The sequence below is a fragment of the Palleniella muris genome (genome assembly GCF_004792655.1).
Taxonomy (GTDB): domain Bacteria; phylum Bacteroidota; class Bacteroidia; order Bacteroidales; family Bacteroidaceae; genus Prevotella; species Prevotella muris_A.
Window position 1 is genome coordinate 57,672 of record NZ_SRZC01000012.1, and the last position, 50,167, is coordinate 107,838.

Here is a 50,167-nt window from a genome sequence, read left to right on the forward strand (position 1 = left end):
CTTTGTCGGACACAGCAAAAAGCCTTATAGCAAAATACAACGGCGTTGACAAGAAAGGACGGCTTTTTCCTTTCATTAGTCCCCAAAAGTACAACGATGCAATAAAGGAGATATTCACACTTGCCGGCATAACAAGAAAAGTTATCGTGCGCAATGCTCTCACAGGTGAGAATGAAAACCGCCCAATAAACGAGGTGGCAAGTTCCCATCTTGCCAGGCGTACATTTGTGGGGAACGCTTATAAACAGGTGGCAGACCCTAATATTATCGGCGAGATGTCGGGACACGTTGAGGGGAGCAGGGCATTTTCTCGATATAGGAACATTGAGACGGAAACACTGAAAGATGTAATTTCTAAGATAGACAAGCCAACGGCAACAAAGGGCGATACTGATAAGCGCGAGAAGTTGCTGGCGGCTGGTTTTACGGAGGAACAGGTAAACATGATAATGGCAATATAATTTGAAATCACAAATTGTGATATTAAGAAGAAACCATAAAAACAAAATAAATGGACGGTTTAACGAAATATATAACTTTGCTTTCTGATATAAGTAATATAGTCGGGGAGCTAAAGCTGCAAATACCTTTTCCGTGTATAGCTTTTTCTATGCTCATAGATAGTTTAGATGAAAAAATAGGAAAAATTCAGTCGGTGGAAACAAGAACGGAACTTGATGAATGTTTGGCACAATTGCCGGTGGCTTCACTGCAAGCAAGGCTTGACGGGTTTTCGTGGCGTGATTTTGTGAGCATTGAGAAACAAAATTTGGATAATTTATACCCGGCGATTGAGGAAAGAATAAAAGAATATATCCATAAAGGGGAAGTTCAGGAGGATGCTACTATTAGAAACACATTATTCAGAATTTTCATTGCTGTCAAAGGTGACATTCCTAAGGCTATTAATTTTTTGGCTATGACAGCACAGAAGTACTGTTATTCTTTCAGCGAGGGGACGGTTTTGTTTTCTTTGCTTTCGGGGTATGGTGCAATGTTTGAGGAACAAGAGGGAACAGCCTTACCAGCTGAAAATGCAGTCGTTGTTCAACAGGGACAAAGACAGCAACGCAAGTCTGATTGTAGTGCGTGGAATATTACAGATGAGCAAATAACGGAAATAAGAAATATTATCGAAAATGGTAACAAAAACAAAATGTCCAGGATTGCTACATTGAGGCTGATTCTCGCTTATTTCAAAAATGGAAATATAAATATTCCTAACTTTAATACATTTTCTAATGTTTTCGAATTCTCAAACAGAAGCGACTACAATAAAGAGGTAAAATCATTAAATGAAGAACCTCTGCAAATAGACAAGACATTTTCACGGTAAATAATTCGCTTAAATAACGGCATTTACGGCGCAACCGTAAATACCGTTTTTATTTTCTTGCATTCCCTTTATTTTCTTTATACTTTTGCACTCAGACGAGTGGAAGCCGCCACCCGTTGAGGTTCTTTCTTTCTCACCGGCGGCAAGGTGGGGAGGAGAGAGCTGAAGACCATAAATTATATTTAAATGTATAATATTCAAAATTTAATTAATTCGGGAATTGATAATTTGCAGGTTGTGGTATCGGTTACAGACCTTAAAGAGTTCGCTTTATCGCTTATAGATGAGGCAAAGAACATTGTACCGGAAAAGGAAGATAAGGAGCTTACAGCCATGGAAACTGCAAAAATACTCGGTGTATCAACTAATACACTATGGAGGTGGGAACGTGACGGCTACCTCATTCCTAAGCGCGTGGGAAAACGCCCCGTGTATTTTCAATCGCAAATAGATTCATTGAAAAAGTAAGGAGGGCGGCAATATGGAAAACAGAAAGAAAAGACACGCGGAAATGATAGGACGCTGCTTTGTCAATCTTTGCCTTATGGTCAAAGATGGCGATTCGTTTGAAAAAATAGGAAATCATGTTAGAGAGCTGGCGGGTATTGTGAAGTCCGCCGATATGCTGGAGGAAGAAGAAAGGAGGGAAAGCAATGGAGAATAGACCGTATTTTTCTTTCTACCGGAGCTTTAAGGACACTTTAAATATGTTGCCGGTATCTGATAGACTGGAGGTTTACGAGGCCATTTGCGACTATGCCCTCGATAGAATAGAACCAACATTCACCACGCCGATGGCAAATATCCTATGGGTGCAGCTAAAAGCGACCATTGATTCGCAATGGACAAAATTCCTTAATGGGACTAAGGGTGGTTGTCCGAAAGGGACAAAGAAGCCTACAATGAACGGCAACCAAAATGCGAGAAAATCAGAAAACAAAACCGAAACGAAACCAAATCAAAACCGAGACAAAACCAATAGTATAGTAATGTATAGTAAAGTAAAGGATAAGGATAATATTATGGCGGCTACCGCCGACAAAGAAAATAATAAATTCTTTGTTGCATTGAGAGAGAAATTCCCAACGCTTGCTAAGTTCCGTTCACCACTAACAGAAGAGGAATATGGTAAGCTGGTCGCGGACTATGGAGAGCAGAAAGTACATGAGAAAATGCTCGCACTTGATAATGTGGTTGGAGCAGAGAAAAAATATAAATCAGTTAATAGAACATTGCGTATATGGTTGAAAAAGTAGAAATTCAAGTTGAAAAATGCGTTATCGGAGCTTTGCTGATAGACAGCAACGCATACAGCGAGATTTCCGATATTTTATCTACCGATGACTTTGAAAGCCCCGTGTGGAGGGAAATTTACACCACTATCGCAACACTCGCCAATGAGGGGAAAACCGCCGATATGCTCACCGTCGCACAGATTCTCACCGGCAAAATTGAATTTATAGAAATTGCATGTATTAGCGAGAGTGTTGCAACATCCGCCATGGTAAGAGAGCACGCTTTGCAACTCCGAGAAATATCGGATAAACGGAAAATATGGCAGCTATGTACAGCACTTGCCGCCGAGGCAAAGAATCCCACTGTTACAGCCGATGAGATACGCGAGAAATTGCAAGGAGCTTTACAGGAGGGTATACCGGCAGGAGTAAGGAGTTTTAGGGACATTCTCAAAGATGTAAATTCTACCGTTGAGAAAAATCTCGCAGGAGGGGAGAAAAGCGGCATATCTACTGGCTGGCCTTATATTGACGAAAAAGGCAGGTTTAGACTTGGAAACCTCGTGATTATTGCCGGTGACACATCTCAGGGCAAAACCGCCTTTGCCCTATCTATCGCGAAATTTGCAGCCTCAACAGGAACACCAACAACCTTTTACTCACTGGAAATGACTTCACAGGAGCTGGGTACGCGCGTAATATCTATGCATTCAGGCATCAGGTCGCTTGATATAGCAACGCGACCGTTGGCTGAACATGACATAAAAAAAATTGATGAGGCTGCCACTCGCTTGTGTGATATACCTTTGTACATTGACGAGCGTAGTACTTCACGTTTAGAAAACATCATGGGAAGCATAAGGCGGTTAGTGAAGCGTTTCGGTGTACGCTTAGTATTCGTTGACTACCTGCAAATACTTGGCATCAGCGACAAGGGAGTTAACCGAGAGCAGCAACTCGCCGATGCGGCACGAAAGTTGAAAAACCTCGCCAAAGACCTGAATATCGTCATTGTGGCACTCTCGCAACTAAACCGCAACATTGAAAACCCAGAACCGAGCAAAGACCGTGTAAGGGACAGCGCGCAGATAGTTGATGCGTGTGATATATTGCTTATGGTTTATAGACCGGAATTTTACGGGCGGAAATACAGCGGAGAATACGCAAACGTGGATACACACAATACGGCGCAGATAAAGCTGGAAAAAGGGCGTAATATGGGTGTAGGCAGCTGGATATGCGGTTTTGTGCCGGAGCTGACAATGTTCTATCCGCTCGACCGTGTTCCATATATCACAGAGGAGAAGAAAAAAACAGGGTATTTCGCGAACATATAGTGCATTATTTGGCGCGCGAAGGCTGTTATACGCACGGCAGGGCTGCAAAAGTAGTGTTTCTTTTGCTTCTAACAGCCTTTTAAGCCAAAAACCTGCAACTTATAAGAAGCGCAGAGAAAAATGTCCTAAAAGGAAAAACAACACAAATTTAAAATTAAAGTTATGACAGAAAAAAAGATTTATACAGACACAAAGAAAGTCGAAAATCAGAGAATTTACAATAAGAAATACGCTGAGGCTGTCAATGATGCGCTGGAGAACCTGAAAGAGCTGGGAGTGACCCTTTCCACGGATGCAGAGATAGTGGAGTTTCTTTCATCCCTTGATACAACCATTGCACGGCAGGAGGAGAAAGCCCGTGCGGATTTTGATGCTTATGTAAGCACCTTGCCCAAGTCTATACAGGGAAGTTTCAAGTTTAATGGTGACGGCACAGCAACGGTTATCAGGAGTGCCCACACACATATAAGGCGTGCTATAAGCCCACAAATGGAGAATTACACACGCGTTGATAACGGTCGGTGTGTGTTTGATGAAGAGTGTGAGGAAAAGCTGGTTAAGGCGTGTTCTATCTATTCAAATAACCCGAAAGCAGAATATCTTTGGCAGCGTGCGCAGGAGATAGCCGACAGCCTCAACACATTCGAACAGGACATAAAGGCCGCAGGATGCACATTTGCCGCCGTGGGGATGTGGCAGCGGTTTATTGGCATGATAGAGTTCAGTGGTGAAGAGTATTTTGCCAACCCCACCGCCATTTATCAAACCAACATCAAGAAAAGAAAATAATCTGTTTTCCATATCTATTGTTTGGGGAGTGACTCACTTTGTTTGGGTTGCTCCCCTTTTTTGAAAAAAGAAAAAAATATTTTTGAAGGTAGCATTTAATATTAGCGCACGAAAACAGGGGGCGGGGTGTCAGCCTCAACACCGGTAAAAAGCAGATAGGGAATTTTAACGGATACTACACACATTTTGCAGATTGCTTGCATTTTGTTTGTTTTGTAGTCTCACAGAAAATTTGTACCTTTGCAATGAATATTTAATGTGGCGGTTGTAAGTCGGGAGATTTGCAGCCGCTTTTTATGTGTCAAAAGCAATTAGACTTTGATTAAGTCACCAAAAAGTCACCAATTTGCTTAAAAGAAAAATCGTAAATATCTATAATTTAGACACTTACGATTTTACACAGTGCGCCTGATAGGACTCGAACCTACACGTCGCAAAACACCAGATCCTAAGTCTGGCGCGTCTACCAATTTCGCCACAGGCGCGAAAGTGGACACAAAGGTACGAAGAAAATGGCAGACTGCAAAACCATATTGGGGTTATAGGAGAATAATTACATTTTCTTAACAACAAAAAGAGGTATTTCCAATAACGTATAGAGGATGTTTTAATAATGAAGAAGGACAAGTCCAACAACGAAGAAAAACAATGTGCAGAACCGAAATGACGACGGTTCTGCACATTTATTCTGTATTATACTTCTGCCTTCAACACCGTTAAGCAAGTAACAGCGTAAGGATTTCAGATATGCTTTACTTGCCTTCCTTGAACAATTCCTTGATTCCACCGATGGAACCGAGGACATTAGTTGCTTCGTAAGGCAGATAAACAGTCTTTGTCTTGTCACCCTGCGCAAGCTCCTCCATCATCTGTATGTACTTCTGAGCAAGGAGATAGTTGGCAGGATTGGTACTCTGCCCCACAGCCTCGGTAATTTTCTGTATGGCGATGGCCTCTGCTTCTGCCTTGCGGATGCGTGCCTGTGCCTCACCCTCGGCACGCAGGATAGCCTGTTGCTTGTCAGCCTCAGCACGATTGATGATAGCCAGTTTGTCACCCTCGGCATGGAGGATAGCCTGCTGCTTGTCAGCCTCGGAATTAAGGATTGTGGCACGCTTGTTACGCTCAGCCTGCATCTGCTTCTCCATAGCCTGAAGCACAGACTCCGGCGGCATGATGTCCTGCAACTCCACGCGATTGACTTTCACGCCCCACTTGTTTGTTGCGTCATCAAGGACGGCGCGGAGCTTAGTGTTGATTGTGTCGCGTGATGTCAGTGTCTGGTCAAGTTCCAGTTCACCGATGATATTTCGCAATGTTGTCTGCGTCAGCTTCTCAATGGCGTTTGGCAGGTTGTCAATCTCGTAGACAGCCTTGAACGGGTCAACAATCTGGAAATACAAAAGTGCATTAATCTGCATCTGTATGTTATCCTTCGTGATTACATTCTGACGGTCAAAGTCATAAACCTGCTCACGGAGGTCGATGGTAGACGAGTAGATATAGCGTCCCCGGCGCAACGCAATGATCGGTTTTGCACGGTCAATGAACGGGATGATGACATTCACACCCGGTGAGAGTGTGGCGAAATACTTGCCGAGACGCTCGATGATGCGGGTTTCTGACTGCGGCACAATGACAAGTGCGTTCTTGGCAAAAAGAGCCACCAGGATTACGATGGCTACGATAACATAGATTCCTACCATATTATTATAATGTTTTTGGTTATGATTCCGCCCAGTATGGTCACGGGCAATAAAAGTTTCTTACAATGGAGCAACAGTTATGATTATGCTGTCACGGGAGACCACCTTCACCCTACTGCCTACAGGAATAGTCATGCCGTCCTGCGACTGCGCTTTCCAGTCATCACCGTCTATCGCCACTCTGCCGTAGCCTGTGCCGGTAATCTGCTCGCTTACGCGCCCTTCCTTGCCCAACAGTGCATCTGCATTGCTCACTTTCTCATTCTCTTTCGGGTGGAGATATTTCTTTATTATAGGGCGGATAAGGAAGATGCTCACTGCCGTGGCAAAGGCAAACGCCGACAACTGCGCAACAAAACTGTCCGTAAAGAATGACACAAGGAAACTCAACAGTGCTCCGCAGGCAAAGCAAAAGACGTACAACGTGCCTGTGAGCAACTCGATAATAAGGAAAGCAACACCCACTACTATCCATAAAGCCCAGTCAAGAGGGACATTTCCGATAACAAGATCAATCATACTTTCTCTTAGGTTTTTTAGTTTGTTATTAGCTTTCTTCTCCGACCTCTACATGCATCAAAGGCATCCAATCATAAAGATTCCAACCATGCTGTCAAGGCAAGAGCATTGGTAAAGTTGTTGCAAAGATAATGCTTTTTTCTGAAAAATGCAAGGATTTTCATGTTTTTACGCATCATATTAATATTATTTCTTTTTCCATCCTTACACCTCTTGCAGGCAGTGAAATGATCAAAAGGCAATCAATCAGGAAGGTTACAACAATCAAAATGGGGCTGCCGGACAACATAAAAAGCCGACAGCCCCATTTTGTATCGTAGAATGAGAATCATTTCTCTTCCGAACCGATGCACCGCCATACCATTGCGGAAACGGCAGCACCGAGGAATGGACCGACGATGAATATCCAGAGGTCTGACAATGCCTGTCCGCCCTCAAACACCGCCGGAGCGATTGAGCGTGCCGGATTTACAGATGTACCTGTATAACGGATGCATACAAGATGAACCAGCACCAGTGAAAGTCCTATTGCCAATCCCGCAAAGTTTCCTGCGCCTTTCTTCTCGTCTGTTGTTCCAAGAACTACAAGCACGAACACCGCCGTGAACACAATTTCCGCAATGAGTGCCGACGTTACAGTGATGCCCTCCTGACACATGTTTGCTCCGGTACCCTCAACAGCCGAATTTGAAGTGAGCACCCAAAGAATCGCAGAGCCGATGAAGGCACCGACAACCTGGAACAGCATGTACATGCCAGCATCTTTCGCACTGATACGTTTGGTGAGCAAACAGCCAAGTGTAATCGCCGGATTGATATGGCACCCGCTTATTCCTCCAATAGCATACGCCATAGCGACAACAGAGAGACCAAAGGCAAACGATGTCGCCATAACTCCGGCAGCATCACCGCAACCAATCAGCACAAGCACCATTGTGCCAACCATTTCTGCTAAATACTTTTTCATCATTCTTAGTTATTAAGCAAAAACTGACAAAAAATACGTTATTTTATCTCTATATTTCTAACAAACAATGAATTTATTTTGGTAATTACAAGAAAATTACATATCTTTGCATAAGACCAACTATATCTCGACAGTTCGGAACAAGCCCAACTGCCATCGGCTTGTATTATGTTAGTCAGAACCTTATAATTTAAGAACAAATGAAAAACTTCATATTAGGTATAGTCAGCAGCTTAATAGCATCTGGCTTGTATTGGGTACTAACATCAAAATTAGTATGGACATACTCCATGCAACTATGGATATGGCTTTTACTTACCCTCATCTTATATTTTGCATATAAATTATGGAAATATTTTATGTTTCAATATAAATTACATTGTGTGCTTTCAGAATATAAAGAAGGTAGTATGGGTGATTCTTATCTCTATACATGGGAATATAAAAAGAGCAAAGGGAATTATAGCGTTTATGGGTATGAACCGTATTGTATTCGTTTAAAATATGATGTTAAAGAAAATCTTTCAAAGTCAAATACATTCATTTGCGGACATGATGTTCCAGAAGATACGCTAAAAAGATTCATACAGCTAAATATTGTATGCATGATGAATAAAAAACTACAGCCTACTATATTCCCAACCTTAGAATATCTAAATTATACACAAGACTCGTCTAAGCATGGTATTATACATTAATTTGTCCCTCATGTTTACACTATAGATTGTTATTATCAAACTCAATATATAATAAAATCACATACTTACAATATAATGAGAAAACATCTTTTATCAATGCTCATTCTTGTTGCATTCGCATTGAATGCCGATGCACAGGTGAAGAAAGTCTATGACGAAACCATTGACCCAATGGTGCAGATTGACAACGCTGTGATGAAAGCCAGGCAGGAGGGGAAATACGTTGTCTGTCAGATTGGCGGCAACTGGTGTCCGTGGTGCCTGCGCTTTGCCGACTTCATAGAGAAGGATGTGGCGGTGGCAAAGGTTGTTGCGGACAACTATGTCTATATACATGTGAACTACCCTCGCAGGAAAGCACCGACAGAACTGCTTAAACGCCTTGGAAATCCAGGACGCTTCGGTTATCCCGTCATGGTTGTACTGAATGAAAAAGGGAATGTAATCCACATTCAGGACAGCTCTTTCTTGGAGGAAGGTCAGGGCTATGACCAAAAGAAAGTCCTGCGCTTCTTCAATGCTTGGACGCCAAAAGCAGTAGAAGGAAAATAAGTTAGCCACTGTTTTTACGTTTTGCAAAAAAGTAAGAAGCAAAGAGGTCACGATTCGCATAATAACGAATCCTGACCTCTTTTTTAGTCAACAAAATTATTTTGCTATCCTACCGCATAGAAAGCGCAATTCTGTTACGTCTCAAATCCACGTCCAACACCCTGACCGTGACATGCTGGCGGAGGTGGACAACCTCGTTAGGGTCTTTTACAAACTTGTCTGCCAACTGCGAGATGTGCACCAATCCGTCCTGATGCACACCAACATCGACAAACACACCAAAGTTTGTGATGTTGGTCACTATGCCCGGCAGCGTCATGCCAACGGTAAGGTCGTCAGGCGTATGCACATTAGGATCAAACCGGAACTCTTCAATCTGCTCACGCGGGTCACGTCCGGGCTTCTCAAGCTCTTTCATAATGTCGGTGAGAGTCGGGAGTCCGACTTCTTCTGTCGTATATTTTTTTATGTCAATGAGTTGTCGCTTCTCCGGCGATTTTATCAGTTCCAAGACTGTGCATTCCCGGTCTTTAGCCATCTGCTCCACTATCTTGTAACGCTCAGGGTGCACCGCACTGTTGTCAAGCGGATTCCTTGCGTCAGGGATGCGCAAGAAGCCGGCACACTGCTCGAAAGCTGCCGGACCGAGGCGTGGCACTTTCTTCAGTTGCGCTCGTGAGCTAAACGCTCCGTTGGCGGTACGGTATTCCACGATGTTTTTCGCCAAAGAGGGACCAAGCCCGCTGACATAAGTTAGGAGATGTACACTGGCAGTATTCAGATTCACGCCTACCGAGTTAACGCAGCTTTCCACAGTTTGGTTGAGACTGTTCTTCAGCTTTGTCTGGTCAACATCATGTTGGTATTGCCCTACACCAATGCTCTTCGGGTCTATCTTTACCAATTCCGCCAACGGATCCATAAGTCTGCGCCCGATAGACACAGCTCCTCTTACTGTGACATCCTCGTCAGGGAACTCATCGCGTGCTGTCTTCGATGCAGAATATACCGAAGCGCCATCCTCGCTGACAACGAATATCTGCGGTTGGCACTCAAACTTTATGTCGCGAATGAACTCTTCTGTCTCACGACCGGCGGTGCCGTTGCCTATCGAGATTGCTTCTATCTTATAGCGTTTCACCATTTGCTGCACATTGCCCATCGCACGCAGACGGTCATTCTTTGGCGGATGAGGGAAGATTGCCTCATGGTGAAGCAGGTTGCCTTGCTCGTCAAGGCAGACCACCTTACAGCCGGTTCTGAATCCGGGGTCAACGCCCATCACCCTCTTCTGTCCTAACGGTGCTGACAGCAACAATTGGCGCAGATTGGCAGTGAACACCTTTATCGCCTCATCGTCAGCCTGCTGCTTGCTAAGTGCGGCAAACTCTGTCTCTATCGAAGGGTTGAGCAGACGCTTGAAAGAATCTTCGCACGCTTCTCTGATGAGTTTATTGCACGCCTCTTCACTGCCACGGTCACCAACAGAGACAGACATGGTCTTTACTGCGCCTCTGCCTGAGGCGTTAAACTTGTTTTTCAAAGCGTCAAGAGCGTTTGCAGAAATCCTGTTCTTGTTAGCAAACAAACGTTGCAGTTTGTCTATGCAACGCTCCTCGTCGGCACTAATCGTCACACGCAGTATACCCTCCGCCTCACCACGTCGCATTGCCAACAGTCGATGAGAAGAGCATTTGCGCAGCGGTTCGGAAAAGTCAAAATAATCAGCATATTTCTGCGCCTCATCGCTGTCTTGCTTTGCCTTCACCACCTTTGAAGCAATAACGGCGTCACGTTGGTAAGACATGCGCACTCCCTGGCGGGCACGCTCATCCTCATTGATGTTTTCCGCGATAATGTCTTGTGCCCCTTGCAGTGCGTCCTTCACCGATGCGACATTCTCGTTAAGGAATTTCTTTGCCTCTCGCTCCGGGTCGCATCCTTGCTGCATGATGAGCGTTGCCAACGGCTCAAGTCCTTTCTCTCGCGCTATCTGCGCACGAGTGCGGCGTTTCGGCTTATATGGCAGATAGATGTCTTCCAACTCATTTGCATCCCAGCATCCATCAATGCGTTCTTGCAGTTCGGGAGTCATCTTCCCTTGCTCCGTGATAGTCTTGACGATAGTCTCTTTGCGCTTCGCCACATCCTTCAGCGTGGCATAAAGGTTGGCAATCTCTCCAATCTTCACTTCATCCAGTCCTCCTGTACGTTCTTTTCTATAACGTGAAATGAATGGGATTGTGCAACCTTCGTCCAATAGTTGCAGTGTATTGCTGACAGCGTTCTCGGAAAGCGTCAGCTTCTCCGCTATTTTTTTGCTAAACATACTTTAGATTTGATATAATCATTTTAGGAATAAACATTCAACCGAGTATTTGAGAAGTAGCGGTAACAATTTGGCAACCGTGTGATTCATTATATAACAAATGCCGCCTCTCTTTAACATGTTCTTTGATTATCGAAACGGTTTTTTCAATGGAACAATCTGTAGTGTTTATGACAATTGACTCATAATCACCGAGATTAACAAACTGTTTCCACATTGTTTCAACTAACTCTATATTGGTGTCTCTATTTAATTTGGTCCGTTCAATGGCACGTTTCATAGTTTCTTCTTTGTCCGCTCTCAATATGATGTAGTGAATTTCATACCCTTCTTGTATAGCTTCTTTCCAAGGAGTTAAGAACCAAGGACCTACAATACCATCAACAATCACATCATATCCACTGCGGGCATAACGTTTGGCAGCTTCCAAGAAAGCTTCGACAACAACAATATTCTGTTCCTGAGATTCGGGCAAATGGGGCGGTATTGCCCCTTTACTCAAGTAGTGGTAAAAATCATCTGTATGCATGTGCACAGACCTTGCAAAATCAGATTCTTTTGCGATAATTGTTGCTATCGTAGTTTTTCCTGTTCCCGGAGAACCGGTAATTATAATAATTCTACCTCGGTACATGTCAATATGTTATTTTTGAAACTGTTTTATACCTTCCGGATTTCCACTGCACAATACATCCATATTGTCAAAAATCTTTTCGGGACTCCAATTCCACCATTTCAGTCGTAATATCGGTTTGGCGGCAAGTCCGGGTACAGCAGTACTTCCGATATGATAAAGTGCTTTACAATTATTGCTCAATATCTTTCGGATTCGTTTTGCTTCTTCTTCGAAAAGGTCAGGCCAAGCAGGATTATAATCTGTTACTGTAATATGTTGTGGCATATTTTACTTGAGTTGTTCAATACAATGACATGCAAAATGACGAAATCGACTGCAAAATTACAAAAAAGCCGTGATATTCCATCCTATTTAGAACGGTTTATTACGGCTTTTTATTGAATTAAAGTAATTATTTCTATTAGACATAGAATAACATTATCCGCAGTGGAAATGTTCTTTCACAAGCTGCAGCATCTTCTCCTTGTCCCCTTCGATGTCACGACGCAATGTGCTGTCCTCGTACGAACGCAGCTTCTTTATTATGCCGTCAATCATGGCAGTGGAGAACACGTTGTGTTTCTCGAACACAGCACGCTGGCTTTCCAGGCAGTCGGCACTGGCAGCGCAGGAGTCAGGCAGCTGCGCCAGTTGCGCTAATTTATCGGCATTCTCAGCGTTGTGTATGTTCACGTTCACATAAGTCTTTTCAGCCACCTCCAATGCGTTGTCCAACTCGAATCCCAACCGGCAAGCCACACACAGACCTGCTATCAGTTGGTAGATGTCTGCCGAACCGTCCGGCGAGCGCATTTCCACAGTCTGTTTCTGTGCAGTGTCGATGTCTGACGGAGTCTCAAGTGGATTGGCTATGGCGCACATGTCTGTCTTAGCAGTCCATCCTAACGGCACACGCACCAACACACTTCGGTTTCTGTCGCCCCAGCAGATGTTGGTCGGTGCTTCCTGATGAGGGACAAGGCGGAAGTATGATGTCGGATTGGTATTGCCGAAGGCAGTGATTGACGGAGCCACCTGCATAATGCCGGCTATTGCCGTGCGTGCGATGTCTGACAACTTTCCGTCGGCAAGCATCATGTTCTTGCCGTCCTTCACTATACGCATGTGGATATGCAGACCAGAGCCCGCCTTGCCTGCCGTAATCTTTGGCGCGAAAGTTATGTCTAGTCCTTCCTGATGGGCAAGATTGCGGATTATCCATTTCGCAAGCATTAATTGGTCGGCAGCCTTCTGTGCAGGGATTGGCAGGAACTCAATCTCGTTTTGTTCAAATATCTTTCCGTCGAGCGTGAAGTTGCCCACTTCCAAATGCCCGTACTTTATCTGACCGCCCGCTTGTGCTATGTATGCCATGCACAAAGTGCGGAAATCGTTGAATTTCGCGTATGGTCCGGACTCGTGGTAACCATGCTGGTCGGTGGCAGGGAACATCTCTTCGTCATCGGCAATGACATAGTATTCCAGTTCACCCATGGCATGGAACTCCATGCCGGTCACGTCGGTGAACGCCTTGCATGCCTTCGCCAATGTGTTCTCAGGCGATGACTCAAGCGGTTCGCCGTCTTTGTTGAAGAACGAGCAGAGCATCGAGAGTGTGGGGATTTCCGCAAATGGGTCGAGGAATGCGGTGCGGAAGCGCGGAATGACATACAAATCCGAGCTGCTTGCCTCTATGAATGGGAAAAGGCTTGAGCCGTCGACACGTTCTCCGCATGTCAGTATCTGCTCCAGATACGCCATGCTGTTGATGACAAAATTCAAGGTTTTCAGCCTGCCATCACCTGCAGGATACATGAAATTCACCATCTTTATGCCATTCTCTTCAATGTACTTGACGATGTCTTTCTTGGTAAACTCCTCTGCGGGCTTGCCTATTGCTGCCACCATGGGGTTAGGGCATAGTTCTAAATTCTTGTTCATAGTGTTTGATAGTTATCGGTTTTTAGATTAATGTATGATAAAGTTCGTCAACATCCATGAGTTGCCTGTCATTATAAACAGCATCCTCATGACATGGCAAAGGTAATGCAAATTGAGAGCAGAAACATCAAGTTTGCTTGAATGTTATGCCGAGATGCAGCTTCCCTTATACAAAGGTAATAATAAATTCTGAGAAACCCACACCTTTTTGTCGTTTTTTTTCAATAATCCTAAATTGGTCATTAGAATTTATGAATGTGTGATAAACCTCCACAAATAGCTACATATACAACGCTAAAGGTGTAGTAGAGAGTAAAGCAACTCTACAGAAGATACACATAAATACGCGAGTTCGGGATAAGAAAGTCCCCGAAAAAGTTGGTAATCCCGCAAATATCTTGTATATTTGTAAGTGAAAATCAATAACATACTAAAAACATAAGCGATGATTACCACTTGCAAAGTTACTGAAATTTTCTGTATTATCGACGAGTTTTCCAAGAAATTGCATGCAGAACTTGAAAAAAACATGTATTTGCGCCTTTCTGACATGGACGGGCGCAAGCGCAGGAAGTGTGAATGCATGATGTCTGAGAGCGAGATAATGACAATCCTTGTATGCTACCATTTCGGAACATTCGCCAATTTCAAGCACTACTACATGCTCTTCATCAAGGGGCATCTTGCCAAGGATTTCCCTTCCGCCGTATCCTACAACCGCTTCGTGGAACTCATGCCGCGCGTCTTCTTCCCTCTTATGCTTTTCATGAGGCTGCAGGCTTTCGGCAAGTGCTCCGGGATAACGTTCGTTGACAGCACGATGATTCCGGTGTGCCATAACGTGAGGCACTGTTTCAACAAGGTGTTCGAAGGTCTTGCCACGGATGGAAAGGGGACCATGGGGTGGTGCCACGGATTCAAGCTGCATCTTATGTGCAACGATAGAGGTGAGGTCATAACGTTCTGTCTTACAGGTGCTAACGTTGATGACAGGGACGACAGGGTATGGAGCGTGTTCACAAAGGAACTTTATGGGAAGGTCTTTGCCGACAGGGGGTATATCAAGAAGGAACTCTTCGAAACTCTCTTCAGCAACGGGATACACCTTGTCCATGGTCTGAAGGCGAACATGAAGAACAAGCTCATGCCAATGTATGACAAGATAATGCTGAGGAAGAGGTATGTCATCGAATGCATCAATGACCTGCTGAAGAACAAGGCGGAGATTGTACATTCAAGGCACAGGTCTGTGCACAACTTCATAATGAACATCTGCTCCGCACTGACTGCATACTGCTTCTTTGACAACAAGCCAGAGGCTATGCCCGTGCATGTGGAGAAATCAAGGCAGATGGAGCTATTTTAAATGATTGCTTATCCCGAACTCGCGTAGGATATGATTCGTGAGGCTCCTTGATATTTTCGGCGGTTATCTGTGGCGGGAACGTGCCGGGACTTGCTATTTCTATGCGGTCATCATAGATGGCAAGACTGATGGTCAGATTATATCTCTCCCAATGACGGTGGCAAAGGGCATTGATAAGAGCCTCCCTTAACGCATGATAAGGCACTTCAAGATGTTCCTCTCGTTCAAGACTATGGTTTGTAATCCTGCCACTGAGAGAAAGATGCTTGAAACAGAATGCAACTCCGGCATCCAGAAGTTTGAAGAAATTTCCTTCGGCTCTTTGGTTGTCACGGAACATGTTTTTATTCGTACCCACAAACCGCGCCATCCTCAAAGTGAACTGTGGATACTCATCAATGTTGTTGGAAAAGAGCAATACTGCTCCATTTGTCGGTACTCCATTCTTAAGCAATTTCCATTTTGAAAGAATATCTCCAGTCGGTTCATACAATGCCGACTCAGGAATACGTCCACCATCAATACCTCGGCGGATACAATTACGAATCAAACTCTCGTCAAGGTCTGCCAACGTCACACCATCAGCCGCCAATCGTTCCCATGCATACATCTGTGGTTGGTGAGCACGGATGCGCTCATCGTACATATCCTGTGGCATAACCTTCGTTGTGCTTTCAACTTTATAATACGGACATCCGTGAAATGTATGCGGACGCTCTCCCCATACCCAACCGTCAAAATGCATAGCAATGATTTGGTAGCCCGGACGCTCCGGCACATCAACATATGCCACTCGCACATCTACCGCAGGTCCAGACCAGCCAACGCCTGAGCAATCTCCTGCTGTGTCTTGTCTGTCACTTCTTGCCCGATTATCTTTAGAGACTTCGGTGCTACGCCAAAAATCAGCCAACCACCTTCGGTGTTCAAGAATGCACATGCCGAGTGCATACCGTCTTTCAGTTCCCCGGTAGTCTTCTTCAGTTCCAGAGTCCGCGACTCATCGGCTGATACAAGGTTCTTTATATCTTCTATTGTCATATTATTGTCATAGCGATCTAAAAAACAAACCTTATAGGCATAAAATTCAGCCAATTTGTTTTCATCTTTTCCATTTGCCTATTTGTATCAAACACGCCTCAATAGAATTCAATTACAAGGTGGGGTGAGCCACGCCTCGATTTAAAACGGAGTATTAACAAAATAGCATTACCGATTATCAATCAGTTACAATTTGGCTATATGGAAATGGAGCCTAATAGGGGGGGGGGCACCGCCTGTCTACAGTTTCTTGCAGAAGAAGCGGCGACGCTTAGGGAATTCCGGATTGAGAATCTCCCATTGGTTGAGGTTCTTCATATTTGTCTCCAACTGTGGAGCAGTCTCTGCGTATTTGAACCCTGCCTTCTGGTAGATAGGGATAAGGTCATAGAAGAAGAGCGCATTAACACCCTTGCCCTGATATTCCGGCTGCACGGCGATGAGAAGCATCTCAACTGTGTCCTCCATCTTGAATTTCAGTGCCTTGAGCAAATGGAACCAGCCGAACGGGAATATCCTGCCTTTCGCCTTCTGCACGGCACGCGACATGGAATTCATCGTTATGGCTACACCGATAAGGTTCTTTTCGCTGTCATGAACCAAGGTCACGAACTTCAGGTCTATAAGCCCGAAATAAGTCTTTATGTAGCTGTCTATCTGCTTCTGTGAGAGATGCGAGAAGCCGAACAGCGGTGCATAGGCAGCATTGAGGAGGTCAAAGATTTTCTGTCCGTAGCCCTGGCGGAACACCATGTCGGCGGTCAGTTTGTCAATACTGAGGTTGTAGCGGCGCATAATCATCTCCCCCCCACGCTTGAACTTCTCCGGCATCTCGTCAGGCACGGCGACGCGCACCTGCACGCTGTCGATTTCCTTGGCATAACCGTGAGTCTCCATGTGGGTGACATAGTACGGATAATTGTAAATCGTGGCGACAGAACCGAGCTTGTCAAAGCCCTCTATGAGCATGCCCTCCTTGTCAAAGTCAGTGAAGAGCATCGGTCCCTGGCAAGAGGTCATGCCGCGCTCCCTGCCCCACTCCTCCACGGTACGGAGAAGTGCTGCTGACACCTCCATGTCGTCTATGAAATCAATGTAGCCGAAACGGACATTCCTTGTGTTCCAAGTCTCGTTGGCACGGTGGTTTATCACCGCCGCGACGCGTCCGACGACCTTTCCGTCCTTTTTTGCGAGGAAGAGGTCCGCCTCACAGAACTCGTATGCGGCATTCTTCTTCGGGTCAAACGTGTCAAGGACGTCAAACTCCAAGTCTGGGACAGCGTACTCGTTGCCCTTGTAAAGCTCGTTTCCGAAATGCGCAAACGCTTTCCGTTCTTTCTTTGTGGTTACTCTTATTATGTCGATATTGCTCATGATCCGATAAACAAAATATGTCACACTGCAACCGCCGCATTCCATTTGTCAATGGAAACACCTGCATGCTGCATGTCATTTATGTATGCAAAATTACAAAAAAAGTCTGTAACCTCAAAAATATGTCAAATAATTTTGCCATTTCCTTAATAATGATTAACTTTGCATAGGAGCATTTTATCGGCTCTTTTTTGCATAAAAACCACAGAAACCTACCATTCTCCATGAGCGACGATATACAAGAATTGGAATCTGCTGAGGAACGTCAGCAGGCAACAGACTACAAACCCACCAACCGTTTTGATGCTTCGATAGTCCACCATCTCTCGGGGATGTACCAGAATTGGTTCATCGACTATGCTTCATACGTTATCCTTGAGCGTGCCGTCCCGCACATCGAGGACGGCTTGAAGCCTGTGCAGCGCCGCATCCTCCATTCCATGAAGCGCATGGATGACGGACGCTACAACAAGGTGGCGAACATCGTGGGACACACCATGCAGTTTCATCCGCATGGCGATGCTTCTATCGGTGACGCCCTTGTGCAGATAGGACAGAAGAACCTGCTTGTCGACTGTCAGGGCAACTGGGGAAACATTCTCACCGGTTCGCGTGCCGCCGCACCGCGATACATTGAGGCGCGATTGTCGAAATTCGCGCTGGAGACGGTGTTCAACCAGAAGACCACGGTATGGCAGATGTCCTACGACGGCAGGAACAAAGAGCCGGTGACACTGCCTGTGAAGTTTCCGCTGCTCCTTGCACAGGGGGCGGAGGGCATTGCCGTTGGCTTGTCGTCAAAGATTCTTCCGCACAACTTCAACGAGTTGTGCGATGCTGCTGTGGCTCATCTGCGCGGTGAGGAGTACCACCTGTACCCGGATTTCCCTACTGGTGGCAGCATCGATGTGTCAAAATACAATGACGGACAGCGCGGAGGAAGGGTGCGCGTACGTGCCAAGATAGAGAAAATCGACAACAAGACGCTTGTCATACGCGACATTCCTTACTCCAAGACTTCCGAGACGCTCATCGCGTCCATCACGTCTGCCATAGAGAAAGGCAAGATCAAGGCACGCAAGGTGGAGGACCTTACGGCGGCTCAGGTGGAGATTCTTGTGCACCTTGCTCCGGGAATATCCTCGGACAAGACAATCGACGCCCTATATGCGTTCAGCGACTGTGAGGTTTCAATCTCGCCAAACTGCTGTGTCATAGATGACAACAAGCCGATTTTCGCCACTGTCTCCGACGTTCTCGGCTACAGTGCCAACCAGACCAAAGACCTCATACGCAAGGAACTTGAAATCAGGCGTGGCGAACTCATGGAGCAGTTGTTCTACGCTTCTTTGGAGAAGATATTCATCGAGGAGCGTATCTACAAGGACCGCAAATACGAGAATGCGGCAAACCTTGACGCGGCATGCGAGCATATCGACGACCGCCTTACTCCGTTCTACTCACAACTTGTGCGCGAGGTTACAAAGGATGACATCATACGCCTCATGGAAATCAAGATGAAGCGCATCCTGAAGTTCAACAAGGACAAGGCGGACGAACTGATGGCGAACATCAAGGCGGAGATTGCGGAGATTGAGCGTGACCTTGCCAACCTCACGGAGGTGACCTGCAACTGGTTCATGTACCTGAAAGGGAAATACGGTGCGGACTATCCGCGCCTTACCGAGATACGAAGCTTCGAAAACATCGACGCAGTGCGTGTGCTGGAAGCCAACGAAAAACTGTACATCAACCGTCAGGAGGGCTTCATCGGCACAGGCATGAAGAAGGACGAGTTTGTCTGCAACTGCTCTAACCTTGACGATGTGATCATCTTCTACAAGGACGGCAAGTACAAGGTTGTCAGGGTTCAGGAGAAGATGTTTATCGGCAAGAATGTCCTTCATGTACAGGTTCAGAAGAAGAACGACACACGCACAATCTATAATGTTGTCTATCGCGACGGCAAACACGGAAGCTACTATGCCAAGAGATTCAATGTTGCCAGCTTCACGCGTGACAGCGAATATGACCTTACAAAGGGCACTGCCGGCTCAAAGGTGGTCTATTTCACCGCAAACCCGAATGGTGAGGCGGAAGTGATAAAGGTAACTCTTGAACCGAGTGCGAAGGTTAAGAAACTGTTCATAGAGTACGATTTCGGCAGTCTTGCCGTAAAAAACCGCAACGCAGGAGGAAACATCCTGTCAAAGACAACCATACACCGCATATCCCTGAAGTCTCGCGGCCATTCCACTCTTGACGGGCGCGACGTTTGGTTTGACCCTGATGTGCTGCGCCTCAACTATGACGAGCACGGAAAGTACCTTGGCAAGTTCAATGATAACGATGCCATTCTCGTGGTGCTTGACAATGGTGAGGTATACATCACGAATTTCGACCTCAACAACCACTATGAGCAGAACATTCTTGTAATAGAAAAACTGGACACTGCCAAGGTTTGGACCTTGCTTTTCCACAATGGGGAGCAGCAGGGACAGGTCTACATGAAGCGTTTCCGCATGGACCTTGCAACGAAAAAGCACCAGAACATTCTCGGTTCGGAGGGGTCATCGCTCCTTCTCCTTACCGACACGCCATATCCGCGTGTCAGAGTGGACTTCAAGAACAACGAGACCATACAGCGTGAACCGTTGGAGGTTGAGTGCGAGCCGTTCATCGATGTCAAGGTTGCAGGCTTCAAGGCAAAAGGAAAGCGCGTAGTGATATGGCCTGTTGCCGGAGTTGAGGAACTTGAACCTACACGCCTGCCTGAGCCTCCTGCAGAACAGACTGCCGAGGATGACAGCAATGACAGTCCTGCAACCGTCAATGAAACGCAGAGAGAGTCACTTGACCCGGACGATGGGAAGACGGAGCAGCAGGTAAGGGATGAGATTACAGGACAGTTGACATTTGACTTCGATGAATAGATTCCTTTACATAATATGCCTTTTCGTCCCCCTGACGCTGTCGGCACAGGAGAAGCATGTCACCTCCACAAAGATGTTTGGCGTGGGATACAACAGTGTGCAGGACACTTACCTCTCGCCTGAGCACTATGGCGGACCGGAGGTGCGCTACCTCTCCCACACCGTGCGTGAGCGCGCAGAAGCCACATGTGACTCAATTTCCATGCAGGAGGGCAAAACAAGGAAAAACCGTTGGACGCGGCTTATCATCAATGAGGGTTATTTTTCCTATGGGAAGTCGCGCTCCAAGAACGGCGCGACGATTTCAGGTGCTTACCATTTCCAGTATGGTGTGCTAAGGAAATGGTCGTTCCTTGCCAACCGTCTGACACTTAGAAGTGGCGCACAGGCGGAATTTCTTGGAGGATTCATCTACAACACACGCAACGGCAACAATCCGGCACAAGCACGTGCACTCATTGACATCGGACCTGTCGCCATGGCGGAATATGCCCTTAAATGCGGAAATGCTGACGGCAAAGGGCGCATAACCGTGGCTTACGAAGCGTCATGCCCTCTTCTTGGTCTGACATTTTCCCCTAATTATGGGCAGTCGTACTATGAGATTTTCAACGAAGGGAACTATGACCGCAACATAGTTCCCACAACAATAGTTTCCATGCCGTCACTGCGCCAGCAACTGACGTTCACCTTTTGCCTCTCGCGGATAAACCTCTCCGTGGGTTATCTTGGCGACTACCGGCAGTTGCAGGTGAACAATCTGAAACAACACATATACAGTTCCATGCTTATGATTGGCATGACACATAGCTTTTATGCAGGAAGGAGGCGTCTATGAACCCATTAAAAGAATGGAAAACCTTCTTTCCGAAACTCTCTTCCGACATTTTCCGCATATCATTACGGCAGACAATCCTGTTTGCTGCAATCTCCCTCATACCGGCACTCATGACAAGCTGCGTCAATGAAGAGGAGTTCGAAAACAATCCGAACGGGAACTTTGAGGCTCTATGGAAAATCATGGACGAGCATTACTGCTTCTTTCCTCTTAAAGAAAAAGAGCTTGGCGTAAACTGGAACGAAGTTCACGAAAGGTACAAACGACAGGTTTCTGCCCCTCTTAACAGCGACCAGCTGTTCGAAGTTCTCGGAAATATGCTTGGTGAACTACGGGACGGACATGTGAACATGTCGTCATCCTTTGACCTTGCACGCAACTGGTCGTGGCGGGAGGATTATCCGGCAAATGTCTCCGACACACTGCTAAGGGCATATCTCGATACGGATTACCGCCAAACCTGCGGCATGCAGTACCGCTTCCTTGATGACAACATCGGCTACATACGCTGCTCCTCATTCGGACAGGCTATAGGAGACGGAAACATTGACGAGATTCTTTTCTACCTTGCACCTGCCAACGGACTCATCATCGATGTCCGCTCCAACGGCGGAGGCATGCTGACCTCTGCGGAAGCACTCGCAAGACGCTTCACCAACCGTGACATCATCGTGGGATACATGCAGCACAAGACAGGCAAAGGGCATGAGGATTTCTCTGCCATGGCAGAGCAGCATCTGTCCGCAAGCAACCGTCTGCGGTGGCAGAAAAAGGTTGTGGTACTCACAAATCGTGGCGTTTACAGTGCTGCCAATGAGTTTGTTAAATACATGAAAGTATGCGGAGCAACAATCGTCGGCGACCGTACAGGCGGTGGAGCAGGGATGCCGTTCTCCTCGGAACTGCCCAACGGCTGGTCGATAAGGTTCTCCGCCTGCCCGATGTATGACATCAACGGCAACTCAACAGAACAGGGCATAAACCCGGACATCAATGTCGCACTGAGCGATGAGGACTTCCGACGCGGAAAGGACTCCATTATCGAATATGCAAGAAAACTATTTTAGATTATGCTGAAAGTAGAACATATAGTAAAAAGGTATGCTGAGCATACCGCCCTTGACGATGTAAGCATCCATGTCAAGAAGGGAAAAGTGTTCGGACTGCTTGGTCCGAACGGTGCCGGCAAGACGACACTAATCCGTATAATCAACCGCATCACCGCCCCGGACAGTGGCAAGGTTATCTTTGACGGGCATGATTTCTGTGCCGACGATGTGCGCAAGATTGGCTATCTGCCGGAAGAGCGCGGCTTGTACAAGAAAATGAAAGTCGGCGAACAGGCTCTTTACCTCGCCCGACTGAAAGGTATGTCGTCACAGGACGCCAAGGCTGAACTGACGAAATGGTTTGAAAAGTTTGAGATAATGCCTTGGTGGCACAAGAAACTGGAGGAACTTTCCAAAGGGATGCAGCAGAAGGTGCAGTTCATAACAACCGTTGTCCACCGCCCTCCCCTGCTCATCTTCGACGAACCATTCTCTGGTTTCGACCCAGTAAACGCCGAGCTTCTTAAGCGTGAGATACTGCAACTGAGGGACGAGGGGCACACCATAATCTACAGCACCCACAACATGGCGTCCGTGGAAGATGTCTGCGACGACATCGCATTGATAAACAAAAGCCGGGTAGTGCTCTCGGGAAGCGTCATTGACGTGAAAAGACAATTCTCTGACGGCACATTCGAGATTAAGGCACAGGGGACACGCGAGCAGGTGGAAAGCCTCGCCCGGCAGCTGAAGAACGTTGAAGTCCATGAGGTTCTTCCGTCAATGAACGATGTGTTCCTGCAAACAATAACATCCGGTACAAACAATTAAAACATCCACACAATGAATAATTTAGGAATAGTTATAGGCAGGGAATACATGACGCGTGTGAAGAAGAAATCATTCCTCATACTGACCATTCTCATGCCTTTCCTAATTGCCGCACTGTGCGCATTCCCCGTGATTCTTGGTTCCATAAAGGATGACGAGCAGAAGCAGGTAGTCATCATGGACAAGACAGAGAAATATCTGCCGCTCTTCACCAACACCGGCACTGCCGGCAATGGCGCTTCGGACGATGAAATGAAGGGCTATAAATTCGTACCGGGAGCAGGTGACGTACAGCTATATAACAATGAAGAACTGGACATTGAGGCTGTTGTCTGCATAACAGGAGACCTGACTTCAGACCCCAATGCAATAAAGATATACAGCCGTAACGAGGTGCAGAACGACCTCATACGCTATGTGGGGAGAATCCTTGACACACAAGTCCACAAGGACAAGCTCGCCGCCTACAACATCCCACAGCTTGAGAACATCGTAAGCGACTTGCAGACAAGCATAAACATTAAAACAGTGAAATGGGGTGACAACGGTGAAGAGACTTTATCGTCAAGTGAACTCGCAATGGCACTCGGACTCATCTCTGCAATCCTCATTTACATGTTTGTGCTCATGTACGGCGCAATGGTCATGCAGGGCGTCATGGAGGAGAAGACAAACCGCATCATAGAGGTGATTGTGGGAAGTGTGAAGCCGTTCCAGCTTATGATGGGAAAAATAATCGGCGTTATGCTTGTCGGATTTACCCAAATGTTTGTATGGGGCGCAATGCTTCTTGGCATCAGTGCACTTGTGGGCATCAGTGTCATGCCTTCCATGGCAGACCCCACAATAGGGATTGAAGGCAGTAACGTGGCACAACAAACAGCCCTTCAGGCAATGGAGAACAATGATTCGTCGGCAGAATTCATGCAGGCTATAAGCAATCTGCCATTGGCGGAGATAGTCATAATGTTCCTGTTCTTCTTCCTTGGAGGCTACATCCTCTACTCCTCTTTCTACGCAGCAATAGGCGCAGCAGTCAATTCTCAGGAAGACTCGTCGCAGTTCATGACACCAATGGTGATAATAATGGTCTTCGCACTCTATGCAGCAATGGGCTCCGCCGAGAACACTGACGGTCCGTTGGCTTTCTGGGCTTCCATGTTCCCTCTGACAAGCCCTATTGTCATGATGGTGCGCATACCGTTCGGAGTGCCTCTGTGGCAGGAGCTGCTCTCTCTCGCAATACTCTACGCCACAGCCCTGCTGTTTGTATGGGTAGGCGGAAAGATTTACCGCATAGGCATACTCATGTATGGCAAGAAACCAACTGTTAAGGAAATGTGGAAATGGATGAAGTATTCATAAAATCACACATTACCTTATCATAACAAACCATATAAACATTAACTTACAAACTACCAAAATTATGTATTCTGATCCGAAAGACTGTCTCTATTGCCAGAACAATGAGACACTGCACAACCTCATGATTGAAATCTGCCACCTCCGTGTTTCACGCGTCTTCCTTTTCAAGGAGCAGACTTACCGCGGACGCTGCCTTGTGGCTTATGACGGACATGTCAATGACCTAAACGAGCTTAACGACCAGCAGCGCAACGACTTCATGGCTGACGTGGCGCAGACCACACGTGCCATGCAGCGTGCATTCAACCCTGAGAAGATAAACTATGGCGCATTCTCCGACACTCTCTCCCACCTCCATTTCCACCTTGCTCCAAAGTACGTGGGAGGTCCTGACTATCCGGGGCTGTTCCGCATGAACCCGGGTGAGGTGTATCTCACCGATGAGGAGTACAAGGACATGATTGAACTCATAAAGAAAAATCTGTAATTATCCCTTGCCCGTAAAACGAAATCAGCCCACACATACCTTTCAACAAAGGCTGTGCGGGCTGATTGCATTGTATCACACCACAAAAAACACCATATATAATTCCAAATCGGTTATTAGAACAAAATATCCACAGTTGCCTACATTACCAATTGATATAGTGTAGTTAGCAAAAGCCACTCCCTAATGACGGTCACTATAAATCATTGCCCTCAAATAGCCCCAATGACCGATTTAGGATAATTGGAGTCTTATAAAATGCAAATACATCTCTGATTGTGTACGCAATGTCAAGATATACCTGTGCAGAGAACCGCGTCAGCGGTGACAAGACAAGCCCATTTTAATGAAAAACCTCATAAGATGGTGATATATCGGATTATTCTGATTGTCATTGTTTTTACCGGACACCAATAATATATAATTAACAACCGCAGATACTGTACCAAAAACAATTCAACTTTACAGCGTCATTCCTGAGACAGACCTGACTCAGACACACTAAAAGAAACACTATTACTTTTGGTACAGTATCGTAACAAAAAAACTCATAAACAAATTAAATATGGACTTCACAAAAAAAACGATCTTAGAATAGCAAAGGAAATTCTCAAAATAGGAATCCTCCGCCGCCATGAAGAGTGGCAGAAAGAACTCGCCACCATCATCTCAAAACCATACCACACAGAAAAGAATGCCTTCGACCGCAGCATGGAAATAACCAAAATGTCAAAAGACTTCTTCAAAGAAGCCATGCGACTTGAGGATTACTACGACACACGTATGATTCCAATCGGTATCATAGCCCTACTCCGCAATGGCAACCTTGATAAAGAAGACCTATCCAAACTCTCAGAAGGCGCGCAAGAGGAAATCAGCACACTCCTTGAAACATTATAATCCCACAAAACCACAACGACCGCCAGACGAACATTAATCGTCTAGCGGTCGTTGCCATTCAACAAGCGGCTCAGCTCTTCCTACACGTTATTTGAACTTTGCCTCGATGAACTGCGGAAGCTTCCACAGCATCTTCTCCAGCTTCATCAACACAGGATTCATGCCATGGGAACTGTACATGCGGACATCCTCACGCCACATCTGCTTCCTGCGGGCACTGTCCGTGCTAAGCCCGCCCATGCGCATACGGACGATGTACTCAGGAAGATAAGTAACGGACAGCTCGCCGCCAACAAGATAACGGAACAACAGGTCGGAATCCGCTGCTATCTTGTAGCTCTCGTTGTAAAGGCCTTTGCGCTCCATCACGCTACGGCGGATATAGCATGTCGGATGTAAAGGAAGCCAGCCGTGGCGGACTTTCCAAAGGCGGTACTTGCCGCCTATCCAGTTGCGGACAACATTGTCGGTACGGTCATGACTGACGAAAAGACCGTCACCGTAAAGGAAATCGGCATGGCTCTCGGAGAAGCGAGCGGCTATGCGGGAGAGTGTATGAGGGGAATAGAGGAAGTCGTCGGAGTGGACAAGACCGACTATGTCGCCTGTTGCCGCACGGATCCCTTTATTCACCGCCTCATACATGCCGCCGTCGGGCTCGCATATCACTTTCATCTCAAAGCCGGGACGGGAGGAGCGGAACTCACCTGTATGGGTGAGGCGTTCTATTTCGCGTATAACATCAATGGAGCCGTCTGTCGAAGCTCCGTCAACAACGATGTATTCTATCTCAGGATAATCCTGGCTCAGGACGCTATCCATGGCACTGCGGATGGTGGACGCGCGGTTGTAGCACGAGGTTATTATTGATATCTTCATAAGAGTATTATATCTGTTTTACAAAAACTCATTTCTATAACTTCTATATGAAAGGACATTCAGGACAGATATGTTTCTTGCAAATAGTTCTTTATCTTTTCCTTATCCCACCCGAAACGCTTCTTCAATTCATATATCTTCGCATCGACAAGCATCCTGTACCAGAAGCCCTGAAGAATATGCCAGATGAACCCCTCACGGCCGTCAAGAAAACCGCCTTTCACGATGTAGCGGAGGGTGAAGTTGATGAACGGGCGGACAAACAGCGGTGTCTTTATATATCTTATCTTAAGCCAGCGCTTGCGCTGCTCCTCCGTGCCGAAGAACTTCGGCTCCACCTCCTGCGACTTCGCGTCAAGCCCGTACTCCATCATCAGCATGTCCGCCATTTCACGGGTGGCATAGCCGTTGTGCTTCTCGGTCCACCATGTAAGGTCATTGAGGTTCGCGTCAACCTGGTTGCCTGACTCTACTGTGACTGAACGGCCATCATACAGGCGGATGTGCTCGTCCATCCAGCGGTTCTCGCAATCGCCGTGGCCACGGCGGAACACCTTAAGGTGATAGCTCGGATACCACCCGCCATGCAGCAGCGGCCTGCCCATGAAATCAATGCGCTTGCGGACATAGATGCCGTTGACATCATCACTGCATGATGCTATTGCGTCCTTTACAGAATGCCCTATCTCCCCCTCGAGGAACTCGTCGGCATCTATGCGCCAAACCCAATCAGACTTTATGCCACAGTTGTGCAAGCCGAAATTGAACTGCGTCGCATAGTTCTTCCACGGATTCTGAATCACTGTCGCTCCAAGGCCTTCAGCTATCTTGACTGTGTTGTCCTTGCTGAAAGAGTCAACAACAAAGATTTCGTCACATACTCCCTTCAAGGAAGATATACAACGCTTTATATGTTTCTCCTCATTGTAAGTGAGGATTAAAGCGGCTATCGTATTGCTCATATCTCTAATGTTATTAATTCAATTTTATACCAAAAAATATTTCTGCCACAAAAAGAAAAATCAAAAATTCTTTCTCAGGCAGAAAAAAATGTATTTTTACATTAAGACAAAGTGAGTGACTGACATAGACTTTATGCGGAGGTTTGCTGCTCCTGCCCACTTGCAGGCCATACGTCTGCCGTAGCTCCGTATTACACCTGATAGATTCCCTTTATATGGACAGGTTCATTACTGAATATTTGAGAGAATACGTGAGAAGCGCATTTCAGAAAGTATGCAGCAACGAATATCAAGAGATAGACTATGATGATGTTCAAAGGGAATATACTGTTAAGTTTGTCTGTGAATATGGCATATTGTACCATGTACACCTCCAACGTAAGCACTGATATGAAACATATGACTGTGCCTATATATTTCCGCCCCAAGAGGCTGCCGACAACTGCCGTGTCACATAGCCGGAACAGCCAGTAAACGGCTGACAGCAATGGAAACAGTGACACTAACTGGAAGTTGCAATAGAAAGAATCAGTCTTGTATAGTCCCATACATGAATAATACAGGATAATACAGAGCAAGGCGTATGAGCCAGACTTCAAGACGGTGGTCGCTGCAGGCTTCCTTATGGCGGTCATCGCGCCGAGCATCATGAAGAGGAAATAGTAGACCCTCATGAACGGAACTGCCGCATACATTACGGAACTGCCGGTGTCCAACAGCCAAAAACTGGAAACGGCTATGACGATGAAGGCAAAGATGAAAGCAAGATTGAGTCTGTCGAACATGCATTTGCGGATAAGGTAGAATATGGCATAGTAGACCATGATGCATGGAATGAACCAATACTTCGGAGTAGTTATCAAATCCGTTATGCTCCAATCCCAGGCAAAGAGCAATGCCGAGAGCAATGCCCACATGATTATTGTGGGATATATCCTATTTATTCTGCGCTTATACCAGTTTATGAAACCGTCCTGCCGGCCAAGGAACAACGTGAAGCCGGAACAGAAGAAAAACAGTCCGTCTCCTATAGCGCCGCCAGTGACCAGACCTCCATACTTTGGGAACAGCATTCCCATGTGGGAATATGTAATGAGCAATGCCGCTATAAACTTCAAAACGATTACACCTCTGTTTTTACCCCCCCCACGATATTTTTCTTAACAATTCCCATCTTTCAGCACCCTTTTCTTTATAAACTTTGCTGGATTGCCGCCAACGACAGTCCATGGTTCAACATCCTTTATCACAACACTCCTTGCCGCGCATACGGCACCTTCGCCAACGGTAACACCCTGCCCGACGAAGGCTTCGGCACATACCCACGCCCTCTCCCGTATGTCTATCGGCGCATCGGTCTGGGCGTGATGCGGGTCACTGATGTCATGCCCGGCGGTGCAGAGGAATGCCCGCTGGCTCACGGTGGCATTGCGCCCGATACGTACAGGCGCGGCATTATAGCAGTCAACACCTTCCGCCAGACAGGCATAGTCGTCCATTGTCAAAAGCCAAGGCTGGAACACTGTCGCTGAGGAATAGACATTCGCCGTCGGAGCTATCCTTGCCCCGAAAGCCCTCAACAGGAAACGCTTCCACCCCATAGCCATGGACCGCGGGAAAGGACGGGCCAAACAAGTCCACACCACAGACCACACAAGCCGCCTCAGCTTGTTCCTCTTGGAATAAGGAGTCTTGAACTCCATAAGGTCTTTACTTCTATCTGTCATTGAATATATTTAGATTAAGCGTTTGTACATCTCAACAAACTGGCAGGAAACTGCCACTGTGGAATATTTATCCTCTATGAGCTTGCGACCATTGCGACCCATTGTCTCCAGTTCCTCTTCCGTACATTTCAGGAACTTACGCAGAGCATCGGCCGTTGCGTCCGTACCGATTTCCGTCCACCATCCGCAACGGCAAGTTTCCAGCTCCTGCCACGGAGTGCCAACAGTTGTCACGACAGGAGTGCCAGTAGCCAAAGCCTCTGCCACAACAATGCCGAAATTCTCGCTGTGGGTGGGCAACACGAACAAGTCTGCCTGCTTGAACAGCTCCCATTTACGGTCACCGTACACACCACCTTCAAAATGAACCAAGTCCGCCACGCCCAACTTTTCCGTCAGTGATTGCAGTTCTGCAATATAAGCCTCATCGCCCTCACCGGCAATGCGAATGGCATATCCTTGTAAATCTTCTTTCAGGCAGGCAACGGCCTCTATCAGGAAATTAATGCCTTTCTTCACATGAACGCGGCTGAGAAACAGTATCTCTTTCTTACGTTTCCACGAATTTTTCAGGACTATCTTGTCCACCTCTACACAGTTGGGGATGACCTCTATCGTTCTGTTCCATCCCAGCCTCAACAGATTATCTTTCTCACTGTCTGCCGTGGCATGAAGCAGATTGGCCATCTGTATACCTTTACGCTGAAACAGCATTGAGGCCGGCAGTTTTTTTGTCCAATAATGACGGCGCATAATCCACGGCTCAAGCATGCCGTGCGGTGTGTACACCACCTTGCACCCCGTCTCCCTTGCCCACATTGCGGTACGCGCCGACATCGGCAACCAGCAACTGTTTGTATGGAACACGTCCGGCTGTATGTCATGGAGCAGTTGAAGGAACTCCCGCTTCCCTGTGTTGGAAAAAGGATTGTTATTATGCGGAATGAAATGAACTGTACAGTTCTCCAGTTCCAGCGGATTCGCCTCACGATGGGTAACCACATGCAGCTCCACAAACTTCCCCAATTCAACAGTGAGCAACTGCATGTAGGCACCGACACCGCCAGACGTGCGGTCTATGCTCGGTATATAATGTAGTATTGTCATACTTAAATATTATACAAGTTGTTCTATGAAATATTGAGCAACAGCCTTCCCTGATATATGTGCCTTGCTCCATGTTATACGTTGTTCAACAGTATTCCGTATCCAATTCTTTTGACTAATACATTGTTCAATGACTGCCTGTAAACTAAAATTATCATCCAAGCCAAATACCAATCCTTGCTGCTTATCCTGCAAAAGATAGGCTGCCCCACAATGATTACTGCATATCACATACAGTCCTAAAGTAAGAGCCTCATTGACTACAGCTCCCCAGCCATCATGTTTGGAAGGCAGAATCAATACATCATATTGCTGCATATATTCCGGAATCTTCTCCATAGGCTGCATTCCATGCATCATAATTTTAGCTTTAGCAGAAGGGAGCATTTGTTCTATCACAGCTCGCTCCTCACCATCACCGACAATACCTATTTCGATATTCCCATATTTGATTAGTGTTTTCATTGCCCACGCCACATGCTTACGGTCACTCAAACTACCTACATAAAGTATCTTAAGTTTATCAGTAGCAGGAGCCGGCATAGTACGTGATTTCCATTTAGTACAGTACATAAACGGAGATACCTTCCATCGCTTATTCCATTTTTTATAATAAGAGACAAACGCATCGCCCATCACAAAAACATTATTGAAATATTTCACATAATGCCAGTCTTTCAATATAAACCGAAGTTTATGTTGCCATAAGGGATGACTATATAATAATGGAGGTTCTGTAATGATTCCCCGTTTAAAATCATATTTCAAGGAAAGTTTCATCCAGGGTACTATTTCAGGAAAAGCATTAATGCCTGAAAAGAAACAATATGTATCTTGCTCTTGAATTTCGTCAAACAAAGACTCAACTTGTTCTATGGCAGGAGCAATTACAAACTCGACTCGCTCAGATTTCATTAAGTCCTCAGCCTGCCACCCCATCTCTTTACGGTCATCGTAATCCACACGAGGTGAAATTACAACAACTCTATCTATGCCCTGCATTTGGGGAAGTTCCTCTATATAAGGCATTTGATGAGGGCTGACACAGTTCTGTAAGAAAATAAGATTCATACCAATAGAATTCTTTTCAGTTTTTAGAGGATTTCTTAAAGTAAATCAAAGAAAGTGCATGGTGCATACCATACGCAAAACAATAAGCCATAACAATCATTGCCAATGCAGATGTCGCATACTGACCTACAAAAGGTATGAACTGCCAATGAACCAGATATAGCTCATAACTCAGTGTACCACTCAATAGTAATAAGGGCGATATCACCCACTTGCGTGGAAGTTTCCAAAGCATAAATATTACTCCTATAGCAAGGGGCAGCTTAATTCCTAATTGAACAAATGAAAACAAAAGACATCCTTCATATACTCTGATTTCCGGAAGTTGCTTGATAAATAAACAAATAAGTCCAATTACAAAGCTTGCTATTCCAAACATCATAAACTTTTTCCCACTTAGAAAAAGTTCTTTCCGCTCAGACAACAAGATTCCAAAACAAAAACTAAGCGATTGCTCTTCCATAAGTCCACTATGTGTCAACAAGAAAGAATATAAGGCAAAACCACCTAAAAGCCACCATCTATATTTATATAGCCATCTATAAGCTATATAAAATACCATGTAGCACCTTAGTATATAATCCACATACCAATATTCACTCCTATCAATAGTCAATACTTGACGTACAAACTTTATCCATCCACAATCCTCACGCAATGCAAATATAATAACATAGGTACACAAGAAAGGAATCCATACACGAATCATTTTTTTCTTTATCCAGCCATCAAGCCCTTTTGCTTTATAAGACTCCGATAATCCATAGCCGGACAATAACAAGAAAATTGCGACTCCAATACCACCCAGTGGAGTAAGAATATTCGTACCTAAAGCTCCACCTACATGTTGTGACATAACGAAAAGAATAGCTACGCCACGATAGGCATTAGTTAATTGTAAATCAAAAATCCCCCCCCTGATTGCTACTGGAGTAGACAAAAATGTCATTCGTATACAAATTAATACAACAACAAGAAACAACAATGATTGCAGCATAAATATGATTAATATTTAAATTTCCCAACTACCCATGGTAAATACTTATTCACCCCCTCAATAATGATAACAAGAACTATAAACATTACTCCTATCCGAATTAATGCATCTACAGTTTTTGTTAGATGCCAATATTGAGTGAACACCTTCATACCATTATAAATAATCTGATGAAAAGCTACCACAATCAATGTATTTGTACCAATATAAGTTACGGTATTAACCAATCCGTCTTTTAGGTATCTCGATAATAACATAGAACAAGACACTATCGTAATAATGCCTGTACCTGCAGGCAGTATGTATAAATAACTTTTACAAATCGGAATCAGAATCAAAGAAGCTCCTATTGAAATCAGCATTATAAACAGAATAACAGAGAGCTTCAGAGAGTCTATATCCAACGAAATAATCTTTGTACGAAATAATTGTCCAATAGCATAATATAGTAGTGGCATACTTGGCAAAACCACACCTATAGCCTCATTTCTTGTATCACCTATGTATTCCGGTATTACCCCTCGCAGAACATCACAGAAAATGATAGCCATAACAACCACTAACAGTCTTACCGATTTCCTTTCGACAAATCTTTGCAACAGATAATACCATATCTCTGATACAAACAACGCACGAATAAAATACATCGCTAATACACCGGTAAACAACTCTGTCCAATGCGGCTGAACATTGGATAAATTTATCAACTTTGCCAAGCAAAAAAGAGTCGTATTCAATACCAAGAAAGGTAATACCAACGTTTGGAAGCGTCTGTTAAAATACTTGGAGAAAGTATCATACTTATCCGGATTAAACATCATTCCTGACAGCATATAAAAAAGAGGCATTACAAACGAAAGCATCCAGGAATTCAATTGTGTGGACAATGACGATACACCGGTATGGACTATCATAACCATTAATATACCAAGTCCTTTACATATATCCACCCACACTATACGCTTCGACACGCTTATTTCTTTAACCATGTGTATTTTTGAATCAAATCGAACAACCGTTGCATAAATGGCATCTTCTCCAATATATCATATATGCTTTTAACAACTTTGTTTTGTGCCAACGAAGCATATATTTTTTGAAATGTACTCATCTTCTTCCAACTATTCTTCACCATGTGTAACGCATATGTATTTGCGGTTTGTTTACTTGGATGAGTAAAATATTCATCTGGAAAAAGGTGCATATCTTCTTTTAATACCTGAAATTTATTAACATATCTGAAACCGTATTTCTCTGCTTCCAGTCCCATAATAACAGGAACTATTATCTTGTCATAATAGCTACCATCAGGCAATACAAAATGTTTATCTGTATAGTAATGCAGACAATCCTTTATAAAAGGATGCCCCTTTTCTGCAGCAAAAATGCTTGATTCTATGCAAATATCAATGATAATGTCATTCTTATTTTTCTTGCACCCATCAGCCGTAAGCATATCTTCCACATGGTTGATGCGTACATTGTCCTCATGATACTCCACTGCTGTAAAGAAACGATAATTCATAAAATCATCAAACCGCTTCAGAACTTTTATGTCAGTATCCATATAAATACCACCATAATGATACATTGCCCACATTCGTACATAATCAGCCACAAATGCAAATTTCTTAACTTCATAAGCTTCACGTACAAAAGGCAGAGAATTTGCTATATCAAACGTACTTTCGTCCCAACACTTGATCTCATAATCAGGGAACATATTTTTCCAACCATTAACATATTCTTGCAAATCAGCAGGAAGCGGATTAGCACCAAACCAGCAATAATGAATTATCTTAGGTATCATATTTTTGTAGATTTTAGAAATAATGGAACAAAAGAGTCAACAGAAATCCATTTCTTACGCAGTACATAAACAACCCCCTGCGTCAAAAAGAAATAAACAGTAAATTGACATCCAACAGTTGTTATATAACCTTCACCTATAGAATTAATACAGAAAAAAGAGAGTAATGCCCCTAATAGACAATGAACGAAACGACCGTCCTTGCAAGTCAGCAAATATTTCATATTTTGGATAGTAAGTACACAAAACGGGATGCCACCTATCAAGCCCAACTGCGAGAACAGCCCTCCCCATCCGGTAGTAGTCTCAACTATTCCTGTCATCAAAGAAAACGGTGTCGGATTTGAGACGGAAGCAAATCCGATACCGAAAATAGGACTTGAAATAAATTCTTTCCAACGTGTTGCCCAGTAAGCCTCACGCGAATGCATATCAAAAGAATCTGTGTTTCCTCCTTGTTTATCCAAAATACCAACAATATACTCTTCCCATAAAGGGAATGTCAGTACAGCAAGTATTGCTAATATAGCAAAAACAGCAAGCGTACTGCCTATTTTCCCTTGAAACTTAATGTAAACCATTACCAATGTCGAAATGATTATACTCACAATAGAATTACGCGATGATGACAGCAACAGACATAGCAGGAGACCTATCAATAATATATAAAATAAATAAATTAATATTTTGTCCAATGCCTTCTGATAAAGTAATAGTGAACCGAGATAAAGAATTGCCATACTACACAGCATTCCCAAGAAATTAGTGCCAATAGTTCCAGCAAACACACGATTGCCTTCTGATATTTCAAGCGCACCAGTTCTATACATATAATAGTTCAAGAAACCAACAGCAACCAATAGTAGGCATGTATATTGGAGTAACTTGAAACACATCACAGCCTTTTTAACATTAAACAATATAGGAGTAACAGCAAATATTAAAATCGAATAACCTGCCAACCTGTAAGGTGCCTTAAAAACCGGAAGAATTGTATTAAAAAGCACGCTAAATACACACGCTGTCAAAAATATTCCCCATACTGAACCTATATTGTTCTTTGTCCTTCCATTATAAAAAAAACATAAGAAAAACAACATCGGATAATATAGTAATATACCAATATTGCCTATCAATGATGCCACAAACATTGAAGCAATAATGAGCGCATAATAAAACGGAGGGTCTTTAAGCAAAGAAACAATAAACTTTTTCATAAATAACTATTATCGTCTAACCATTTTGCCTACTATACCTATCATAACATAGAAATAAGCGTCTAACCACCGCCAATGCGCACCATGCATAAATAGGATATATCCTATTCTTACTAATATATTTGAAAAGTGATTATTCTGTAATATATACTGGTAAACTGATAATGATTGAGATTGATAAAAAGCAATCCTTTCCGTTTTGCTCAATTCACCTATTCTATACATACTATTACGTACACGTGCAAACAACATAGATAATATTGAACCTACCGCTTGCAATTCCATCAATTCCATTCCAGCCTGCCTTGATAGTTCATGTATCAATTCTATATATCTATTCAAACAACAATTTTCAACCTTAAATGGAAACACACGTCCACTTGCACTTGTACTCCTCAAATAGTAGATATAATCCGATGATGATATGTATTTCGCCTTAGGACTTATTGCAAGATATTGCATTACAAATATCAAATCCTCTGAGAATTTTATTTCTTCAGGGAAGCGAAGCATTTTATTATATGTATTTGAGCGTATGTGGCTGGCACGATAACATTTACTCCATGCATAGCCGTGTGCCGTTATTTCATTATCCGAGAATATTTCCGGCAACGACAGAATACCATATTTTTTATAACCAAGTACAGTCTGTCTGCCATCCTCATGCACAAATTTGGCACCGGCGATAATGATATCCACATTATCTTCTATTGCATCTACAAAGTGTTGCACATAGGTTGGAGTCACTTCATCATCAGAATCTGCAAAACAGACCCAGTCTCCCTTCATGATTTCAAGTGCCTTGTTACGAGCACGAGAAACCCCTCCATTCTCTAAATGAATAACTCGTATTCTACTATCTTTGCGTGCATAATCATCACATATATTCCCGCTGCCATCCTTAGAACCATCATTCACTAAAAGCAGTTCTATATTAGAGTAAGTTTGTGTTAATAAACTATCTATACATTTCAGCAAATACCGCTCAGCATTGTAGACCGGCACAATAACACTCACTAAAGGCTGTACATTTATCCCTACCTTACCCATCATTCGTAGCAGTTCATTGCATTATACATTTTGTCAATAACTTTCTCCCAGCGGTAAGTCTCAGTTACATAATGCTGTCCTTGCTCACCCATGACTTTTAAGCGTTTTTTATCACTCAGTGCTTTTATTATGGTTTCTGCCAACTCCTTAGCATCTTCCTGTTCACATAAGAACCCCCATTGACCATAACCGGAAAATTCCGGTGTTGCAAAACGATTTAGCGCAACAAAAGGCACCTTATTGCAAAGAGCTTCCAAGTAAGTCATACCATTTGGTTCATTGCGCGACGGCATGACATAAAGTGTCGCCTGTTCAAACAGTTCTACAGTTTTACTGCGTGGAGTATCCACATAACAGTCAACTCCTTCTGTGCCCTGATATAGACTGTTTCCTACTATCGCCAAACGAGCGTCAGGATATTGCTTGCGCACCAATGGAAGTGCTTCTATGAGCAAATCAAGCCCTTTAACCTTGGCATTATGTTGGCGCAAAACAATAAGCAACAAGTTACTGTCATAATTCTTTATTCCTTCATAAGCCTTGAGGCTTACTCCAAAGCCTACGTTAATAACCTTCTTTTCTGCGAGACCAAATTTTTTAATCAACGACCGGCGTGTCCACTCATTTTGAGTAAACACCAAGTTTTGTCTGAGATAAGCCTCTCCGGCTTTTTTATGGTAATAATTAAGATAATAATTGAAAAGAGGCTTGTTACGATTGATATCTGTCTTCATCACCTCCTCAAAATCGGCATCTACATACGTGCAGTATTTCTTATTTGCCGGAAACTCATCGGTAATGGTCTTCGCAATAATCCATTCAGACTCCATCCTCTTGACCACTCTCAGCGTTTCATTCTTGAAAAGCGGATACATCTGCTGTTCAAAAGGATTTCCATCTTTCGTATAGAAGCAGCGACTATATAATGTCAATAATTTCTGATACCATGTTGGTATGTGTGGAAATACTGACGCCCACTCTACCTTCTCAATGTCAGGATGCTGGGAAAAATACTTGTCAAAAGCATCCCATGTACCGCTCCATAGCCCCTTGCGCTCACGCCCGCAATATGTTATTCCTATGTTCATGGATTTTCTCTGTATTCGCGTTCGTTCAGTTCTATGCAAAGAGGTTCTTCCAATGTTTCGAAGATTCGTTCAAATCCTTCTGCCACAACTTTTGCTGGACTTCCAGCAAGAGTAAGGTGTGTCTTGCCGTCTTTGATATAATTCTTATTCGTAAGGCTTCCTGCCGCTACAACTGTATAATCAGGAAGTTGAGAACCTTTATTTATCGTAACCCTATTACCTACCCAACAATTATTTCCAATCACAATGTTTTTATTGATAAACGGAATATCGCCTGTAGACGTATTGCGCATATAATGGAAATTGGAATCAAACATTTGCCCTTCCCAACTTATACGTACATGGTTGCCTATCTTTGCTCCTTTTTTTAGAATAATCCTATATTTTGGCGCTATCAACACATCAGTACCAGTCTCAAGAACAGCATGTTCGTTTATTTCAACCGTAGAACCTGTTCCAAGGTTAAATAAATTTCCATTAAATTTCCATAGTCCCCTAATTGTTATTGTCATTTTCGAATATGGGAAAATAGCATTCTCACATTGTCCAAACTGGAAACATCCACGATGAATATTATCAGGTATTTCTATCTTTCCTGACAAATCCGGAAATCTTACAGATCCATAAAAATCAAATGGGAACTTAATAGCCTGCCTGAATGGCAGCATCTTGAAATTGAAATAAAATATCGCCCACCAGTTACGGCGGAACAAGTTTGAAATCTGCATAATATTATTTAATTATCATTCTAAAAACTTTTTTTATCTGAACATCTGTTTCGTGAGCCGCTTACTTGCTACCGAGAATAAAATATCCATACACAACACCCCTATAAATATCAGCCACGGATTCCAAGTTTTCGGAATCAGTGCGAAACCAATACACTGACACAGATATAATTCATAACTGATATTACTGAAAAATCGCACTATCCAAGGACACTTTTCCGGTAAAGCGACAAAAGCATAAGCGACAAAGAACCCTATCGTCCATAACCCATAAAGCAACTCGGTTGTTCCAGGCAAATACAGTATACAACTAATCATAATAACCAAAAGCAGTATCGGCATAAACATAAGAAAATGATTGCGGGAAATACCCGATTCATAATTTCTATAACCAACCCCTACTCCAAAAGCCAATATTGTTGCATAATGCCAAGGCAAGAAATGAAGAATATGACACAATACAATAGCAAGAAACAGCAATACCGACAGCACCGCAAAGAAATTATCTTTAACCCAGAAAAATTTCATAGCAAATATTGCCATAGCATAGAACAGCACATAAAGAAAGAGTAATGTAACCAAAAACCAACAAAAAGGAAGCGGAAAATGGTCATTACGTTTTAAACTATCAACAAATATATCCAGCACATTGTACCCCTGTAGTCCAAGAACTATATAATAAACAACGACAGGCACAAGTGTCGGAATCAAAATAGCCCGGACTCTCAGAACTAATTCCTTAACCCAATATAGGGGGGGGGGAGAATCAATGACATTTCAGCTATGTATTTGCATTCCAGGCCATATCCCGACATAAAGAAGAAGGCACAGACCACATAAGCACCTATCAATTCCAAATCATAATCGATTGCTGACGGCATTAAATCATGCTTTTGTGCCACATGATGCGCCACTATGCACAGTGGCAGTAAAGCACGTAAAAATATGCCACGTGTTTTCGTAAAATCAAACCGTTTAGCTTGTGGCTCGCGGATTATCCGGAAGACACTCAACAGCACCACCGACAAAGTTAAGATTATCATTTCTCCGTCGAATTAGTAATTTCTCTGAAAATCATCCCTTGTCCCCCAGTCCTGATATCCTTTCACCATGTGCGGGCGGAAATGAGCCTGTTGCAGCAGCAACGAGAATACAATGTGCGAAAGATGGAGTTGCGGCAACGCTGACAGTTTCTCGTATTCCTGTACAAATTCACACACATCTTCAAATCCATAGCCTCCGGCACAAAAGAAACGGCTCACTATCTTCTTCTCTATGATATTAGTGACATAATACATATCGTCAATTACTACATAGCTTTTGTTTTGTGGGTTAACCATCTGCATACTGTCTAATGGATAAGTATAGATGGTATTCTCGCAAAGTACATCGGCAGTGAAATAGCTGTCAGCATCCTTGAAAAGTACCGCTCCTGTAATTCCGTTGTCCACAATTGTGCGGTAAAGAGTCTCCGGTTGAGAGGCTGTAGGCTGTTCCAATTCATAAACATACGCCTTATCAGCAATGCCAAAGCGTTCAAACTGGATACGCATCATCTCTGCTAAGCGATATTGTATGGAATGCTTCTTCAAGATTGTGAAATAGACAGCATCAAATACACTCAAATCCAATCCCGTCACTGCTTTCACGCAGTACATCAAACCATTGCCGTCAAGACCGAAGAGATAAGGCATCTCCTGTCCTTCTTTCGTATCAGCAGCTATTGGTACTATCAAAGTCATTTTACTCATGATTCAAAATACTTTGTATGGTATTCTTCAGATAGTTCACTACTTTTTCCTCCTTAGCATATTGCAGGATGCGAAGGAAATTCATCAACTGGAATGCATTATAATAGTTCTTATACCAATCATATTGCATAAAACAAGCATCTAATTGACTATCAATGGAGTCGGCTACTATATGGAAGCGTGTTTCGTCAAAATTGCCATCATACATCAGTGTACTCCAACGGTAACAAGTATCCTGCCGCAATTTCACCATATCCAGCAATGGGGACTCAATGAATGAATCAAGGAAATCAATCAAATAATAGTTGTTGCCGTTAAAAAGGATATTCGAGAAAGTCAAATCCCCATGGCAACGTCCCACCGGAATCTGTAACGTTTCCGGCAATGTCTCAAAACAACGGGAGGAAGCCTCTATCAGCTGCTTGATTTCATCATCCATATCAAAAAACGTATTGGACTTGACCTTGCACACAACATCGTCAAATTTATCCATTACAATCTGTTTGGACAGGTTTGTCATGGCAGACTGTTCAATTTCGCGTTGCAGGAAAAGACGGATAGCCTTCACAAAATAGTTGACTTGCTCAAATCCTGCAGCTTCAAAATGGTCAACAAAATTATGGGAGTAGACATACTCCATTTTCATCACCATGTGACTGTCATCTTTTTCTATCTCATCAATTTGTGGAATACGGACAAACTGATACTCCTCTTTTGCAGCATTTTGCTGTTTCAACGCCTGTCGGTAAAGACGTTCCACATATTTGGAATCTTGCGTACCTTTTAGAATATAAAGTTCTTTGCCCTGACGGAATATTTCGATAGAACATCCACTATGCCCCTTCACTTCTATTTCCATAAAATATTTCTTATAATATTATCCGCATAAAATATGCCCCACTCTGCTCTGCAGCCTCAATGCCTACTGCAGAATCTTCAAAAATCATGGTTTCATCCGGAGATACGCCCAAGCGTGCCATTGCTTTCAGATAGATTTCAGGATCAGGTTTGCCGTTCTTCACATCCGCACCAGATAAAATACAATCAAACTCATCTGTCAGACCAAGAAACTTCAATACATTCATCAGATTCTCCGTTCTTGCCGTTGATGCTATAGCACACAATCCACCCATTCCCCGGAATGTTTTTATCAATATCAACAAAGGTTTATTCACAGTTAACCGGCTGAAGTACTTAGGATAAAATTGCTTCTTATATTCACGTATCCTATTGGACATCTGAATATCATCTATATTCATAGCTTCCATAAACCGTTCAAAGCGGAGGCCGAAGCATGCTTCGTACTCTGCTTTCGTCAGATTTATTTTTTCTTTTTGGAACGCTTCCTGATAAGCGCAGAAATTAGCTTCAAACGTATCCACCAGAGTTCCATCAAAGTCCGTTACAATTGCACGTATCATGATTGCATATATCGTTTTAATTCTTCCGGAGTCCCATAACTGTAATATTCTTCCATTTCTGCAAGACCGACCGTCTCTCCATCCGCAAGCAAATAGTTAAACAAGAGGGATACATAGTATTCTGATTTTGTAAATACCGGTTCATTCAGTAATCTGTGCGCGGCCTTTAGGAATCCTTGGGCAGAAGAAAAAAAGTAAGCCCCACAAAGTGCATGATTGCTGATAACTTCTTTTTCTGCCGTACGGACAACATTCCCGTCTGCATTAATTTCTGCGTAACTATACTTTGGCATATCCGAATTAAAACTTACCAGCATTCCACCAGTCACCCGTTCCACCGGTGTACTTAAGATTTCCTGAAGTCTTTGTATATAAGCTTTGCTACGAAATTCCAAATCGCAATCCATAACCACTATGCTGTCTTCCATACTTATTGCCGACTCTGCCAGCAAACACGTTTCCACAGCACCACGGGTTGTCTTCTCTACTGAAAAAACATTCGCATCAGGCAATATCTCACGAATTTGGTCATCAATATGATATCTATCTATATGTTCCTTACGGACTATAAACGAGTATTTCATCGGAGCACTTTCTACACTGACACTGCTTATAGCACGCTTGAACAAAGGTATCCCATTTAATTGAATCAACGGCTTGGGAGTAGTCCAGCCTTCTTTCAAGAAACGGCTGCCCTCACCAGCCATGGGCATAATAATATGTAATGGACGCATAAATTATTTTTTGAAAATACAAACAAAACGATTTTTCATTGTCATATATAATTCTGAACATATCAATGATATTACAAACACCAATATCGGCTGCATGTAATCATTCAACAGGCTGAAGTCTGGAACAAACTTTGCAATATTATTCATAATATCTATAATAATCCAATGTACTATATAAATATGCAAAGAGTTTCTAAGTCCTATCTTTGAAAATATATTATCCGTTATATTCATCTGAAGTAATGCCATAAACATTATAATGGCCAAACAAACAGTAGACCAAGAATAAGAGAATGTATATACCCCTACGAATATGTTGTAAAGACAAATTACCCCCCCCGAAAAATATAGATAACATTTACCCTTTTCAAAAATACAATTCTTATTTTTGTTAATCAAAATTCCTATAAGGAAGAATGGCATAGCAACACAAAACACACGTTTTATTCCATACAATAATCCATAATGCCCTTCCCGTGCTAAAAGAATTTCCGAAATCATTAATAGTAACACTATCCAAACAGGAATACCACTAATTGTTAACTTGAATCTATTGAGCAATAATAAAATTATCAATAATACGAAATAAGAATGCAGATACCATAAATGAGCACCAAAGGGATTATCACAGGACAGAAAATTAAAGAAATCAAACTGCCAAAAATCTAAATTGCAAATAGAACAGATAAAATATCTCCAGAACATATAAAGAGTAGTACTTTGTATCAATAAAAGTAATACGCTTCTCAGCATTTTCTCAATTTTGGTTTTCTCTCTTAAAATATCAGGCGTATAAAACAAGAATCCTGAAATCAAGAAAAATACAGGAACCGCAATATCAATAATCTCTCTTACACTATCTTTATATGGAAATTTGCAATGTATGCAAATCACAAAAAAAGACATTATGCAACGTAGCAAATCTATATTACCCTTACGGGGTTGGCACGTTTTTTTGTTCATACTTCCTGACTTTACTGTTTAATTGCCACCAAATTATGATGAAGTAAATTGTTTTTTTTCACTTAACAAATATTTTATTCATTTTTTTCGATACCAGTTCCCTTACCAACCGAGTTTCTTGAGCCGTCAATCCCACGAAATAAATGGACATAAAAGATACTATAACAGAACACAAACCAAGTACAAATAGCCGGTTCCACCCCTCGTTCATCTGTGTGTAAAGAAGCAGAGGTATTACAAAAGAAAAAATACTCACAATGATAATACGACAGACAACTTCCTTAATAAAAGTACCAAAATTTAACGCTACCATTTTTTGTAGCATAAAGGCACTCGCCAATACTGCCAAAAACATAGCTATCAGCAGAATTATATTGGCCCACTCTGCCGATGCCCCTAATTTAAAGGCAATATAAAGAAGCGGAGCCACCATTATCAAAATTCCATTAACCACCAATTGATATTTTTTTAAATGTCCATTCGCAATAGCAGCGGTTACCAATGGATTTCTAACTGCAGTCAGCATCGCAATAAATATACCCCACCTCATAAAAGCAACAGAGTGATCAGGTACATTTCCCAACCATATTCTCAACAAAAAATTTGCTTCAAAAAACAAAGGAACAGCTATAACAAGCATTAAGAAATACGAGAATTTAGCACTTCTGTATATCAATTTATGCATTTCACCATATTGCTTTGATGCATAATTTTTCGTTATTTGAGGATTTATTGCAGTTTGAAAACTACTACTAAATTGATTTATAATATTTGTGGCTTGATTAGCTATACTATAAGCGGCATTCAGTGCTGGACCAAAAAACATATTTATCAACAATACTATTCCTTGCGTATAACCTATCAAAGAAATATGCCCTACCATTGTCCAAGATGTTAAATTCCACATTTCCTTATACATTTGTTTATCCCAACCAAAAATAAATCTTGCTTCAGGTATTTTCTTTTGGCAATATATATGCAACCAAAAGAAATTTATCATGCTTGCCAGAAATAAAAGAATGGCATACACTAACAATTTATCAAATAATGTAATACTCAACATAAAACATATTATCAATTTTGCAAAGACCTCAACAATGGAAAATGATGCAAAAACTCCCATCTTCTCATGAGCAATAATACTTCCTAAAAATGGTACATTAATAATATTTAGTAAAAGAGTGAATACTGATATTTGAAACACCCAAAATGCAGTTTCAATTCGTTCTACAGGTATTACAGCATGAGTATATAGATACCATAATCCTATTGATTCCATTAATATAAAGACTATTAGACCTATTATACATTGTGCCGTTAAACCAACAGCAAATACTTTTCTTAAATATTGAGAATCATTTACTCCTATAGCCATTGTTATCCACCGTTGTGTTGTTCCTGCCATTGCACTATTAAGCATTGATAACACGCCGACAATACCTCCAACAACATTATATATACCATAATCAACAATCCCTAATGTATTAAGGACGACTCGGCTTGTATAAAAGCCAACAACCATTGTTAAAAACATTCTCATATATAAAATGAGAGTATTTTTTGCCAATCTTTTATTATCAGAAGATACGTTCATAACCGTAAAAAATATATTTTCCCCCCCCAATACAAAAGGGAAAAAACCAAATTATACTATCAGTCGTACTAATAAATGGATTAAATTCCTGATGAGATTAGGTCTATGAGATACAAATATCCGCCTTTAAGCGATATCACCATAAAGCAAAACTATTCAAAAAATATCCATATTTCAAAACACTACAAACGGAAATATACTCTGAGAATCTCCGCCTCTTTGCGGATGCTGTGAGTAACGATTACGGGAGACTGCCTGCTCGGCACGGTCATGGACGTATGCAAAAGAGCGGATAATAAACGATGTGTCGTTAAGCTCGGCACTGGCGACTCTCCCGGCTGTCTCATACAGGGATGTAAGATACAGCCCACCAGAGGATGTATCTTGTGATGATTCATCACGACTGCAGGAAAGCCCATACTGGAAAGCGTCTGGCTGAAGTGCTGACAAAGCATTATCATATTGCCTACGGTAATATTCCCTTGGTTGAACGGCACCTCCATGGGAGAACATGCGTATTTGAGATTTAGCTTCAAATATTCTCTCTTTGTATATTACCCTGCAACAGTCGCCGATGATAAGAAGAGGCACAGGAGAAATGACGGAGCGTATGTCACCTATCGATATAGAGGCAAGATTATTGAGTTCAAACTTAATAATGCCGTCCGGAGTTTCATAACCGTGTCCTGTAAAAATGACAAGAACATAATCAGCCGTTTTCCGTGCATCATACAATGCCGTCTTTACAACGGATAGAAGAGGACGGTTGGGCAAACGAACAATTTCTGATGTCTCCCAAGCCCCACCTTCATTGGAAGTGAAGAAACTGACGGTATTTTCAATATCTTTGGCAACCCCATTGAGATGGTTGCCCGTTCCGCCATCATTCGGTATTATTAAAAGTCTGCGCTTTATATTCATGGCTGTACTACGAAAGGAAACTGATACCGTGAACGTGTGCCTCTGTATTCCGGATTCTGGTCTGTAGAGGCAAGTACCCGTTCTGCAAGAGAATGGATATAAGAAAAGCTTGCCATATTGTCCCTGCTGTCAGCCAATTGACGGGCTACGGTTTCTGCACACTCAATAAGTGTCTGGCTGTACAATCCTCCACGGGATGATTCATCGACAACTTCGTTATCGGCACAAGCAAAGCCCACAGTAAATGTATTTGCATTCAGAACCTTGATATAAGAATCATACAGCGCACGGTAAACTTCCCGTGAAGACTGTATACCACCTCCCTTCGAGAACATTCTTACTTCTGTGCTTTCACTGATTGGCTCCAGCCAGCGTTCCCTGCAACTGTCGGCTATCACCAAAGCAGGTATGCCACGCATCATATCCTCTATCTCATGCAAATAGATATTATTACCATCGGAAAAACAATAAAACGGTTGTCCGTATTTATCCGAACCTCCATGGAGACACAGCACTATCGCTACAGACGAGATGTGCCTAATATGCAATACACGTACGATGTCAGAAAATTGCTGCCGCGTAAGATTAATATGGGATTCTATTTCATCATCATTGTATGCTCCGCCATGGTTTGATCGAAAGAATCCGGCAAATGCCTTAAAATCACTTTTCATTCCGAGTAATGGAGCCTGACCGCCACCACTGTATCCTATTAATAAAACCTTCCTGTTCACTATTCCTTCTTCTGCACCTGTTCTGTTATTGATGGTATAAACCTCTCGCTAAAGCCCGCACAAAAGGCGACAAGAGCCACCGTGCATGACGTATTATTCTCGTAAAGAGTCTTCAGTATCATTCCTGTTTCAAGGGCTTTCATTGCTACAAAACCTGAAATCATGCCAACAACAATACGGCATGTGGTTTCCAGAACAAGCAGGCTACGCGGACTTTCTCCTGTCATTTCCACTTTCCCGTAACGTGTCCATATAGATACGAATGCTCCCAAAGAAGCACAGAACAATGTCTTGCACAGGAGAAAGTGGTCGGGAAGGAAGTCCGTGAGCATCATGGCTACAAGAGTCCCAAACAACATCATCACAAAGACAGAACCGCTTAACAGACAGGTCATACGGGCAGCTTCCATATTCCGCTCCCGACGGAAGTCATCGGCTTTCCTGATTATATCATCTATGCCTTCAAAACACTTACAGCAACACTGTGACACACCTTGCCCGAGAAGTATTTTATACGCTCTGACGGTATTAAAACGAAGTAGAGGGCATGGCATTTTCTCCGCAACATTTAACTTGGAGATATTACAAATAAAAGCTTTTTTGTCCTCCTGATTCCACTCTTTGTCCCAGCCTCCCTGAATTTTCCAGTCTATATCATTCTCATGATCTATGAAAACAATATAACCGGCAGTGGAACTGGCCTCTTCCTCTTCAACCGTTTCATATTTTACCAAATAGTCACAATCTGCGTCTTTCCCGAAAATACGTTTTACCTCTTCTTCCTCAGCGCTATATTCCAAATGACCCTTTATCAAGAAACAAAGAGAGTTCTTGAGTCTGTATATACATTTATGGAAAGCAGTCATTACAGTCTACTATAAACTAATAATACAACTTCGCTCTGTCGTAGTAGCAATAATTTCTTTAACAGGTACAGATTACTCCTTCACCTCCTCAAAATCCTCCTTATGAAGCCCGCGGATGGCGACGGCATAGCCGGCAAACTCCATGACAAGCTGGCGGTCACGGTCAATACGGACAATATATCCCTCCTGTCCTTTGAACAATCCTGACAACACACGCAAACGGACATGATTCTTTGCAAATTTCAGAAAAGGCTCACGAAGGAAAGTGACATTCTCAGGCTTAGCCTGTATGACAGCCATAAAAGGTTTCATAACACTGTCCGCTATGGAAGCAGGTCTCCCTGTACTGCAATCATTGACCAAATGGTACTGTGGAAAGTTCTCCTTCAAGAAAAGTTGCAGTTCCTTGGTTCTACCCTGAAGAAACACCAAACCGCTAATTGTCTGGCACAACTCCTTCTTAGCACCATTTCCTGTTTTTTTCACCTTATAACGGTAAGAGCGATGAACAAAACAAGTATGCTGAGAATCATTGTGACTGGCATTATATTCCATAACCTTCTCCTCAAATGCCTTTACTGCCATATTATGGATATAAATATATCCCCATGGCTGCAATTTACCAAATGCAGAGTCAAGAGATTGAGGTTCACATTCTGACACAAACTTTATTCCCAAGGTCGACTTACAATCAACCTTGGAAACATGAACTTCATTAGGAAAACACTTGTTTTCCTTGATTATAGAAAGGGATTTAGAGCTATCCAGCGTCACTTTCCTCTGTCTATGCTATGTTATTGGCATCTACCACAAATAAGTGGCAAATACACTCTCTAAATAATTTTTGTGCTCTCATATTAATCTTAATATAAAAATCTCAGAAAGCATTATGCTTTTTCACTAAAAAACTAATACTAATTACCGGAATAATCTCTCACATTATAATCCAGCAATGAAATCTTTCTACAAAATTAATATTTTATTTTGGATTTTCAACCCATATTTCGTAATTTCTGCAATTAAAAACAACTTTTTTAGCAATAATCAACCAAATACATGATTTTTTGTTCTCTTAATTTCTAGTTTTTATGTTTTTTTCCATCCATTTTCCTTAACAAAATTCTTCCGCACAAGCATGGAAAGTACAGGTTTCCCTTCATCAGACTCAACACAAGTGGTTCTTACATCAAATACACAGAGCAGCATAGAACATATAACATGTCATCAGGAGACATATAGAAATGCCAATATAAAGTAATCAGGAGTGAATATAAATGATTCCACAAGTTCGTTTTGAACGGTACTGTATGCATTACTAAATACCATCAAAACAACACTGGCATAAATACTATCATGCAGTCTTGACTCCGCCTACAATTACTCACCACACAACAATATCCAATTACAGCACCTGTCACACAGAACATATAAAATAATATTGGCGTCCGGTAAACGTGTTTAACTGGCTATTCTGAGTGTTTTTATACATTGACAATCCCCCTGTTTCAGTGATTGCGTAGGCTGTCCGGTAAAAATGTTCTCCTTTCGTGTGGTATTTATTTACAAGGATGCCATATTTGCACAATTTAGGCTCTTCTAATGGAGTTTTATCTTCACCATACACTTTCAAGACATCGGCTGTACGAGGAAAATAAAAATCAAATAAGGCTTGAAAGTTTTACCGGACACCAATAATAAAATAAGAACACCATCATACCCCCACTCACTAAAACGAGGAAAAGTGCGTACAGCAACAGAGAAAAGAGATGCAACGCCCTTCATGTCATCTACTCTATAGGCAGTACAACTTGAAAAATACTCCATCAACGCCTGTCGGCATCCACAAGCCAATCCGGAAGGACGACACCAAACATATGGCATTGGCATCGGCTTAACAGCCACCAGGCAGAGGCAGACAGCAGGCCATGTCAGGCGATATGTTGGCAGTGGACAACGACATACAAAAATAACGAAGCTGTGAAGAAGACATGCAGGCAGAAGGCCCATATGCGGCAGACAGTAGCGATGCCGGCATTGATGTCCAGCCCCAATTACCGGTTACACGGAACATGCCCGACCGTAAAGACCGCATTTATAAAGATTCCCTGCCAAGGCACTCCAGCCATACAAATGCCGCACAGCACCAGCGGACAGGCCGTGTCCGTGGGGGACGGCAGGACTGGAGGGGATGCAGACTGGCAACAAGACACCGACAGGAAAGGGCTGTTACGGAAGGGGCAACAGGAAAAACGACCCCCAGGACATACATCCTGAGGGTCGTTGAAAGAAGGCGGCCTCCTACTCTCCCGCATTGCAGTGCAGTACCATCGGCGCAGGC

At 43.2% G+C, this 50,167-nt stretch carries 51 protein-coding genes and 1 tRNA gene (1 of these 52 running past the window's edge); 17 read left to right on the plus strand and 35 right to left on the minus strand.

The features are described from left to right. The 7 genes from E5358_RS08390 to E5358_RS08420 form a co-directional block, all read left to right on the plus strand. A protein-coding gene (locus E5358_RS08390) for a site-specific integrase (RefSeq protein ID WP_135939756.1) crosses the window boundary here: on the plus strand, positions 1-461 show its final stretch. Its footprint begins 1,027 nt before the window's first position; only the last 461 of its 1,488 coding nucleotides appear in the window; its start codon lies off the left edge, out of view; the stop codon is at positions 459-461. 50 nt (positions 462-511) lie between these two features. Beyond that, complete coding sequence (locus tag E5358_RS08395; RefSeq protein WP_135939757.1) at positions 512-1,336, plus strand: hypothetical protein; 825 nt, start codon at positions 512-514, stop codon at positions 1,334-1,336. 186 nt (positions 1,337-1,522) lie between these two features. Then, a complete protein-coding gene (locus E5358_RS08400; protein WP_135939758.1) occupies positions 1,523-1,804 on the plus strand; it encodes a MerR family transcriptional regulator in 282 nt (93 codons plus the stop codon). A gap of 13 nt (positions 1,805-1,817) precedes the next feature. Beyond that, positions 1,818-2,000 (plus strand): hypothetical protein, encoded by a 183-nt coding sequence (locus tag E5358_RS08405; protein WP_135939759.1) that lies wholly within the window; start codon positions 1,818-1,820, stop codon positions 1,998-2,000. Beyond that, positions 1,990-2,592 carry a DUF6291 domain-containing protein gene (locus tag E5358_RS08410; protein ID WP_135939760.1) on the plus strand — a complete coding sequence of 201 codons (603 nt, stop codon included), beginning with the start codon at positions 1,990-1,992 and terminating at the stop codon, positions 2,590-2,592. Before E5358_RS08405 ends, E5358_RS08410 begins: the two co-directional genes overlap by 11 nt. Then, a complete protein-coding gene (locus E5358_RS08415; protein ID WP_135939761.1) occupies positions 2,577-3,908 on the plus strand; it encodes a replicative DNA helicase in 1,332 nt (443 codons plus the stop codon). Before E5358_RS08410 ends, E5358_RS08415 begins: the two co-directional genes overlap by 16 nt. A 162-nt stretch (positions 3,909-4,070) precedes the next feature. Beyond that, the gene (locus tag E5358_RS08420) at positions 4,071-4,697 is read left to right on the plus strand and encodes a hypothetical protein (RefSeq protein ID WP_135939762.1); all 627 of its coding nucleotides are present in this window, start codon (positions 4,071-4,073) and stop codon (positions 4,695-4,697) included. 403 nt (positions 4,698-5,100) lie between these two features. Here the strand turns inward: E5358_RS08420 and E5358_RS08425 are convergent. From E5358_RS08425 to E5358_RS08440, 4 genes are all read right to left on the minus strand, one after another. After that, a tRNA-Leu gene (locus E5358_RS08425) sits at positions 5,101-5,182 on the minus strand. Between the two features lie 267 nt (positions 5,183-5,449). Then, positions 5,450-6,403, minus strand: a complete 954-nt coding sequence (locus E5358_RS08430) for an SPFH domain-containing protein (RefSeq protein ID WP_135939763.1) — start codon at positions 6,401-6,403, stop codon at positions 5,450-5,452. Positions 6,404-6,463: 60 nt separating this feature from the next. Continuing rightward, complete coding sequence (locus tag E5358_RS08435; RefSeq protein ID WP_135939764.1) at positions 6,464-6,922, minus strand: NfeD family protein; 459 nt, start codon at positions 6,920-6,922, stop codon at positions 6,464-6,466. Between the two features lie 328 nt (positions 6,923-7,250). Continuing rightward, positions 7,251-7,889, minus strand: coding sequence for an MIP/aquaporin family protein (locus tag E5358_RS08440; RefSeq protein ID WP_135939765.1), 639 nt, complete (start codon positions 7,887-7,889; stop codon positions 7,251-7,253). 200 nt (positions 7,890-8,089) lie between these two features. On the opposite strand from E5358_RS08440, the gene E5358_RS08445 reads away from it, so the two are divergent. Together E5358_RS08445 and E5358_RS08450 are read left to right on the plus strand one after the other, a co-directional pair. Beyond that, positions 8,090-8,587, plus strand: a complete 498-nt coding sequence (locus E5358_RS08445; RefSeq protein WP_135939766.1) for a hypothetical protein — start codon at positions 8,090-8,092, stop codon at positions 8,585-8,587. A gap of 75 nt (positions 8,588-8,662) precedes the next feature. After that, complete coding sequence (locus E5358_RS08450) at positions 8,663-9,139, plus strand: thioredoxin family protein (protein ID WP_135939767.1); 477 nt, start codon at positions 8,663-8,665, stop codon at positions 9,137-9,139. A gap of 109 nt (positions 9,140-9,248) precedes the next feature. Here E5358_RS08450 and E5358_RS08455 read toward each other — a convergent pair whose 3' ends face one another. The 4 genes from E5358_RS08455 to E5358_RS08470 all read right to left on the minus strand — a co-directional run bounded on the left by E5358_RS08455 (position 9,249) and on the right by E5358_RS08470 (position 14,025). Next, entirely contained in the window at positions 9,249-11,468 is a 2,220-nt protein-coding gene (locus E5358_RS08455; protein ID WP_135939768.1) for a Tex family protein, read from the minus strand. Positions 11,469-11,505: 37 nt separating this feature from the next. Further along, the gene (locus E5358_RS08460) at positions 11,506-12,102 is read right to left on the minus strand and encodes a P-loop nucleotide/nucleoside kinase family protein (protein WP_135939769.1); all 597 of its coding nucleotides are present in this window, start codon (positions 12,100-12,102) and stop codon (positions 11,506-11,508) included. 9 nt (positions 12,103-12,111) lie between these two features. Next, a complete protein-coding gene (locus E5358_RS08465) occupies positions 12,112-12,369 on the minus strand; it encodes a GrpB family protein (protein ID WP_135939770.1) in 258 nt (85 codons plus the stop codon). A gap of 153 nt (positions 12,370-12,522) precedes the next feature. After that, positions 12,523-14,025: a glutamine synthetase family protein gene (locus tag E5358_RS08470; protein WP_135939771.1), complete on the minus strand. Its 1,503-nt coding sequence runs from the start codon at positions 14,023-14,025 to the stop codon at positions 12,523-12,525. 445 nt (positions 14,026-14,470) lie between these two features. On the opposite strand from E5358_RS08470, the gene E5358_RS08475 reads away from it, so the two are divergent. Next, positions 14,471-15,391: an IS982 family transposase gene (locus E5358_RS08475; protein ID WP_135939772.1), complete on the plus strand. Its 921-nt coding sequence runs from the start codon at positions 14,471-14,473 to the stop codon at positions 15,389-15,391. Here the strand turns inward: E5358_RS08475 and E5358_RS08480 are convergent. From E5358_RS08480 to E5358_RS08490, 3 genes are all read right to left on the minus strand, one after another. Continuing rightward, a complete protein-coding gene (locus E5358_RS08480) occupies positions 15,345-16,184 on the minus strand; it encodes an ATP-binding protein (RefSeq protein WP_168354617.1) in 840 nt (279 codons plus the stop codon). The two genes, E5358_RS08475 and E5358_RS08480, sit on opposite strands and share 47 nt — an antisense overlap. 8 nt (positions 16,185-16,192) lie before the next feature. Then, the gene (locus tag E5358_RS08485; RefSeq protein ID WP_135939774.1) at positions 16,193-16,432 is read right to left on the minus strand and encodes an AlbA family DNA-binding domain-containing protein; all 240 of its coding nucleotides are present in this window, start codon (positions 16,430-16,432) and stop codon (positions 16,193-16,195) included. A 240-nt stretch (positions 16,433-16,672) separates the two neighbouring features. Further along, positions 16,673-17,806 (minus strand): N-acetyltransferase, encoded by a 1,134-nt coding sequence (locus tag E5358_RS08490; RefSeq protein ID WP_135939775.1) that lies wholly within the window; start codon positions 17,804-17,806, stop codon positions 16,673-16,675. A gap of 224 nt (positions 17,807-18,030) precedes the next feature. On the opposite strand from E5358_RS08490, the gene E5358_RS08495 reads away from it, so the two are divergent. From E5358_RS08495 to E5358_RS08525, 7 genes are all read left to right on the plus strand, one after another. After that, positions 18,031-20,739, plus strand: a complete 2,709-nt coding sequence (locus E5358_RS08495) for a DNA gyrase/topoisomerase IV subunit A (protein WP_135939776.1) — start codon at positions 18,031-18,033, stop codon at positions 20,737-20,739. Further along, the gene (locus E5358_RS08500) at positions 20,732-21,577 is read left to right on the plus strand and encodes a DUF3316 domain-containing protein (protein ID WP_135939777.1); all 846 of its coding nucleotides are present in this window, start codon (positions 20,732-20,734) and stop codon (positions 21,575-21,577) included. Before E5358_RS08495 ends, E5358_RS08500 begins: the two co-directional genes overlap by 8 nt. A gap of 110 nt (positions 21,578-21,687) precedes the next feature. Beyond that, the gene (locus tag E5358_RS08505) at positions 21,688-22,644 is read left to right on the plus strand and encodes a S41 family peptidase (RefSeq protein WP_277821229.1); all 957 of its coding nucleotides are present in this window, start codon (positions 21,688-21,690) and stop codon (positions 22,642-22,644) included. Positions 22,645-22,647: 3 nt separating this feature from the next. Next, entirely contained in the window at positions 22,648-23,457 is an 810-nt protein-coding gene (locus E5358_RS08510) for an ABC transporter ATP-binding protein (RefSeq protein ID WP_135939779.1), read from the plus strand. A 12-nt stretch (positions 23,458-23,469) separates the two neighbouring features. Next, positions 23,470-24,822: an ABC transporter permease gene (locus E5358_RS08515; RefSeq protein ID WP_135939780.1), complete on the plus strand. Its 1,353-nt coding sequence runs from the start codon at positions 23,470-23,472 to the stop codon at positions 24,820-24,822. A gap of 61 nt (positions 24,823-24,883) precedes the next feature. Next, positions 24,884-25,309: an HIT family protein gene (locus E5358_RS08520; protein ID WP_135939781.1), complete on the plus strand. Its 426-nt coding sequence runs from the start codon at positions 24,884-24,886 to the stop codon at positions 25,307-25,309. 711 nt (positions 25,310-26,020) lie between these two features. Continuing rightward, positions 26,021-26,209 carry a hypothetical protein gene (locus E5358_RS08525; protein WP_135939782.1) on the plus strand — a complete coding sequence of 63 codons (189 nt, stop codon included), beginning with the start codon at positions 26,021-26,023 and terminating at the stop codon, positions 26,207-26,209. Between the two features lie 87 nt (positions 26,210-26,296). Here the strand turns inward: E5358_RS08525 and E5358_RS08530 are convergent, their stop codons facing one another. The 24 genes from E5358_RS08530 to E5358_RS08645 all read right to left on the minus strand — a co-directional run bounded on the left by E5358_RS08530 (position 26,297) and on the right by E5358_RS08645 (position 48,414). Then, the gene (locus E5358_RS08530) at positions 26,297-27,088 is read right to left on the minus strand and encodes a glycosyltransferase family 2 protein (protein WP_135939783.1); all 792 of its coding nucleotides are present in this window, start codon (positions 27,086-27,088) and stop codon (positions 26,297-26,299) included. 59 nt (positions 27,089-27,147) lie between these two features. Further along, on the minus strand, positions 27,148-28,050 hold the full coding sequence (locus E5358_RS08535; protein WP_135939784.1) for a glycosyltransferase family 2 protein: 903 nt from the start codon (positions 28,048-28,050) through the stop codon (positions 27,148-27,150). 191 nt (positions 28,051-28,241) lie between these two features. Beyond that, the gene (locus tag E5358_RS08540) at positions 28,242-29,168 is read right to left on the minus strand and encodes an acyltransferase family protein (RefSeq protein WP_135939785.1); all 927 of its coding nucleotides are present in this window, start codon (positions 29,166-29,168) and stop codon (positions 28,242-28,244) included. A 42-nt stretch (positions 29,169-29,210) separates the two neighbouring features. Continuing rightward, positions 29,211-29,753 carry an LbetaH domain-containing protein gene (locus tag E5358_RS08545; protein ID WP_135939807.1) on the minus strand — a complete coding sequence of 181 codons (543 nt, stop codon included), beginning with the start codon at positions 29,751-29,753 and terminating at the stop codon, positions 29,211-29,213. 33 nt (positions 29,754-29,786) lie between these two features. Next, positions 29,787-30,884, minus strand: a complete 1,098-nt coding sequence (locus tag E5358_RS08550) for a glycosyltransferase (protein WP_135939786.1) — start codon at positions 30,882-30,884, stop codon at positions 29,787-29,789. A gap of 9 nt (positions 30,885-30,893) precedes the next feature. Continuing rightward, positions 30,894-31,955: a glycosyltransferase family 4 protein gene (locus tag E5358_RS08555; RefSeq protein WP_135939787.1), complete on the minus strand. Its 1,062-nt coding sequence runs from the start codon at positions 31,953-31,955 to the stop codon at positions 30,894-30,896. Between the two features lie 16 nt (positions 31,956-31,971). Further along, positions 31,972-32,895 (minus strand): acyltransferase family protein, encoded by a 924-nt coding sequence (locus tag E5358_RS08560; protein ID WP_277821227.1) that lies wholly within the window; start codon positions 32,893-32,895, stop codon positions 31,972-31,974. A 65-nt stretch (positions 32,896-32,960) separates the two neighbouring features. Continuing rightward, the gene (locus E5358_RS08565) at positions 32,961-33,941 is read right to left on the minus strand and encodes an acyltransferase family protein (protein WP_135939789.1); all 981 of its coding nucleotides are present in this window, start codon (positions 33,939-33,941) and stop codon (positions 32,961-32,963) included. Continuing rightward, a complete protein-coding gene (locus E5358_RS08570; protein ID WP_135939790.1) occupies positions 33,926-34,762 on the minus strand; it encodes a glycosyltransferase family 32 protein in 837 nt (278 codons plus the stop codon). Before E5358_RS08570 ends, E5358_RS08565 begins: the two co-directional genes overlap by 16 nt. Continuing rightward, positions 34,759-35,979: an O-antigen ligase family protein gene (locus tag E5358_RS08575; protein ID WP_135939791.1), complete on the minus strand. Its 1,221-nt coding sequence runs from the start codon at positions 35,977-35,979 to the stop codon at positions 34,759-34,761. The genes E5358_RS08570 and E5358_RS08575 overlap by 4 nt, the downstream gene beginning before the upstream one ends. Before the next feature lie 9 nt (positions 35,980-35,988). Further along, the gene (locus E5358_RS08580; protein ID WP_277821228.1) at positions 35,989-37,032 is read right to left on the minus strand and encodes a glycosyltransferase family 2 protein; all 1,044 of its coding nucleotides are present in this window, start codon (positions 37,030-37,032) and stop codon (positions 35,989-35,991) included. Next, complete coding sequence (locus E5358_RS08585) at positions 37,029-38,117, minus strand: glycosyltransferase family 4 protein (protein WP_135939792.1); 1,089 nt, start codon at positions 38,115-38,117, stop codon at positions 37,029-37,031. Before E5358_RS08585 ends, E5358_RS08580 begins: the two co-directional genes overlap by 4 nt. Then, positions 38,114-38,845, minus strand: a complete 732-nt coding sequence (locus tag E5358_RS08590) for an acyltransferase (protein WP_135939793.1) — start codon at positions 38,843-38,845, stop codon at positions 38,114-38,116. The genes E5358_RS08585 and E5358_RS08590 overlap by 4 nt, the downstream gene beginning before the upstream one ends. 33 nt (positions 38,846-38,878) lie before the next feature. After that, the gene (locus E5358_RS08595) at positions 38,879-39,616 is read right to left on the minus strand and encodes an acyltransferase family protein (protein ID WP_135939794.1); all 738 of its coding nucleotides are present in this window, start codon (positions 39,614-39,616) and stop codon (positions 38,879-38,881) included. Between the two features lie 284 nt (positions 39,617-39,900). Further along, entirely contained in the window at positions 39,901-40,587 is a 687-nt protein-coding gene (locus E5358_RS08600) for a hypothetical protein (RefSeq protein ID WP_277821231.1), read from the minus strand. Position 40,588: 1 nt separating this feature from the next. After that, on the minus strand, positions 40,589-41,455 hold the full coding sequence (locus E5358_RS08605; RefSeq protein WP_135939796.1) for a phosphotransferase: 867 nt from the start codon (positions 41,453-41,455) through the stop codon (positions 40,589-40,591). 10 nt (positions 41,456-41,465) lie between these two features. Continuing rightward, positions 41,466-42,017: an HAD family hydrolase gene (locus tag E5358_RS08610; RefSeq protein ID WP_135939797.1), complete on the minus strand. Its 552-nt coding sequence runs from the start codon at positions 42,015-42,017 to the stop codon at positions 41,466-41,468. After that, positions 42,014-42,751, minus strand: a complete 738-nt coding sequence (locus E5358_RS08615; protein ID WP_135939798.1) for a glycosyltransferase family 2 protein — start codon at positions 42,749-42,751, stop codon at positions 42,014-42,016. Before E5358_RS08615 ends, E5358_RS08610 begins: the two co-directional genes overlap by 4 nt. A 3-nt stretch (positions 42,752-42,754) precedes the next feature. Next, the gene (locus tag E5358_RS08620; protein ID WP_135939799.1) at positions 42,755-43,714 is read right to left on the minus strand and encodes an acyltransferase family protein; all 960 of its coding nucleotides are present in this window, start codon (positions 43,712-43,714) and stop codon (positions 42,755-42,757) included. Between the two features lie 58 nt (positions 43,715-43,772). Then, a complete protein-coding gene (locus tag E5358_RS08625) occupies positions 43,773-45,308 on the minus strand; it encodes an oligosaccharide flippase family protein (protein WP_135939800.1) in 1,536 nt (511 codons plus the stop codon). A gap of 174 nt (positions 45,309-45,482) precedes the next feature. Next, the gene (locus E5358_RS08630) at positions 45,483-46,229 is read right to left on the minus strand and encodes a caspase family protein (protein WP_135939801.1); all 747 of its coding nucleotides are present in this window, start codon (positions 46,227-46,229) and stop codon (positions 45,483-45,485) included. Further along, positions 46,226-46,963 (minus strand): caspase family protein, encoded by a 738-nt coding sequence (locus E5358_RS08635; RefSeq protein WP_135939802.1) that lies wholly within the window; start codon positions 46,961-46,963, stop codon positions 46,226-46,228. The genes E5358_RS08630 and E5358_RS08635 overlap by 4 nt, the downstream gene beginning before the upstream one ends. Continuing rightward, positions 46,963-47,763 (minus strand): hypothetical protein, encoded by an 801-nt coding sequence (locus tag E5358_RS08640; protein WP_135939803.1) that lies wholly within the window; start codon positions 47,761-47,763, stop codon positions 46,963-46,965. Before E5358_RS08640 ends, E5358_RS08635 begins: the two co-directional genes overlap by 1 nt. Positions 47,764-47,901: 138 nt before the next feature. Then, a complete protein-coding gene (locus E5358_RS08645; RefSeq protein WP_135939804.1) occupies positions 47,902-48,414 on the minus strand; it encodes a hypothetical protein in 513 nt (170 codons plus the stop codon). Positions 48,415-50,167: the final 1,753 nt, after the last annotated feature.

Bases quoted from the DNA above. Each gene is read 5' to 3' on its own strand.
- E5358_RS08395 (WP_135939757.1), top strand. From the start codon at position 512: ATGGACGGTTTAACGAAATATATAACTTTGCTTTCTGATATAAGTAAT.
- E5358_RS08400 (WP_135939758.1), top strand. From the start codon at position 1,523: ATGTATAATATTCAAAATTTAATTAATTCGGGAATTGATAATTTGCAG.
- E5358_RS08405 (WP_135939759.1), top strand. From the start codon at position 1,818: ATGGAAAACAGAAAGAAAAGACACGCGGAAATGATAGGACGCTGCTTT.
- E5358_RS08410 (WP_135939760.1), top strand. From the start codon at position 1,990: ATGGAGAATAGACCGTATTTTTCTTTCTACCGGAGCTTTAAGGACACT.
- E5358_RS08415 (WP_135939761.1), top strand. From the start codon at position 2,577: ATGGTTGAAAAAGTAGAAATTCAAGTTGAAAAATGCGTTATCGGAGCT.
- E5358_RS08420 (WP_135939762.1), top strand. From the start codon at position 4,071: ATGACAGAAAAAAAGATTTATACAGACACAAAGAAAGTCGAAAATCAG.
- E5358_RS08430 (WP_135939763.1), bottom strand. From the start codon at position 6,403: ATGGTAGGAATCTATGTTATCGTAGCCATCGTAATCCTGGTGGCTCTT.
- E5358_RS08435 (WP_135939764.1), bottom strand. From the start codon at position 6,922: ATGATTGATCTTGTTATCGGAAATGTCCCTCTTGACTGGGCTTTATGG.
- E5358_RS08440 (WP_135939765.1), bottom strand. From the start codon at position 7,889: ATGAAAAAGTATTTAGCAGAAATGGTTGGCACAATGGTGCTTGTGCTG.
- E5358_RS08445 (WP_135939766.1), top strand. From the start codon at position 8,090: ATGAAAAACTTCATATTAGGTATAGTCAGCAGCTTAATAGCATCTGGC.
- E5358_RS08450 (WP_135939767.1), top strand. From the start codon at position 8,663: ATGAGAAAACATCTTTTATCAATGCTCATTCTTGTTGCATTCGCATTG.
- E5358_RS08455 (WP_135939768.1), bottom strand. From the start codon at position 11,468: ATGTTTAGCAAAAAAATAGCGGAGAAGCTGACGCTTTCCGAGAACGCT.
- E5358_RS08460 (WP_135939769.1), bottom strand. From the start codon at position 12,102: ATGTACCGAGGTAGAATTATTATAATTACCGGTTCTCCGGGAACAGGA.
- E5358_RS08465 (WP_135939770.1), bottom strand. From the start codon at position 12,369: ATGCCACAACATATTACAGTAACAGATTATAATCCTGCTTGGCCTGAC.
- E5358_RS08470 (WP_135939771.1), bottom strand. From the start codon at position 14,025: ATGAACAAGAATTTAGAACTATGCCCTAACCCCATGGTGGCAGCAATA.
- E5358_RS08475 (WP_135939772.1), top strand. From the start codon at position 14,471: ATGATTACCACTTGCAAAGTTACTGAAATTTTCTGTATTATCGACGAG.
- E5358_RS08485 (WP_135939774.1), bottom strand. From the start codon at position 16,432: ATGACAATAGAAGATATAAAGAACCTTGTATCAGCCGATGAGTCGCGG.
- E5358_RS08490 (WP_135939775.1), bottom strand. From the start codon at position 17,806: ATGAGCAATATCGACATAATAAGAGTAACCACAAAGAAAGAACGGAAA.
- E5358_RS08495 (WP_135939776.1), top strand. From the start codon at position 18,031: ATGAGCGACGATATACAAGAATTGGAATCTGCTGAGGAACGTCAGCAG.
- E5358_RS08500 (WP_135939777.1), top strand. From the start codon at position 20,732: ATGAATAGATTCCTTTACATAATATGCCTTTTCGTCCCCCTGACGCTG.
- E5358_RS08505 (WP_277821229.1), top strand. From the start codon at position 21,688: ATGACAAGCTGCGTCAATGAAGAGGAGTTCGAAAACAATCCGAACGGG.
- E5358_RS08510 (WP_135939779.1), top strand. From the start codon at position 22,648: ATGCTGAAAGTAGAACATATAGTAAAAAGGTATGCTGAGCATACCGCC.
- E5358_RS08515 (WP_135939780.1), top strand. From the start codon at position 23,470: ATGAATAATTTAGGAATAGTTATAGGCAGGGAATACATGACGCGTGTG.
- E5358_RS08520 (WP_135939781.1), top strand. From the start codon at position 24,884: ATGTATTCTGATCCGAAAGACTGTCTCTATTGCCAGAACAATGAGACA.
- E5358_RS08525 (WP_135939782.1), top strand. From the start codon at position 26,021: ATGGAAATAACCAAAATGTCAAAAGACTTCTTCAAAGAAGCCATGCGA.
- E5358_RS08530 (WP_135939783.1), bottom strand. From the start codon at position 27,088: ATGAAGATATCAATAATAACCTCGTGCTACAACCGCGCGTCCACCATC.
- E5358_RS08535 (WP_135939784.1), bottom strand. From the start codon at position 28,050: ATGAGCAATACGATAGCCGCTTTAATCCTCACTTACAATGAGGAGAAA.
- E5358_RS08545 (WP_135939807.1), bottom strand. From the start codon at position 29,753: ATGGAGTTCAAGACTCCTTATTCCAAGAGGAACAAGCTGAGGCGGCTT.
- E5358_RS08550 (WP_135939786.1), bottom strand. From the start codon at position 30,884: ATGACAATACTACATTATATACCGAGCATAGACCGCACGTCTGGCGGT.
- E5358_RS08555 (WP_135939787.1), bottom strand. From the start codon at position 31,955: ATGAATCTTATTTTCTTACAGAACTGTGTCAGCCCTCATCAAATGCCT.
- E5358_RS08565 (WP_135939789.1), bottom strand. From the start codon at position 33,941: ATGGTTAAAGAAATAAGCGTGTCGAAGCGTATAGTGTGGGTGGATATA.
- E5358_RS08570 (WP_135939790.1), bottom strand. From the start codon at position 34,762: ATGATACCTAAGATAATTCATTATTGCTGGTTTGGTGCTAATCCGCTT.
- E5358_RS08575 (WP_135939791.1), bottom strand. From the start codon at position 35,979: ATGAAAAAGTTTATTGTTTCTTTGCTTAAAGACCCTCCGTTTTATTAT.
- E5358_RS08580 (WP_277821228.1), bottom strand. From the start codon at position 37,032: ATGATGGGTAAGGTAGGGATAAATGTACAGCCTTTAGTGAGTGTTATT.
- E5358_RS08585 (WP_135939792.1), bottom strand. From the start codon at position 38,117: ATGAACATAGGAATAACATATTGCGGGCGTGAGCGCAAGGGGCTATGG.
- E5358_RS08590 (WP_135939793.1), bottom strand. From the start codon at position 38,845: ATGCAGATTTCAAACTTGTTCCGCCGTAACTGGTGGGCGATATTTTAT.
- E5358_RS08600 (WP_277821231.1), bottom strand. From the start codon at position 40,587: ATGACTTTGATAGTACCAATAGCTGCTGATACGAAAGAAGGACAGGAG.
- E5358_RS08605 (WP_135939796.1), bottom strand. From the start codon at position 41,455: ATGGAAATAGAAGTGAAGGGGCATAGTGGATGTTCTATCGAAATATTC.
- E5358_RS08610 (WP_135939797.1), bottom strand. From the start codon at position 42,017: ATGATACGTGCAATTGTAACGGACTTTGATGGAACTCTGGTGGATACG.
- E5358_RS08615 (WP_135939798.1), bottom strand. From the start codon at position 42,751: ATGCGTCCATTACATATTATTATGCCCATGGCTGGTGAGGGCAGCCGT.
- E5358_RS08620 (WP_135939799.1), bottom strand. From the start codon at position 43,714: ATGAACAAAAAAACGTGCCAACCCCGTAAGGGTAATATAGATTTGCTA.
- E5358_RS08625 (WP_135939800.1), bottom strand. From the start codon at position 45,308: ATGAACGTATCTTCTGATAATAAAAGATTGGCAAAAAATACTCTCATT.
- E5358_RS08630 (WP_135939801.1), bottom strand. From the start codon at position 46,229: ATGAATATAAAGCGCAGACTTTTAATAATACCGAATGATGGCGGAACG.
- E5358_RS08645 (WP_135939804.1), bottom strand. From the start codon at position 48,414: ATGGCAGTAAAGGCATTTGAGGAGAAGGTTATGGAATATAATGCCAGT.